The 55529-nt window shown below is 63.6% G+C and carries 55 protein-coding genes and 1 tRNA gene (2 of these 56 cut by a window edge); 18 read left to right on the top strand and 38 right to left on the bottom strand.

Going from position 1 to position 55529, the window contains the following annotated elements:
* On the top strand, positions 1-520 hold the final stretch of the coding sequence (locus ACMGFL_RS02860; RefSeq protein WP_436934027.1) for a M48 family metalloprotease. The gene continues 1118 nt to the left of window position 1, outside the view; only the last 520 of its 1638 coding nucleotides appear in the window; the start codon falls outside the window, past its left edge; its stop codon occupies positions 518-520.
* A 20-nt stretch (positions 521-540) separates the two neighbouring features.
* Here ACMGFL_RS02860 and ACMGFL_RS02855 read toward each other — a convergent pair whose 3' ends face one another.
* The 3 genes from ACMGFL_RS02855 to ACMGFL_RS02845 all read right to left on the bottom strand — a co-directional run bounded on the left by ACMGFL_RS02855 (position 541) and on the right by ACMGFL_RS02845 (position 2412).
* The gene (locus tag ACMGFL_RS02855; RefSeq protein ID WP_495849325.1) at positions 541-822 is read right to left on the bottom strand and encodes a hypothetical protein; all 282 of its coding nucleotides are present in this window, start codon (positions 820-822) and stop codon (positions 541-543) included.
* A gap of 8 nt (positions 823-830) precedes the next feature.
* Positions 831-1355, bottom strand: coding sequence for a DUF8173 domain-containing protein (locus tag ACMGFL_RS02850; protein ID WP_436934025.1), 525 nt, complete (start codon positions 1353-1355; stop codon positions 831-833).
* Between the two features lie 64 nt (positions 1356-1419).
* Positions 1420-2412, bottom strand: coding sequence for a radical SAM protein (locus tag ACMGFL_RS02845; RefSeq protein ID WP_436934024.1), 993 nt, complete (start codon positions 2410-2412; stop codon positions 1420-1422).
* Between the two features lie 111 nt (positions 2413-2523).
* Between ACMGFL_RS02845 and ACMGFL_RS02840 the strand changes: the two genes are divergently transcribed.
* Entirely contained in the window at positions 2524-2757 is a 234-nt protein-coding gene (locus ACMGFL_RS02840; RefSeq protein WP_436934023.1) for a hypothetical protein, read from the top strand.
* A gap of 93 nt (positions 2758-2850) precedes the next feature.
* On the opposite strand, the gene ACMGFL_RS02835 is transcribed toward ACMGFL_RS02840, so the two are convergent.
* The 3 genes from ACMGFL_RS02835 to ACMGFL_RS02825 all read right to left on the bottom strand — a co-directional run bounded on the left by ACMGFL_RS02835 (position 2851) and on the right by ACMGFL_RS02825 (position 8144).
* Complete coding sequence (locus ACMGFL_RS02835; protein ID WP_436934022.1) at positions 2851-4800, bottom strand: DUF4838 domain-containing protein; 1950 nt, start codon at positions 4798-4800, stop codon at positions 2851-2853.
* Positions 4801-4872: 72 nt separating this feature from the next.
* The gene (locus ACMGFL_RS02830) at positions 4873-6924 is read right to left on the bottom strand and encodes a DUF8167 domain-containing protein (RefSeq protein WP_436934021.1); all 2052 of its coding nucleotides are present in this window, start codon (positions 6922-6924) and stop codon (positions 4873-4875) included.
* The gene (locus tag ACMGFL_RS02825; protein WP_436934020.1) at positions 6921-8144 is read right to left on the bottom strand and encodes a potassium channel family protein; all 1224 of its coding nucleotides are present in this window, start codon (positions 8142-8144) and stop codon (positions 6921-6923) included. The genes ACMGFL_RS02830 and ACMGFL_RS02825 overlap by 4 nt, the downstream gene beginning before the upstream one ends.
* Positions 8145-8280: 136 nt before the next feature.
* Here ACMGFL_RS02825 and ACMGFL_RS02820 point away from each other — a divergent pair, with 136 nt between their 5' ends.
* Positions 8281-9453 carry an NAD-binding protein gene (locus ACMGFL_RS02820; RefSeq protein WP_436934019.1) on the top strand — a complete coding sequence of 391 codons (1173 nt, stop codon included), beginning with the start codon at positions 8281-8283 and terminating at the stop codon, positions 9451-9453.
* A gap of 12 nt (positions 9454-9465) precedes the next feature.
* Here ACMGFL_RS02820 and ACMGFL_RS02815 read toward each other — a convergent pair whose 3' ends face one another.
* Positions 9466-9711: a glutathione S-transferase N-terminal domain-containing protein gene (locus ACMGFL_RS02815; RefSeq protein WP_436934018.1), complete on the bottom strand. Its 246-nt coding sequence runs from the start codon at positions 9709-9711 to the stop codon at positions 9466-9468.
* A 153-nt stretch (positions 9712-9864) separates the two neighbouring features.
* Positions 9865-10395 (bottom strand): orotate phosphoribosyltransferase, encoded by a 531-nt coding sequence (gene pyrE, locus ACMGFL_RS02810; protein WP_436934017.1) that lies wholly within the window; start codon positions 10393-10395, stop codon positions 9865-9867.
* A gap of 142 nt (positions 10396-10537) precedes the next feature.
* Here pyrE and glmM point away from each other — a divergent pair, with 142 nt between their 5' ends.
* Positions 10538-11890 (top strand): phosphoglucosamine mutase, encoded by a 1353-nt coding sequence (gene glmM, locus ACMGFL_RS02805; RefSeq protein WP_436934016.1) that lies wholly within the window; start codon positions 10538-10540, stop codon positions 11888-11890.
* Positions 11891-11917: 27 nt separating this feature from the next.
* On the opposite strand, the gene ACMGFL_RS02800 is transcribed toward glmM, so the two are convergent.
* Together ACMGFL_RS02800 and hisI are read right to left on the bottom strand one after the other, a co-directional pair.
* On the bottom strand, positions 11918-13048 hold the full coding sequence (locus ACMGFL_RS02800) for a DUF7118 family protein (protein WP_436934015.1): 1131 nt from the start codon (positions 13046-13048) through the stop codon (positions 11918-11920).
* Between the two features lie 41 nt (positions 13049-13089).
* Positions 13090-13467, bottom strand: coding sequence for a phosphoribosyl-AMP cyclohydrolase (hisI, locus tag ACMGFL_RS02795; protein ID WP_436934014.1), 378 nt, complete (start codon positions 13465-13467; stop codon positions 13090-13092).
* Between the two features lie 223 nt (positions 13468-13690).
* On the opposite strand from hisI, the gene ACMGFL_RS02790 reads away from it, so the two are divergent.
* Positions 13691-14677, top strand: a complete 987-nt coding sequence (locus tag ACMGFL_RS02790) for an ornithine cyclodeaminase family protein (RefSeq protein WP_436934013.1) — start codon at positions 13691-13693, stop codon at positions 14675-14677.
* An 84-nt stretch (positions 14678-14761) separates the two neighbouring features.
* Complete coding sequence (locus ACMGFL_RS02785; protein ID WP_436934012.1) at positions 14762-15286, top strand: SprT-like domain-containing protein; 525 nt, start codon at positions 14762-14764, stop codon at positions 15284-15286.
* A 10-nt stretch (positions 15287-15296) separates the two neighbouring features.
* Here ACMGFL_RS02785 and leuS read toward each other — a convergent pair whose 3' ends face one another.
* The 10 genes from leuS to ACMGFL_RS02735 all read right to left on the bottom strand — a co-directional run bounded on the left by leuS (position 15297) and on the right by ACMGFL_RS02735 (position 26601).
* Positions 15297-18170, bottom strand: a complete 2874-nt coding sequence (gene leuS, locus ACMGFL_RS02780; RefSeq protein WP_436934011.1) for a leucine--tRNA ligase — start codon at positions 18168-18170, stop codon at positions 15297-15299.
* A gap of 96 nt (positions 18171-18266) precedes the next feature.
* Positions 18267-19937 carry a thermosome subunit beta gene (gene thsB / locus ACMGFL_RS02775; RefSeq protein WP_436934010.1) on the bottom strand — a complete coding sequence of 557 codons (1671 nt, stop codon included), beginning with the start codon at positions 19935-19937 and terminating at the stop codon, positions 18267-18269.
* Positions 19938-20211: 274 nt separating this feature from the next.
* Positions 20212-20862: a DUF7504 family protein gene (locus ACMGFL_RS02770; RefSeq protein ID WP_436934009.1), complete on the bottom strand. Its 651-nt coding sequence runs from the start codon at positions 20860-20862 to the stop codon at positions 20212-20214.
* The gene (locus ACMGFL_RS02765; RefSeq protein WP_436934008.1) at positions 20859-21752 is read right to left on the bottom strand and encodes a GAF domain-containing protein; all 894 of its coding nucleotides are present in this window, start codon (positions 21750-21752) and stop codon (positions 20859-20861) included. Before ACMGFL_RS02765 ends, ACMGFL_RS02770 begins: the two co-directional genes overlap by 4 nt.
* A gap of 568 nt (positions 21753-22320) precedes the next feature.
* On the bottom strand, positions 22321-24327 hold the full coding sequence (locus tag ACMGFL_RS02760) for an SLC13 family permease (protein WP_436934007.1): 2007 nt from the start codon (positions 24325-24327) through the stop codon (positions 22321-22323).
* Positions 24328-24543: 216 nt separating this feature from the next.
* Positions 24544-24624: transfer RNA gene (locus ACMGFL_RS02755), tRNA-Ser, on the bottom strand.
* Between the two features lie 28 nt (positions 24625-24652).
* Entirely contained in the window at positions 24653-24892 is a 240-nt protein-coding gene (locus ACMGFL_RS02750) for a DUF7981 family protein (protein WP_436934006.1), read from the bottom strand.
* A gap of 5 nt (positions 24893-24897) precedes the next feature.
* Complete coding sequence (locus ACMGFL_RS02745; protein WP_436934005.1) at positions 24898-25278, bottom strand: Rid family detoxifying hydrolase; 381 nt, start codon at positions 25276-25278, stop codon at positions 24898-24900.
* 26 nt (positions 25279-25304) lie between these two features.
* Positions 25305-26177 carry a DsbA family oxidoreductase gene (locus ACMGFL_RS02740; RefSeq protein ID WP_436934004.1) on the bottom strand — a complete coding sequence of 291 codons (873 nt, stop codon included), beginning with the start codon at positions 26175-26177 and terminating at the stop codon, positions 25305-25307.
* A gap of 4 nt (positions 26178-26181) precedes the next feature.
* A complete protein-coding gene (locus ACMGFL_RS02735; RefSeq protein WP_436934003.1) occupies positions 26182-26601 on the bottom strand; it encodes a DoxX family protein in 420 nt (139 codons plus the stop codon).
* 286 nt (positions 26602-26887) lie between these two features.
* Between ACMGFL_RS02735 and ACMGFL_RS02730 the strand changes: the two genes are divergently transcribed.
* On the top strand, positions 26888-27241 hold the full coding sequence (locus ACMGFL_RS02730) for a winged helix-turn-helix transcriptional regulator (RefSeq protein ID WP_436934002.1): 354 nt from the start codon (positions 26888-26890) through the stop codon (positions 27239-27241).
* An 85-nt stretch (positions 27242-27326) separates the two neighbouring features.
* Here ACMGFL_RS02730 and ACMGFL_RS02725 read toward each other — a convergent pair whose 3' ends face one another.
* The gene (locus ACMGFL_RS02725) at positions 27327-29204 is read right to left on the bottom strand and encodes a S9 family peptidase (protein WP_436934001.1); all 1878 of its coding nucleotides are present in this window, start codon (positions 29202-29204) and stop codon (positions 27327-27329) included.
* Positions 29205-29264: 60 nt separating this feature from the next.
* The gene (locus ACMGFL_RS02720) at positions 29265-29681 is read right to left on the bottom strand and encodes a GIY-YIG nuclease family protein (RefSeq protein ID WP_436934000.1); all 417 of its coding nucleotides are present in this window, start codon (positions 29679-29681) and stop codon (positions 29265-29267) included.
* Positions 29682-29764: 83 nt separating this feature from the next.
* On the opposite strand from ACMGFL_RS02720, the gene ACMGFL_RS02715 reads away from it, so the two are divergent.
* Positions 29765-30133 carry a universal stress protein gene (locus ACMGFL_RS02715; RefSeq protein ID WP_436933999.1) on the top strand — a complete coding sequence of 123 codons (369 nt, stop codon included), beginning with the start codon at positions 29765-29767 and terminating at the stop codon, positions 30131-30133.
* Between the two features lie 20 nt (positions 30134-30153).
* Here ACMGFL_RS02715 and ACMGFL_RS02710 read toward each other — a convergent pair whose 3' ends face one another.
* Positions 30154-30990, bottom strand: a complete 837-nt coding sequence (locus ACMGFL_RS02710) for a hypothetical protein (RefSeq protein WP_436933998.1) — start codon at positions 30988-30990, stop codon at positions 30154-30156.
* 342 nt (positions 30991-31332) lie between these two features.
* The gene (locus ACMGFL_RS02705) at positions 31333-32100 is read right to left on the bottom strand and encodes a class I SAM-dependent methyltransferase (RefSeq protein ID WP_436933997.1); all 768 of its coding nucleotides are present in this window, start codon (positions 32098-32100) and stop codon (positions 31333-31335) included.
* 115 nt (positions 32101-32215) lie between these two features.
* Between ACMGFL_RS02705 and ACMGFL_RS02700 the strand changes: the two genes are divergently transcribed.
* Positions 32216-33733 carry a glutamate-cysteine ligase family protein gene (locus tag ACMGFL_RS02700; RefSeq protein WP_436933996.1) on the top strand — a complete coding sequence of 506 codons (1518 nt, stop codon included), beginning with the start codon at positions 32216-32218 and terminating at the stop codon, positions 33731-33733.
* A gap of 27 nt (positions 33734-33760) precedes the next feature.
* On the opposite strand, the gene ACMGFL_RS02695 is transcribed toward ACMGFL_RS02700, so the two are convergent.
* The 4 genes from ACMGFL_RS02695 to ACMGFL_RS02680 all read right to left on the bottom strand — a co-directional run bounded on the left by ACMGFL_RS02695 (position 33761) and on the right by ACMGFL_RS02680 (position 36538).
* Positions 33761-34219, bottom strand: coding sequence for a TIGR00725 family protein (locus ACMGFL_RS02695; RefSeq protein WP_436933995.1), 459 nt, complete (start codon positions 34217-34219; stop codon positions 33761-33763).
* 66 nt (positions 34220-34285) lie between these two features.
* The gene (gene phaC, locus ACMGFL_RS02690) at positions 34286-35635 is read right to left on the bottom strand and encodes a class III poly(R)-hydroxyalkanoic acid synthase subunit PhaC (RefSeq protein ID WP_436933994.1); all 1350 of its coding nucleotides are present in this window, start codon (positions 35633-35635) and stop codon (positions 34286-34288) included.
* Positions 35636-35637: 2 nt separating this feature from the next.
* Positions 35638-36183: a poly(R)-hydroxyalkanoic acid synthase subunit PhaE gene (locus tag ACMGFL_RS02685; protein WP_436933993.1), complete on the bottom strand. Its 546-nt coding sequence runs from the start codon at positions 36181-36183 to the stop codon at positions 35638-35640.
* A 52-nt stretch (positions 36184-36235) separates the two neighbouring features.
* Positions 36236-36538 (bottom strand): AbrB/MazE/SpoVT family DNA-binding domain-containing protein, encoded by a 303-nt coding sequence (locus ACMGFL_RS02680; RefSeq protein WP_436933992.1) that lies wholly within the window; start codon positions 36536-36538, stop codon positions 36236-36238.
* A 100-nt stretch (positions 36539-36638) separates the two neighbouring features.
* Between ACMGFL_RS02680 and ACMGFL_RS02675 the strand changes: the two genes are divergently transcribed.
* Positions 36639-36776, top strand: a complete 138-nt coding sequence (locus ACMGFL_RS02675; protein ID WP_436933991.1) for a hypothetical protein — start codon at positions 36639-36641, stop codon at positions 36774-36776.
* Positions 36766-37359 carry a MaoC family dehydratase gene (locus tag ACMGFL_RS02670; RefSeq protein WP_436933990.1) on the top strand — a complete coding sequence of 198 codons (594 nt, stop codon included), beginning with the start codon at positions 36766-36768 and terminating at the stop codon, positions 37357-37359. Before ACMGFL_RS02675 ends, ACMGFL_RS02670 begins: the two co-directional genes overlap by 11 nt.
* A 5-nt stretch (positions 37360-37364) precedes the next feature.
* Here the strand turns inward: ACMGFL_RS02670 and ACMGFL_RS02665 are convergent, their stop codons facing one another.
* The 3 genes from ACMGFL_RS02665 to ACMGFL_RS02655 are packed head-to-tail and all read right to left on the bottom strand — an operon-like array spanning position 37365 to position 41492.
* Positions 37365-38696, bottom strand: a complete 1332-nt coding sequence (locus ACMGFL_RS02665; RefSeq protein ID WP_436933989.1) for an oxidoreductase — start codon at positions 38694-38696, stop codon at positions 37365-37367.
* Between the two features lie 28 nt (positions 38697-38724).
* Positions 38725-39210 (bottom strand): KEOPS complex subunit Cgi121, encoded by a 486-nt coding sequence (gene cgi121, locus ACMGFL_RS02660; protein ID WP_436933988.1) that lies wholly within the window; start codon positions 39208-39210, stop codon positions 38725-38727.
* Entirely contained in the window at positions 39210-41492 is a 2283-nt protein-coding gene (locus ACMGFL_RS02655) for an ATP-dependent DNA helicase (protein WP_436933987.1), read from the bottom strand. Before ACMGFL_RS02655 ends, cgi121 begins: the two co-directional genes overlap by 1 nt.
* A gap of 97 nt (positions 41493-41589) precedes the next feature.
* Here ACMGFL_RS02655 and ACMGFL_RS02650 point away from each other — a divergent pair, with 97 nt between their 5' ends.
* The 3 genes from ACMGFL_RS02650 (at position 41590) to ACMGFL_RS02640 (ending at position 43702) form a co-directional block, all read left to right on the top strand.
* Positions 41590-42369, top strand: coding sequence for a ZIP family metal transporter (locus tag ACMGFL_RS02650; protein ID WP_436933986.1), 780 nt, complete (start codon positions 41590-41592; stop codon positions 42367-42369).
* Positions 42370-42499: 130 nt separating this feature from the next.
* The gene (locus ACMGFL_RS02645; RefSeq protein ID WP_436933985.1) at positions 42500-42745 is read left to right on the top strand and encodes a ferredoxin; all 246 of its coding nucleotides are present in this window, start codon (positions 42500-42502) and stop codon (positions 42743-42745) included.
* A gap of 180 nt (positions 42746-42925) precedes the next feature.
* The gene (locus ACMGFL_RS02640) at positions 42926-43702 is read left to right on the top strand and encodes a DUF7089 family protein (RefSeq protein ID WP_436933984.1); all 777 of its coding nucleotides are present in this window, start codon (positions 42926-42928) and stop codon (positions 43700-43702) included.
* A 42-nt stretch (positions 43703-43744) separates the two neighbouring features.
* Here ACMGFL_RS02640 and ACMGFL_RS02635 read toward each other — a convergent pair whose 3' ends face one another.
* The gene (locus ACMGFL_RS02635) at positions 43745-44872 is read right to left on the bottom strand and encodes an ORC1-type DNA replication protein (RefSeq protein ID WP_436933983.1); all 1128 of its coding nucleotides are present in this window, start codon (positions 44870-44872) and stop codon (positions 43745-43747) included.
* 199 nt (positions 44873-45071) lie between these two features.
* On the opposite strand from ACMGFL_RS02635, the gene ACMGFL_RS02630 reads away from it, so the two are divergent.
* The gene (locus ACMGFL_RS02630) at positions 45072-45512 is read left to right on the top strand and encodes a DUF7577 domain-containing protein (protein WP_436933982.1); all 441 of its coding nucleotides are present in this window, start codon (positions 45072-45074) and stop codon (positions 45510-45512) included.
* A 21-nt stretch (positions 45513-45533) separates the two neighbouring features.
* Here ACMGFL_RS02630 and ACMGFL_RS02625 read toward each other — a convergent pair whose 3' ends face one another.
* Entirely contained in the window at positions 45534-47525 is a 1992-nt protein-coding gene (locus ACMGFL_RS02625; protein ID WP_436933981.1) for a MutS-related protein, read from the bottom strand.
* 74 nt (positions 47526-47599) lie between these two features.
* Here ACMGFL_RS02625 and ACMGFL_RS02620 point away from each other — a divergent pair, with 74 nt between their 5' ends.
* The gene (locus ACMGFL_RS02620) at positions 47600-48259 is read left to right on the top strand and encodes a metallophosphoesterase family protein (RefSeq protein WP_436933980.1); all 660 of its coding nucleotides are present in this window, start codon (positions 47600-47602) and stop codon (positions 48257-48259) included.
* A 4-nt stretch (positions 48260-48263) separates the two neighbouring features.
* Here the strand turns inward: ACMGFL_RS02620 and ACMGFL_RS02615 are convergent, their stop codons facing one another.
* Entirely contained in the window at positions 48264-48731 is a 468-nt protein-coding gene (locus tag ACMGFL_RS02615; protein WP_436933979.1) for a pyruvoyl-dependent arginine decarboxylase, read from the bottom strand.
* A gap of 269 nt (positions 48732-49000) precedes the next feature.
* Here ACMGFL_RS02615 and ilvA point away from each other — a divergent pair, with 269 nt between their 5' ends.
* Complete coding sequence (ilvA, locus tag ACMGFL_RS02610; protein WP_436933978.1) at positions 49001-50212, top strand: threonine ammonia-lyase; 1212 nt, start codon at positions 49001-49003, stop codon at positions 50210-50212.
* A 25-nt stretch (positions 50213-50237) separates the two neighbouring features.
* On the opposite strand, the gene ACMGFL_RS02605 is transcribed toward ilvA, so the two are convergent.
* A complete protein-coding gene (locus tag ACMGFL_RS02605; RefSeq protein WP_436933977.1) occupies positions 50238-50477 on the bottom strand; it encodes a BolA family protein in 240 nt (79 codons plus the stop codon).
* 90 nt (positions 50478-50567) lie between these two features.
* On the opposite strand from ACMGFL_RS02605, the gene ACMGFL_RS02600 reads away from it, so the two are divergent.
* Entirely contained in the window at positions 50568-51872 is a 1305-nt protein-coding gene (locus ACMGFL_RS02600) for a metallophosphoesterase (RefSeq protein WP_436933976.1), read from the top strand.
* A 3-nt stretch (positions 51873-51875) separates the two neighbouring features.
* Here ACMGFL_RS02600 and ACMGFL_RS02595 read toward each other — a convergent pair whose 3' ends face one another.
* From ACMGFL_RS02595 to ACMGFL_RS02585, 3 genes are all read right to left on the bottom strand, one after another.
* Entirely contained in the window at positions 51876-54020 is a 2145-nt protein-coding gene (locus tag ACMGFL_RS02595) for a PAS domain-containing sensor histidine kinase (protein WP_436933975.1), read from the bottom strand.
* Between the two features lie 78 nt (positions 54021-54098).
* Positions 54099-54977 (bottom strand): ornithine carbamoyltransferase, encoded by an 879-nt coding sequence (argF, locus tag ACMGFL_RS02590; protein WP_436933974.1) that lies wholly within the window; start codon positions 54975-54977, stop codon positions 54099-54101.
* Positions 54974-55529: the 3' portion of a [LysW]-lysine hydrolase gene (locus ACMGFL_RS02585; RefSeq protein WP_436933973.1), read on the bottom strand. It continues 509 nt past the right edge of the window; the window shows 556 of its 1065 coding nt (coding positions 510-1065); the start codon falls outside the window, past its right edge; its stop codon occupies positions 54974-54976. Before ACMGFL_RS02585 ends, argF begins: the two co-directional genes overlap by 4 nt.

Genomic DNA, 55529 nt, shown 5'->3' with positions numbered 1-55529 from the left:
GTACACCGAGGCCATCACGTTCTCGCTCGCCGCCTTCGTCGGTGGCTGGCTGGTCATCGTCGGCCTCGGATCCATCGTCCGGACGCTGTACAAGTACCCCCCAGGAACGCCCGAGGAGACGACCGTCATCGAGTTGCTCGCAGATCCGTATGCATCGCCGGTCAACGCCTCCATCGCACGACTCGACGGGAAACTGATCGGCCGCGGGACGGCAGGCTATCGCTTCTCCGAAGACCTGATGTTCAAGGACTCCACCGGCCTGATGTTTCTCAAATACGAAAGCTGGTTCCCCTTCCTCGGGAATCTGCTCTTTTCGATCCGCCGGGTGCCGGAACTCATCGGCGAATCGGTCACCGTCGAGGGCTGGTATCTCCGCGGGATAAGTCCGTGGGTCGGACTCAAGGAACTGCAGACATCCGATGAGTCTATCCGCGGGTTCATTCGCCTCGGCGGACTCGTCGCTGGCGGTCTGCTCACGGTGATTGGGCTGGTCGTACTCATCGTCTTCGGCCCGCTGTAGGGGATTCTGCACTCCCTGACTCAGACATCCTCGCCCGCGTCGCCGCCGATGCCGACTGTATTGTCCGTCTCGATCGATTCGAGTCCATCGATTTCGGTGAGCTCTGAGACCGCTCGCTCGGGGATCTGAATGCGGAGTGTATGGTACTGCAGGCGCGCGTCGACGGTGCCACCGGACCGTTCGACGGCGTCGCTGACCGCGTTCAGATCAGCCGCGGAGTCACAGGAGAGAACCAGTGTAGCGTCCTCGTCTTCGAATGGGTCGGTGGACATGCGACGAACGGGGTGGGAGAGATAGACCATCCCAGGGGTCACCCGCTCAGCCGGTCGCGAAGTATCACACCGAACCCGGCGGCCCCGATACAGAAGGAGACGAGACCGCCGATGCCGGTCAGAGCGAGCCCTCCGTTTATCGCCGCGCCGACGGCGAGCGGTTTCAGCCAGTCGTCGGCGCTATCCGCGTCGAGGAGGCGCTCTCCGATCGCGAGAAAGGCGATGACCGACCCGATTGCCCACACCACGACTGCGAGGACGATTAGCGGAATGACCAGCAGGATTCCCAGAATCGTCAGGACGAGGGCGATCGTCAGCACAACGAGTCCGAGCAGGGCCGCGATGCCGTACGCGAACGACTCGACTGGCTCTTCACTGATTTCGTCGAGCATCCGCTCCACGTACGCGGGTGCGATGGCGATCAGAATCGCACCGACGAGAAAGGTGGTGAGGAAGGACCCAACGGCACCGCCGCCCAGTCCGGTTGCGATATCGATGTCGATATCGAATCCGTTGGTCGTCGCAGGATGTGCGAGCACGCGTGTGAGGGTGAGGAGAGTCATGTGAGTGACGGTTGTTTGACTGGTGTGTTCGCATGGCTTATATGTGTTCGTTCGACCGGTGCGTTCAGGCGAGCGGGGTCCGTTCGACGACTCTCCCGTCGACGGTCGGGTACTGTTCGACGATTTCCCCCTCGGAGAGGTCTGCTTCGTCGAGCATCTCTTCGAGGAGCCACCACGCTAGTTCGACGTGGTCGTCCTTGACCGTGTAATACTCGGATGGAACTCCGAGTTCGTCGAGTCGGTCGGCGTCGATCCAGGTCTTGCCGTACACCAGCGTCCCGTCGTCGGTCACTTCGTCGAAGGGGCGGCGAACGTTTCTGGCCATCCGCTTGAGCCGATTCCGGTGCTGGGCGGCGTCTTTGAACACGGAGGTACAGAAGTACACCTGCTCGTGGTCACCCATCACGTCGAGTATCTCGTGGCTGCCCTCGACTGCGCTCATGTGTCCCTCCTTTCGCTCGAAGCCCTCCTCCTGCATCCGTCGGAAGTTGCCCTGACTCATCTCGAACTCGTTGATGTTACAGAAATCCGCGGCCCCCTCGTCGAGGAAGTCGAGAAACTCCGGTTCCGCGCGAATGCCCGGAATCTCGAAGGCTGGCGTGAGTCCTTCCTCGCGAGCGATGTAGAGGATGTCCTCCCACTCGGTGCCGTGCAGATCACCCCACTGCTCCAGCGGCGGGTGAAACCGAATCTCGTCGAGTCCGGCCTCGGCGAGGCGGCGCATGTTCTCGCGCCCGCCGGTGATGCCGGTGTACAGGTGCGTGTGATGGTCTGGGCCAAACTCCGTCTTCAACAGATCCAGATACCGACAGGTTCGGTCGAGCACTTCCTGTGGCTCCCCGCCAGTGATCGACGTCCCAAGTGCGTCCATCCGTCGCGCCTCGTCGAGAATATCCTGGTCAGATTCGACCCGACGCTCGTTTGCGTACACGTCGGTGACGTTCTTGCGGTTCTCGCCGAGCGGGCAGTAAAAACAATCGCGCTGGTCACAGTAGCCGTAGACAAAGAGTACCATCTTGCCGCCGTTCGCACACTGTTCACAGCCTTTCGAGATCATTCAGTGAGAGCGATTGGGGCGCGGCAGTCAAAAACCATACGGAGTTGAAACGACGTCCGTCACAGCGGAAATCCCGGAAGCTTTATCCGTGTCTGGTGTTCTGACAGGAATATGGCCGCAAGTACTGAAGCGAACGGGCAAAGCGGGGGAATTCTCGGCGTCATTTCACACTCGGTGTCACTGCAGGTGGTGATCCTCGGGGCCATCCTGCTGACGGCCGCATTCGGACTGGACGCAGTCTTCGGACCGCACGACGCTCCGCCGCTGATCGCTATCTGGGGAGTCGCTGCGATGGCGATCGGAACGCTCGCGTATGCGATCATCTACATCCAGAAGCCGAATTGAGCGAACAGCCGTGGCTCGATCCGGGGGATCGACTGACCGATTATATCTCGCAATCGAGAGAGAGCACACTGTGTCGTCGACGTTGAACAGCGGCTATACCGTGTCGTCGACGCCGAACAGCGCGTCGAACACCCGAACGAAGGTAAACACGTCGAGGACGGGATGAAGTGTCTCCTCACGGTTCAGGACCAGCGAGCGGACTGACTGCCAGCTGTCCCGAGCGCGCGCCTCCTCGCCTCGCCCGAGCGCGGCCAGTGCCGAGCCGAGCGTCGCACAGATCCCCGCGTGCTCTTTGAGATACACCCAGGACTGTTTGTGCGTACCCGTCTGCTGTTCGATGTTGTCCTCGATCCTCGGTGTGAACGCCTCGACGATATCGGGGACGGATTCGAGTGTGGCGACCGCCTCGTCGTCGAAGTCGAGGTCACCGTCCTGTAGCATGCCCGCGTCGCTCGAATACAGCGGGTCGAACGCATCCGAAAGCCGCTCCAGATACGCACGTACCTCGGCGGCGTCGTCGCCGAACTCCGCAGCCAGATGCTCGTCGAAAATGTCGTCCAACGGTCGGTCCCGATCCCAGAGCCGTGCGGCCATCGCGGTCATCGGGAAGCCAGTCGGGAAGAAGGCGCGTTGCACCTGACAGCTCACGTTTCCATCGAGACTGAGCACGTCCAGGTCCCGCATGTCGTCGGCGAGGATCTTCCCGACCTGCATGGTTCCGGGGTCGTGGTAGTGACTCAACATGAGATGGTAGTCGAAGTCGAAGCTGTCGCCGTCGAACACGTCCTGCCACGCCCGGAGGAAGCCGACGTTCTCTTCGAGTGACGCTGGAAAGTCGAGTTCGTTGCGCTCGTAGGGCGGCAACTCCGGTATCTCACCGAGGTCGGCGTAGCCGGACGCGTACGAGCGAGTGATCGGCGCGAACATGAGGCTGAACCGCTCGGGCGTCTCGAAGCGTTCCCGCTCGGGCGGCCAGAGCAGATCCGTGTAGATGAGAAAGGCGATGCGGGTGTCCACGCCCCGGGCCGCCAGTTCCGCGTCGAGTTCGTTGCACATCTGCACGTAGAAATCTGCAGGACGCGTCCCCTGACAGTCCGCGCACTCACAGTGGTTGTTGTGGGCGTCCGAGGCCCAGAAGTGCAGAATGTCGATCGCAGGGGTCTCCTCGGCGTAGTCCGCGACTGCATCGACGACCAGCTGTCGTGCCTCCGGGTTCGAGTAGCACAGTTCGGTGTTGATCGGGATATCCTCGTAGACCGTCCGCTCGCCGTCGATTTCAGCGAGGTACTCGCGCTTTGCGTCGGGCACGTCGACATCCTCCGTCTCCCAGCCGCGGACGGGCATATCGAGCGCCCGGGCGGTCCAGCCGTGACCGACCTCGTGATAGACGAGTCCGCACCGCTCGATTTCCGTGACACAGCGCTCGTAGCACTCCCTGGCGCGCTCTTCGGAGAACGCCTCGGCGTCGCGTTCGGGATTTTTCTCGTGGCGATACCAGCGCCGGAAGAACGGATAGCCGTCGAAAAACTGGATGAAGTAAGCGTTGTATCCCACCTTCGGCGCCCAGTCGACGATGTCTGTGACGTGCTCGACGCTCACCGCACCCTCGATGGTAATTCCGCGATGGCGATACGAGGGTGTCTCTGCCACGGAAACGGTCGGGAGCGAGTCGAGTTCGGGGATTATCTCCCCGTCGTCGCCGGGTCGAACCCACCGACAGCCAAGTTCCCGGAGGTACCGATAGGTCGCGAGCAGGACACTCCGCGGGTTGACGCCCGCGATGACGCCCTCGGCCCCCTCGATATCGACGTGGATGGCGTCGTCGAGTCGCTCGGTTTCGACGTTCGGAAGGTCGATATCTGGAAATTTTATCCCCGTCCCGAGCCAGAGTCCGCCATCCGCTGGCGTGTATGCAGACCGCTCGGTGACCGAGACGGACCTGCCAGTCATCTCGGTGAGATACGACTCCAGTTCGGCCCCAGCGAACGCGACGGTCTCGTCGTCTGAAATATGATACACCGCAATCGGTGATTCCCTACCCATACCGGCAGTGTGACCGCGGCCATCTTAACTGTTCGAGCAACGGCGCTCACGTGCTCGTTTGGACTCGGGGTGTCACTCGTCGAGGCGCATATCCCCGCCCGGACTGTCGGAGATGTCGTCCTCCCAGTCGGCGTCGCCGGACTCGAACTCCTCTTTGAGTTGTGCGAACGTCGAACCGCCTCCGCCACTCTCGTCGTCACTGTCGTCACTGCCGTCACCTTCCTCGTCACTGTCGCCCCCCTCCTCGTCGTCGGTGTCGTCCTCGTCGCTTCCTGTCTCGCCGTCCTCGCCACCTTCAGTCTCGTCGTCTTCAGCCTCGTCGTCTTCCTCCACTCCTGTCTCGTCATCTTCAGTCTCGTCCTCGCCACCCCCCATCTCGTCCTCGTCGCCGAGGTCGAGTCCAGAGAGGTCATCGTCGTCGAGGCGCAGTTCGGAACCGTCATCAGCATCATCGTCAATATCGAGCGCGGAAAGGTCGTCACGGGGACGCTCGTCTGATTCCGCTCCGTCTTCGAGATCGATCCCCGACAGGTCGTCGTCGAACATGTCGGAGTCGTCGTCAGTCCTGTCGGCCTCTGCTTCGGTGCGGTCTGAGCGGTCGTCGTCGTCCGCTGGCTCGCTCCCCTCGAAGTCGTCGCTCTCGGAGTGCTCAGCCGACTCGTCCAGTTCGGAGTCGAAGGCTGGCTCGCTCGATTCGAGTTCGACCTTGAGTTCGCTGAACGTGGACGCGTCGGCCTGCCCCGCAATCGGCGGATCAGAGGAGTCCTCAGATCCGCTGTCGGCCGATGGCTGAACCGGTTCGTCCGACCTGCCCAGCGCCTCCGCCGGTTCGTCCCCGGTGTCGACTGCCGCATCTGTGCGCTCCACGGGTCCTTCGTGGTCGTCCGTTGCGGCCGATCCGGTGGCTGCTGGCGGTTTCGTTTCGGGCGTCTCCGGACGAGACTGTTCGGTCTCGTGCGATGCGACAGATTCGAGTACCCCCGGATCGAGCGGTTCGGCCGCCGCTTCGAGTCGGCGGAGCGCCTCGGGCAGTCCGATCGCCGCGATGGTGTCGCCGGGGGCGAGTAGGTAGGTCCGTTCGGGCAACACCACCGAGTCGCCGTCGTCCGGTTCGACGGCGACGACGAGCAGCGAAAGCGCGCCGACGGGGAGGCCATGAAGCGGACTTCCTGCCTCGACGGTGGCAGTCGAGAACGTCTGGTCGACGCTTCGCAACAGCGCGGCAAACTCCCGCTCTGGTCGGTCGTCGACGGGGAGCGTCACCAGCCGATACTCGCGTCTGGGGTCGACCTTCGGGGTGTCGCCGGAGTCGATTGCAAGTGTCACGACGTCGCCAGCGACCCCGCGCAACTCGCCGGTGAGCACGCGGCGCATCGGGTCGGTCTCCCAGACCTGCACCAGATCGCCCGTGCTGGCGGCAAACGCCGGGTCTGCGCGGACTGCAACGGCGTTCGTCGCAGGCGGCAGCGTCGGACCGATTCCCGCCGGACGGCTCCCGACCGCCAGATACGCCACCGTTCCGTCTTCAGCGAGTTCGACGTCGACAGTTCCGACCGCGTAGTCACTCTTGAGTCGGTCGATAAGTCGCTCGCGCAGCTCCGCCCTGGTGAGATTTCGCGGGAAGACGAAGGACTCGCCCGCGAGCGATTCCTTGGTCTGCTCGGGAACCGGGTCGTAGCCGACCACGTCGTCTATCTCCTCGGGGACGGTGACCGTGATGACGCGGCCGACGTGTCTGACGAACTGTCCGAGTTCGCTGTCGGCGCGCGTTGTCGAGTCGTTCAACACGACATCGCGCGCGAAGCGGTCCCCGACGCGCCGACCAGCGAGCGCGCCGCCGGTCCCAGCGACGAAGGCGCTGCTGTTGAACAGCGCGACTTCGAGTTCCTCGCTCAGTACGGTCTCCCCAGCGATGACCTGTTCCAGCACCGTCGTGGTGTTGAGATAGATGGCGACGCCGCTCAGTCCGACGAGCAAGGCGAGTGCGGTCGGGACCGGTTCGCGGGCGTACCAGCGAACGGCCAGGGCTGCGACCGCAGCGAGCACGCCCGCGAGAACGGCGAGACCGACGAGTTGGGCGAACACGTCCACGGCGAGCGCGACCGTTGTCTGTACCGGAATCATGTCGTCCCTCCGGCGAGTGCTGTGAGTGAATCACGCGTCCCGACCGCGAAGAGTTCGTCACCCGCTTCGAGTGTCGTCGTCCCCTCGGGTGCGACCAGCCACCCGTCCGCGCTCTTCACGGCGAGGACGGTGATCCCCTCGGTTTCCGGGAGTCTGGCAGGGCCGATCTGGATGCCATCGAGCGGTCCGTCAGGGCGCACGGCGAGGCGGCGGACGTGTCTGCCAGCGCGCCGGAGCAGCGAGACCGCCTCGTACTCGCGGCGCGTGCCGCGGGACTCGACGACGATTTTCACGTCGCTTGCGCGCAACAGCGGTTGCACGTCCGTCCGGGTGACTGCGACCGTCAGTCGCCCCTCGCCGCCGTTCGTCGTCGGTGCACGAACCGGCGTCTTGTGGTCGTCCTCGTCTGTCTCGGGCGTAATGTCGAGGCGCTGGTCGTCGATCTGTGCCGCGCCGTCAGTCTTCGCGCTCAGCACCGTCCCGCGAACCTGTGCGTCCGGCGTAATGACCGTCACCTCGTCACCGCGGGCGAGTCCAGTCGGAAGCAACCCGGCCACGGAGACGGCGTGTCGACCGGAGCCGACACGCTTCGAGAGGCCGGAAAATGGCGGCGCGGCGCTGACCGTCGCGCGACCACGCTCGTCGATGCTGACCGACACGTCGCCCAGGTCGTGTTTCGTCCGGAGCGTTTCGGCCGCTCGTGCTTCGAGTTCGTCGAGCCGCAGGTCGGCGGGAAAGGTCAGGTCGGTGGTGCGCAACTCTGCGCGGAGTTCCTCGGGGAGCGGCGGATACCCCTCCATATCCGTGACGTCACCCACGATTCGGACGCGAACCTTGTCGCCGCCGTGGAGAAACTCGGCCAGGTCACGAGAGAGGGTCTGCCCCCGCAGCGACGAGAGCGACGGGCGCTGGGGCATCTCGGTTGCCATCTGGTCGCCCTTACTGTGTGCGTACATCGCGAGCATGGCGACGACGAGAATCGCAGTCACGAGTCGTGGGGCGTTCGGGCTCTGTGTCACTGTCTCGTCGGCGAGTGCGAGCAACCCGCCGTTGACACCGGCGAGCGCGACTGCGAGAATCGTCACACCGAACCCCGGGAGCGTCACCCCCGTGAAATACTTGAAGAGGAAGCCGAGCGTCCACGAAGCGAGTGCTGGGAGGATTCCGACGAGCAACCCGAGATAGATCCCGAGCAGGATCTCCGCCGGAAGCGATGCCATACCTACGGTGTGGCCGTCGTCACTAAAAGGCGTTTCTGCCCCAGTATCACGAGCAGAACTGCGTGTCTGCATCGCAGACCGGCAATAGCGAATGGAGAACGGTACGCTTTACCCGTCAGCAATCGATTCGAGCAACATGGCTCCGACCGCAGAGACACGGTGGCAGTGGTTCGGAGTGCGTGCTGCGGTTATCTCTGCGAGTCTCGTCGCATTTCTCTCGCTCGGGACAGGAATCGCGAACATCACTGTCGGCGTTCACGCGGGGCCGCTCGATATGTACGTGCCACCCGAAGTGCAGGCGGCCGCTGGCTTCACCGGGACGCTGACCGGCTTCATCATGCTGTTGAGCACCTACGCGTTGCGACGAGGGCTCCGTGTCGGGTGGTACGCGACTGTCATCCTGCTCCCGGTCACGGCGATTCAGGGGCTCATTCAGGTGAGCGTCTACTCGATGCCGCTCGTTGTCCTGTCGATACTCTCCTTGCCTGCGCTGTTGGTGAACTACCGGCGCTTCGACAGACCCATCTCGCTATCGACGACACAGATTGCGGCCATCCTCGCACTCACGGGGACGCTGACCTACGGAAGCGTCGGCGCGTTCGCGCTCCGGGAGGAGTTCACCGGCGTCACCACGCTGACTGACGCCTTTTACTACACTATCGTCACGGCGAGTACCGTCGGCTACGGAGACATCACGCCACAGTCCCAGCAGGCGCGACTGTTCGGTATCTCGGTCGTCGTGCTCGGAACGGCAAGCTTTGCGATTACGCTCGGGTCGGTGCTCGGACCGGCCATCGAGGCGCGGTTCTCGCGTGCACTCGGAACCATGACTGACACAGAGTACGAACTGTTCGAGGACCACGTCGTGGTGCTCGGCTACGGCGAACTGACCGAACCGCTTCTCGAAGAACTCGCAGACGACGCCGAATTTATCGTCGTGACGCCCGACCGAGAGCAGGCGCAGCTGCTCCGGGACCAGGGGATCAACGTCTCTGTCGGCGACCCGAGCGACGAGGAGACCCAGCACGCAGTCGCGATCGAACACGCCCGGGCGGTCATCGTCGCGACGAACGACGACGCAGAGGACGCGCTCGCGATTCTGACGGCGCGTGAACTCAGCCCCGACGCCCGCATCGTCGCGGCCGCGACTGTCCGCGACAACGTGAACAAACTCAAGCGAGCGGGCGCTGACACGGTCCTCAGCCCGGCGGTCATCGGCGGCCGCCTGCTCGTTCGCTCCGCGCTCGGCGAGGAGGACATCGAATCGCTCGCAGACCGGGTCTTCAACGGTGGAGAGGAAAGCGGCTGACCGGCGAGAGCGTCAGGCGTAGGTCTTTTCCAGATACGCGACGATGTCGTCTGACTCTGGCATCCCCTCGATGCCGTGTTCGTTGTCGACGAGGACCGGGACGCCGGTCTGTCCGCTCACTTTCTCGACCTCAGTGCGCTCGTCGTGCGAGCGCGGGACCATGTGGGACTCGTATTCGAGACCGAGTTCGTCGAGTTTCGACTTGACTTTCGCACAGTACGGACAGCCTTCGAGTTCGTACAGTTCGAGATTCGCCATCGACTGCCCGTAGGGCGCGCGGACACAAATATCGGACGGGACTGTGCGCGGGGTCGGCATGGGCGATAGTAGACAGGACTGCGTGCGGAGTCGGCATGAGCGATAGCAGACAGGACTGTGCACGGGGTCGGCAACTGCTGCGCGACGGGTCGGTTACTCTGGCGGGCGGTCGTCGAGCAACTCGGAGGCGGTGATCAGCGCGTCGAGCGTGACGCCGTGTTCTGCGAGATTCTCGCGCGCTCCCTCCTCACGGTCGACGACCACCAGCACGCGCTCGACGGTCGCGCCCGCCTCGCGGAGCGCCTCGACGGCGTCGATGGCACTGTTGCCGGTCGTGGCGACGTCTTCGATCACGACGACTTCCTCGCCGGGTTCGAACTCGCCCTCGATCCGGTTGCCGGTCCCGTGGGATTTGGACTCCTTGCGCACGATCACAGAGGGGTTTCCGGCGACGGTGCTGGTGACAGCGACGAGCGGCACAGCACCGAGTGCGACGCCGCCGAGGGTCTCGTCGTCGACCAGTTCCGCGAACGCCTCGGCGATGGCCTGGAGCGTCTGGGGGTCGGTCTCGAAGGCGTACTTGTCGATGTAGTAGCTGCTCGTCCCGCCGCTTGCGAGTTCGAACTCGCCGTAGCGGACCGCTTCGGTCTCCTGAAGCCGGTCGATGAGTGCTTGCTTGTCCATATCGGCCAGCAAACGCCGCCCCGTAATGGGTGTGCCGGTCTCTGGTCGGGATCTCAAATCCCATGTCAGCAGTTCGTACTCATTAGACACCAGTTTCGGACAGCGCAACCACTATGGTCGGGCCGGACCGACTCGCAGGCACATGGAGGTCTTCGGATCGAGTGGTGTTCGGGGGATCGCACCCACAGAGTTGAGTCCGTCGTACGCGCTCACGGTCGCGGGAACGGCAGGGAGCGTCCTCGCCGCCGACCGAATCGCGGTCGGGCGGGACACCCGAACGACCGGCCGCCTGCTGACCGATGCAGTCACGAGCGGGCTGGCGAGTGTCGGCTGTGACGTCGACCGCGTCGGGGTCGTTCCGACGCCGGCGCTGCAGGCGTACTGCGAGCGCGAGGGCGTCCCGGGCGTGATGGTCACCGCCTCGCACAACCCGGCGGAGTTCAACGGGATCAAACTCTGTGGCCCCGACGGCGTCGAGTTGACCAGCGACCGCCTCGTGGCCATCGAGCAGCGACTCGACGACGATCCGGCACTCGCTCGCTGGGACGAGGTTGGCGAGGTCCGGTCGGTCGATGGCGCGAATCGGGCCTACCGCGAGGAGGTACGTTCGGCCGTCGACCGCGAGGCAATCGCGGACAGCGACCTGACGATTGCGCTCGACCCCGGCCACGGTGCGGGGGCGCTCACCAGTCCGGACCTGTTTCGCGAACTCGGCTGTTCTGTCAGGACAGTGAACGCGCAGCCCGACGGCCATTTTCCGGGTCGTGACCCAGAGCCGATCAAGGAAAATCTCGGGGATCTGGGCGAACTCGTCCGGGCGGCCGACGCTGATGTCGGAATTGCCCACGACGGAGACGGAGACCGGGCGATCTTCTTCGACGAAACTGGCTCCTTCGTCAACGGATCGGCGGTGCTCGCCGCGCTCGCCGAGTCGTCGCTCCAGCGCGGCGATACGGTCGTCTCGGCGGCCAACGCCTCACAGCGGCTGGTCGACGTCTGTGAGCGGGCCGACGCGACCCTCGAGCTCACCCGGATCGGCAGCACCTACATCATCACCACGATCCGCGAACTGAACGACAGCGGGGCGTCAGTTCCGGTCGCAGGCGAGGGCAACGGCGGGATCATCTTCCCCGACTACCGGATCGCTCGCGACGGGGCCTACACCGCTGCGCGGTTCTGTGAACTCCTGACCGACGCCACGGTGAGCGAACTCGTGGCCCCCTACGACAGCTATCACAACGTCCGGTACGACATCCATCACGAGAACAGCGACGAGCGAGCGGCGATGCTCGAAGCCATCGAGACGGCTGCCTGGGAGGCCGACGCCGACCTCGACACCACCGACGGCTACCGTCTCGACTACGGGGACGCGTGGGTGCTCGCCCGCCCGAGCGGGACGGAACCCGTGATCCGCGTCTACGCCGAAGCGTCCAGCCGAGACCGGGCCGAACAGTTCGCCGAACGGCTGGTGTCGGTCATCGAAGGTGCTCGCTGACCGACCTGTTCAGGCACTCGTATCCGCTCACCGCTCGGGGTACTGCTCCAGCAGTTCCTGCAACTGTTCGCGCTCCGTGCGCGCCGTCTCCAGTTCTGACTCGACAGACCCCGAGGCGAGGCGCTCGCGCTCGTCATCGCTCAACTCCGCACGGGCGAGGGCGCTCTCCTGGAGGCGTTCGTACTCGGTCTCCTGTGGCAGTCGCTCGACAGCCCGGAGGTGTTCGACCACGTCCGGCGCGAACCGGTTGACCGCCGCTGTCAGTTCCTGACAGCGCCAGCGCAGGTGCTCCGCCGATGGCGGCGGCCAGTCGACCCGGAGCGGTTCGGCGTCGAGTCGCTGGAAGTAGGTCTGTTTGCCGCCGAGGACGTGTTTGAACGCGTCGGAGTCGTCGACGTAGTGGTCGAGCTTCGAGCGGGAGTAGTCGGCGTATTCGAGCAGCGTCGGAATCGGCTCCGTCCCGGGGTCGCTGGTCGAGAGATACTCGTGCAGTTCCGTCGGCGGCGACTCGAACTCCACCAGCGGGTACTGCTCCATCCGGTCGAGGAAGGCGAGTACCTCCCGCGCCGGTCGGTCGCGCTTGAACGACTCGAAGGCCTCGGTGACGGCGTTATTGTAGGTCTCGATCGGCTCTCGAAGCCGCTCCGTCGGGGCGTCGATGTCTGCCTCACCGAGTCGGGAGAGTCGTTCGAGATGGTCGATCTGTTCGTCGAGTTCGCGGATCTCACGCTGGAGTTCCCGACGGCGCTCTCTGTAGGCCGCAAGCGCCTGCTCGTGTTCGTCGAGTCGGGCAACCAGGTCGGCGATCGGTTCGAGTTGCTCGTAGACGTACTCGAAGTCGGACTCGTGGAGACGGCGCTGCTGGAGGCGGTCGTCACACTCCTCGAAGGTCTCGTACAGCAGTAGATCCTCGGACATCTCCTCGACGACCGCCGCAATTTCGCCCTGAAACTCGATGAACGTCTCGAACTCCCCGTCGCCGACGACGTCCTCCTCGTAGCGGTCGAGCAGTTCGACGAACGATTCGTAGATGTCGGCCAGTCGTTCGAGGTCCTCCCGGCCGAACTCCTCGACGCGTTCGGTGGCCCCGTCGAGACGGGTTTCGAGCGTTTCGAGTTCGGATTCGGCGGTCTCTGGGGCTGTGGTCGTTGAAGACATCCTTTGAATATCGTGGGTAGTTGCTTCGTGTGGTAGTCGATTCAGTCCTCGTCGTAGACGTCGTCGGGGTCGAACACGCGGTCACCGACGACCGCACCGTCGATGGTCCGGTAGAAACACGACTCGAACCCGGTGTGGCAGGCCCCGCCCTCCTGCTCGACGCGATACAGGAGCGCATCGCCGTCACAGTCGACGCGGATCTCCTCGACGTGCTGGACGTGACCGCTCGTCTCGCCTTTCTGCCAGAGCGACTCGCTACTCCGTGAGAAGTAGTGTGCGAGTCCGGTCTCGCGCGTTCGCGCAAGCGCTTCCTCATTCGCGTACGCGAGCATCACGACCTCGTCGGAGTCGGCGTCCTGCGCGACGACGGGCAACAGGTCCGATTCGTCGAAGGCGAGATCCGGCGCGTCTTCGGTCATGTGTGTCCGGTAGCGCTGTCGCTTCTATAGGTCTTGTCCTCGCGCTGTCGGTCCCGTGGAGCAGTGTCAGTCGCCACCCAATCGAGTGTCATCTGCGCGAAACACGCACAAACAGTAATACTGCTGGCTGTCCCATCTCGAAACGAATTCGGACCCCGAGTTCCGAATATGTTTCCGAACGAACAGCCAGCAGTATAAGAAGTCCCGTGGTGTAGCAGGATCCATGGAGACCCTGCTGCTCGATCAAGACGCCGTCGAAGCGGGCGCACAGACGACTGACGTGATCGACGCGGTCGAACGCGCCTTCGCGGCGTACGCACGCGGCGACGTGCAGATGCCCCCCAAATCCTACATCGAACTCCCACAGCACAACGGCGACTTCCGGTCGATGCCCGCCTATCTCCGGACCGAGGACTGGGAAGCGGCGGGCGTCAAGTGGGTCAACGTCCACCCGGACAATCCCACGAAACACGACCTGCCGACAGTCATGGGCACGATGATCTACTCGGACCCCGAGACGGCGTTCCCGCTCGCGCTCATGGACGGAACCTCTCTGACGCGACTGCGAACTGGCGCGGCCGCAGCAGTCGCGACGCGCCATCTCGCCCGCGAGGACGCCACCTCGCTCGGTCTCGTCGGGGCTGGCGTCCAGTCGTACACACAACTCGACGCCATCGCCGCCGTCCGCGACATCGAAAAGGTGGTCGTCAGCGACGTCGACGAGGCGGCCGTCGCGGCCTTTATCGACCGCTACGGCGACAGCTACGACGTGCGCGAAGGGACCATCGAGGAGGCCGCCGAGTGCGACATTCTCTCGACGATAACGCCTGTCACCGAACCAATCGTTCACGCGGTCGCGGACGGAACCCACGTCAACGCCATCGGGGCCGACGCGGCTGGCAAGCAGGAACTCGCAGACGAGATTCTTCGAGACGCCACGCTCGTCATCGACGACTACGAGCAGTGCACCCACTCTGGGGAGATCAACGTCCCCTGGAGCGAGGGGCTCCTGACCGACGAGGACATCCACGCCGAGCTCGGTGACATCGTCGTCGGTGAGACTGTTGGGCGGACTGATCCCGACGAGATTACCGTGTTCGACTCCACGGGGCTCGCGATCCAGGACGTTGCTGCCGCACACGTCGTCTACGAATATGCCGCAGAAACCGACATCGGGACGCCGTTTTCCTTCGTGGGAAGTGAACGCTGAGCGGATTACGTTGTCTCCACTGCGCTGTGGCGGTCGCTTGCCCGTTCCGAACTGTTGATATTCGCCGGGGTCGAGACTCCCGCCGTGGCGACCGTTTCACCCGAGCGGTATCGCGTGTCTCCGGAGTGCTCTCACGAGGAGTTTCTCGCCGTCGCGCGAGTGTACGCACGGGCAGTCGCTGACGAACACGACCTGTCGGTTCCGGTGAACCGGCTGGACTGGGAAGTGAGCACGCGAGCGAAACGGCGCGCGGGCGCGGTCAGATACAGGGACGACCGCCCGCAGACAGTCGTGTTGACGTGGGGCTATTTCGAGCGAGCGGGGTGGGCGGCGATGGCGGCGACCATCCGCCACGAACTGATCCACGTCCACTTGATCGAGGAGACAAACGATCCAAGCCACGGCGACCGATTCCGGGAGTTGGCCGGCCGACTGGACACACACGTCCACTGCGAGCGATTCACCGACCCGGAGTGGTGGGTCGTGTGTGTCGACTGCGGGGCGCAACTGGCCCGCTACCGGGAGTCGAAACTGGTCACCGACCCCGACGAGTACCGATGCGGGGACTGCGGGGGTCAGTTTCGGGTCGAGCGAGCAGACGAGACGTAAAACGAGGCAACTACTCAAGCAGCACCGCAGGACGGAACGGAATCGCACCGTCGGCTTTCTCGGAATCAGCGTCTTCCGCAGGGAGTACCTCGACGGTCGCATCGAACTCACGTTCGAGGAAGTCGGTCGCGTCGGCGTAGACGCTCTGCTCGTCGAGTTCGGCGAGCGCGTCCAGGTCTTCCGCCTCGCGTTCGCGCACGAAACTCACCAGGTCCTGCACGAGGTCGTTGACCGCGTCGCCTTTCTCCCGGAGGTGTTCGTCCTGCATCACCTCGCCCATCACGGCCCCGACGTCGGTGCCGACGTCGCGAACCGTCTCGAAGACGTCTCGCTTCCACGCGGGCGCGACGAACACCCGGACCGTCTCGGGGTCGGTGCCGGTCACGTCGACGATGTCGTGGATGTCCTCGGTCAGGTCAGCGACCAGTTCCTCCCGCCGTTCGACGGCCTCGGCTTCACGTTCGGGGTCGGGTTCGGGCCACGGGGCGTCCTCCGCGGGTTCGCCGGTGAGTTGCTCGTGGAGTTCGTTCGTCATGAACGGAACGAACGGCGCGAGCAGTCGCAGGCGCGTCCGGAGCACTTCCTGAAGCGTCCACTGCGCGCCCGGCCGTTGCGTGTCCGCTCGGCGGCGATACCACTTGAGGTGTTCCTCGAACTGGTAGAAGGCAGTCTGACTGGCGCTCCGGGTCTCGAACTGCTCTAACGAGTCGGTCGTCTCGCGGATCGTGGTCTGTAGCTTCGAGAGTAGCCACCGGTCGATGTGTTCGAGATCCGGATCCTCGGGCACGTCAGACTCGATTATCTCCTGTGCGCGGTTCCAGAAGCGTTCGAGTTGGTCGCGGGTGTTGCCGACGAGTTCGCCCCGCCAGTCGTTGTCCTGCCAGGGTTCCGCGGAGTTGAGCAGGAAGAATCGGACGGTGTCCGCGCCGTAACGCTCGATTGCCTCGCCGGGCAGGACGACGTGACCCTTCGAGGAGGACATCTTCTCGCCTTCGAGCAGGCCCATCCCCATGACGGTGATCCCCTCGGGCCAGTTGTCCTCGTCGAACAGTTCGGCGTGGTGATACAGGAAGAAGGTGAGGTGGTTCTGGATGAGGTCGTTTGCCGAACAGCGCACGTCGACGGGATACCAGTACTCCCACTCCTCGCGCAGGTCGAGCGCCCGCTCGCTCGGTTCGCGCCCCTCGTCGACCCCCGTCACTTCGCCGTTCTCGACCGCGTCAGCTCCGTAAAAGAGCGTATCGAAGAAGGTCCGGTCCAGGTCCTCGACGGGCACGTCCTGGATCCGGTGGGCGATGGTGTAGTAGGACATGTAGATGGTCGAGTCGCTGAGCGGTTCGATGACGAAGTCGTCGTCCCACGGGAGTCGAGTGCCCAGCCCGTAGTTGCGGATGCAGGGCCATGCTTCGAGCCAGTCGATGGTGTGTTCGTACTGCTCGACGGTGTTCTCGGGGATGCAGGTCAGATTGTCGACGGCGCGGCGGGCCTTCGCTTTCCAGTCCTCGTCGCCGTAGCGTAGAAACCACGTCTCCTGTTTCGCGACGACGACCTTGCCACCGGCCCGGGAGATGACGGGTTCGGGAAAGTCGTACATCGTCGCGAACGCGCCCTGGTTCTGGTAGTGCTCGCGAAGGCGCTCGCGCACGTCGACGATGAGTTCGCCAGCGAACTCGCCGTAGACCTCGTGGAGTCGCCCCTTGTGGAACTCGTCCTGATAGAGGTCGGCGGTGACCTCCTCGAGTTCGGGGTCATCGCTCGACTCGATTCCGGCGCTCTCTGCGGCGTCTTTCGCCGGAATCTCTCCATAGCCCTCGATGTCGAGTATCGGGACCGGCTCGATGTTCCGGACTGTCTCGGGGTCGATGCCGTGGGGTTTCAGGTCGTCGGCGCGTGCTTTCAGTTCCTGCAGGGCGACGTAGTCGTCCGGCGAGTGTGCCGGGACGGACATGACGACGCCAGTCGCGCTGTCCGGGTTCACGAAGTCGGCAGGCAGGATCAGGATTTCCTCGTCGGTGACTGGGTTGGTGACACTCGTTCCGACGAGCTGTTCGCCCGAAAACTCCCGTTCGACGGTGACCTCGTGGTCCTGTAAGTCGAGTTTCTCGATTGCCTCCTCACTCGTGACCCACCGCTCGCCGTCGACAGTCGCCTCGACGTAGGTCGCCTCGGGGTCGACGTAGGCGTTCGTCACGCCGCGAACTGTCTCCGGGCGGAGCGTCGCCATCGGATACACCGTGTCGTCGGTGTAAAACTTGATCAGGGTGTACTCCTGATAGTCCACGTCCTCGCCTTCGAGCAGGTCGTGCGTCGTCACGGGGTTTTCCTGCTCGGTGCAGTACTTCACTGGGTGCAGGCCCTTTTCGAGCAGGCCCCGGTCCCGCAGTGACTCGTACTGCCAGGTGATGAACTTCGAGTAGCGGTCGTCGTTGGTGGTGAATTCGCGTCGCCAGTCGATAGAGAGTCCGAGCCCGCGCATCCCCGTCTTGTAGCTGGCTTCTCCCTCCTCGATGAAATAGCGAGCGTAGCCCATCGGCGTCTCCAGTGACTGGAGATCCGATTCGGGGACGTTGAAGCTCTCCTTGAGCGTGCTCAGTTGGGCCTCCTCCCCCTTCTTGAGGCGCTCGACCGCACCGATGATCGGCGTGCCGGTGACGTGCCAGCCGATCGGAAAGAGGACGTTGTCACCCTGCAGCCGTCGATACCGGGCGTACACGTCAGGGATCGTGTAGGTCCGAGCGTGACCGACGTGCATCCCGCCGCTGGGGTAGGGATACGGGACGGTGATGAAGGTCGCATCTTCGTCGGCGGGGTCGGCCTCGTAGCGGCCCGACTCGGCCCAGCGGTCACGCCAGCGCTGTTCCACGTCGTTGGGCTCGTAATCCATACCACTGGCTCCGCGTTCCGACACCAAAATACCTGTCACATTACGTCGAGCCCAAACAGCGTCGAATACGGTGAAAAGAGGTTCCTTACGCCGACTTCACATCATGCCGCCCATGCCGCCGCCCATACCGCCCATGCCGCCGGGCGCGCCGCCGGGACCGCCTTCTTCGCCGTCGCCTTCCGTCGAGAGGTCGCCAGCGGAGATGATGTCGTCGATCTTGAGCACGAGGTTCGCCGCCTCGCTCGCCGAGGAGATGGCCTGGTCTTTTGCACCTGCTGTCTCGACGACACCCGCCTGGAAGGTGTCCTCGACGTCGCCGGTGAAGACGTTCAGACCTGCACGCGACTGTCCCTCGCTGTGAGCAGCACGCAGGTCGACGAGCGTGTCGATGCTGTCGAGTCCGGCGTTTGCTGCGAGCACGCGCGGGACGACTTCGAGCGAGTCGGCGAAGGACTCGATTGCGAGCTGTTCGCGACCGCTGACGCCGTCGGCGTACTGGCGGAGTCGGCGTGCGACCTCGACCTCGGGTGCGCCGCCGCCGGGCAGCACCTGTCCGGAGCTGATCGCGCTGCTGACAACGTCGAGTGCGTCACCGACGCCGCGTTCGAGTTCGTCGACCACGTGGTCGGTCGAGCCGCGGATGAGCAGCGTGACGCCGTGACTCACGTCGCCAGCGCCTTCGATGTAGAACAGCTCCTCGTCCTCGTCTCGGGTGATGTTGGCCTGGCCGAGCTGTGCGTCACCAGCCGTGTCGAGATCGGAGACGACATCGGCGTCGAGGACTTCGCGAAGGAACTCCATGTCCGAGCTTTTGACGCGCTGGACGCCGAGAATGCCTTCCTTGGCGAGGTAGTGCTGGACCATGTCGTCGACGCCTTTCTGACACAGCACGACGTCGGCACCGGCGTCGGCGATCTTGTCGACCATCTCTTTGAGCTGTTTTTCCTCCTGCTCGATGAAGCTCTGGAGCTGGTCGGGGTCGGTGACGCTGACCTGCGAGTCGGCCTCGGTCTCGTCGAGTTCGAGCGGGGTGTCGACGAGCAGGACGCTCGCATCGTCCAGATTCGTCGGCATGTCCTCGTGAAGCGGATCCTTGTCGAGGACGGCCCCTTCGAGCAGTTCGGAGTCGCCAGCCGACTTGCCGGTCTGGGTCTCGACTTTCACGAAGGCCAGATCGACGATCGTGTCGCCGCTATCGGTGTGGACCGTGACCGACTGGGCGGCGTCGACGATAAGCTGTGCGAGGGTGTCCTTGTGTTGCTCTGCGCCCTTGCCGGTCATCGAGGTCTCTGCGACCTGCCGGAGCGTCTCCTCGTCGTCGGCGTCGATGTCGATGGCGAAGTCCTCGATTTCCTCGCTCGCCTTCTCCGCGGCCATGTTGTACCCGCGAATGATGGCCGTCGGGTGGATGTCCTGGTCGAGCAGGTCCTCAGCGTTTTTGAGCAACTCGCCGGTGATCGCGACCGCAGTCGTCGTGCCGTCGCCCGCCTCGTTTTCCTGTGTCTGGGCGACGTCGACGATCATCTCTGCGGTCGGGTTGTCGATGTCCATCTCGTCGAGGATGGTCACGCCGTCGTTCGTGATGGTCACGCCACCCATCGACGTGACGAGCATCTTGTCCATCCCCTTCGGCCCGAGTGTCGACTGTACCGACTCTGCGACCGCGCGGGCGGCCGAGATGTTGTGTTCCTGGGCGCTCTTGTCCTTCATTCGCTGTGCGTCCTCGCCCAGAATGATCATGGGCTGGCCCTGCATCTGCTGACTCATATCAATCGATAGTTTGTATGTGGTTCTATATAAAAGTAGGTGTTTTGGGTTCGATCAGCGCTGTTCTCCCCTGACAGCTTCCGGCCGAAAATTCGCTATTTTCACCAGTCGGCAAGCGATTCGTGTCACTAGTTCACGTGACCGGCGGTTTTAGCGGCTACTGGCTTTAAATACCGCTCTGGCGGGTGTCGAACGACGAATCCTCGAACGCTTAGTCAATATTTCGGACGACGTTTCGCACGCGAGAAAACGGAGAGACAACCTCAGCGCAGGCTCATAGCGACACGTCGAACGACTCCGTAGTGCCGAGTCCAGTCGCTTCAATCGTCGCAGACCTCGGCCCCGTCTTCTCGATGTCAAGCCGGGCGTTGAACGACCGTTCCATGCCAGCGATCATGCTGTCGACATCCGTGCCGAGGTCTGCGCTTCTGTCGATAGCACAGACGCCGATCCCGTCGCCGCGGCGCAGTTCCGTCAGGAAGTTCGAGTTGAGAAACCGGTAGAGCGACCGGGTGTCTTCGACTTCGCGTGCGATCGTCGAGCAGACGAAGATGCCGGAGCGAAACCGGGCCGTCGACTGCTGGGAGTTCGCCACGAGTGTCGAGAACTGCATGCCGAGCTGGGTCAGGTCCCCGATGTCGTCTATCGTCGTGACATCCTCGCTGCGGTCGGTGCCTTCAGCGGTCAGAATCGACGCGCGTGACCCCGCACCGCCGAGTTCCCCATCGAGTGTGCGCTGGATCGCCCGGCCGCCAGCGTTCGTCGCGAGGACGATACTGCGCTCGTCCTCGGGGGCGGCCACGAGGCGGGCAAACACCGTCTTCAGCGCTTCTGTGTCGTCACCCGTCAGCAGTACCGAGGTGCCGTTCGGTATCTCGTCGAGCGGGAGATCCGCGACGGCGAACGCGCCCGTCGTGGCGCTCATCGGCCCACCTCCGGGGCGCGGGCCTCACGGACGGTTTGTCTGAGCTGGAGAATCTCCATGGCTGTGTTAGCGAACTGTTCGAGTCTGTCTTGCTCTGCCTGCGAGTAGCTTCGCGGTTCGTGGTCGAGCACACAGACCTGTCCGATGACGTGCCCGTCCGGGGTGGTCATGTTCGCCCCGGCGTAGGAGACGATTCCGAGATTCTCCAGTTGTTCGTTCTTGTTGAACCGCTTGTCGTGGGCGATGTCCTCGACGACCATCACGTCCTCCTGGAGCATGCTGTGGGTGCACATCGTGTCCTCTCTGGTGAGCGAGTCCCAGTCGGCACCAGTACACGCCAGAAAGTTCTCTTCATCCTCTTCGATGAGTCCGATAAAGGACACCGCGACGTCGAAGTGCGCGGCGATGAGGTCCGTGAGTCGGTCGAAGCTCTCGTCGATCGGGAGTTCCTCGACGTCGTAGGCGTCGAGCGCGTCGAGTCGTTCATCCTCGTCGTCTGGCGCGAGAAAGCCCACCTGCACGCTGTGGTCGATCACGTCGTTGACGATGAACCCGAGTCGGTCCGTCGCGTCGGGCAGGTCGCGGTTGAGATACTCGACGAGCAACTCCTCCGCGGAGGCAGTATCGATCTCGGCCGGTGAGACCGCTGTGAAGAGTACAACGGGCGTCTGGGGTGCCGTGTCCCTGACCGCTTCGACGAGATCCATCCCCGTCCCGTCGGGGAGGTCGTAGGCCGTCACGACGCAGACGACCTGCTCGGTTTCGAGTGAGTCGACCGCCCCGTCCACGGTAGTCGCTTCCACCGCTGTCAAATCGTCTTCAGCTTCGACCGCTGAACTGACGGTCCCGATTCGGTCCTCTGTATCAACACATAACACTGTGCGAGACATCGTATCCGATGGATCGAGTAGAGCATGTAAACACTTCGTGAGCGATTATCAACGCTGATAGAATTGTGTCGTTCTCGCGACAGTACCGGATACCCTCAATTAGTGCAACTCGTCTATTCAAACCTCAGAATACCGAAAGGAAACACGGTTTCAAGGCGTGCGCTGTACCGTTCGCTATCCTGCCTCGTCGTCACTATATGCCCGAGACGGTCAGCACTAGCGACGCGGGTTCCCGATACCGTCAGGAGCGTTCGTCGTGTTGGGTCGATACGACAACCAGAACTCAAAGATCTGCTAGAACGATCACTGCGACCCAGCTCGCGATCGTGGCGATCAAGAGCGTTCCTGTAACAACGAGCAGATAGGTGCGTATCGGCTGGTTTCTCGGTTCGCCAGGAATCAAGCCGAGAAGATATGCTGCTGTCATCAAGAGGGAGTAGAGGAACACAGCTGTAACCATCGTCGCATAGGGATGTTTGTAGAAGACTGTCCGTAGATGCATAGTACCAACGTGTCCTTACAACTGTGGAATCGGGGAATTATCATGAATCATTCGCCTCTGATTCGGTCAGATCCCCCAGAAAAAGACGATGCCAGCCGTCGTGACAACCGTCAGAATCAACTGTAACGGTGCACCGACACGGGCGAAGTCGGTGAACTTGTAGCCGCCTGGTCCGTAGACCATCAGGTTCGTCTGGTAGCCAACGGGGGTCAAAAGCGGTGTACTGGCAGCGAAGGTCACGGCCATGACAAACGCGAAGGCATTGGCGTCGAGTTGACTTGCGACCTCGACCCCGATCGGCAGCATCAACACGACGCTGGCGGAATTGCTGACCATCTCCGTAATAACCGCGGTCCCCAGATAGAACAGCCCGAGGACCACGGTTACGGGAAGGAGCACGCTGACGGAAACGACGAGGTCAGCGATGACGTCCGCCGTGCCCGAGGCCTCGACCGCGATACCGAGCGGAATGACGCCCGCAACCATGAAGATCACGTCCCAATCGACGGCCTCGTACGCCTCCTCGGGCGTGAGGATACCGGTGAAGAACATCGCCGCGACGCCCGTCAGTGCGCTCGTCATGAGCCCGAGGATCTCCAGCGCTGCGAGTCCGAGGACACCGGCGAGGATCCCCAGTGCGATCGGGATCTTCGACCGGTCGAACTCCTCCCACCGTTCGTCGCTGGAAATGACGACGTTCGTGTCCGTCGCAATTCGGTCGAGTACCTCGTCCTGGGCCTGAACGAGGATGACGTCGCCCGCCTGTAATCGCACCTCTCGGAGGCGCTGGCGGATCACCTCGTCGCCGCGTCTGATCGCCAGAACGGTGACGTCGTAGTCGCGCTCGAAGTCCGCGACGCCGCTGCGCCGACTCGACCACGGCCCGGGCAGTAGCACGACTTCGGTGAGTTCGATTTCCTCGTCTGGGGTCTCCTCGATCGTCTCGCCGCTGTCCTCCTCCGCGTCTTCGCTTTGCGTCTCGTCCTCGGCGAGAGAGCCGCTGTCCTCCGTATCGAGCGACTCCCAGCCGTGACGCCGCGGCGAGAAGGCGGGTGGGAGAGGCTCATCGTCGTCCGCTGCCGCCTCCATAACCTCCGGTAACAGCTGCAGATCGTCGTGTTCGATCACCTCCTGGAGGGTGTCCTGATCGGCCCTTACGGAGAGCACGTCGCCAGCCTGGATCCGTTCCGATCTGAGACCGCGAGTGAGCGTCCGGTTGCCACGGACGATCTGGAACACGTCGAGATCGAGGTCGCGCTCGCTCAGTTCCCCGACTCGGGAACCAACGAGCGGCGAGTCCTCCATGACGACGACATCGGTGAGATAGTCGGTCATGCCGAACGCATCGCTGGGCGATTCCGACGGCTCGATCCGTGCCGGAGTGAGGTATCGCCCGACAGTGAGCAGATAGACGATCCCCACGAGCAAGACGATGGCGCCCAGCTGCGTGAACTCGAGCAGTGCGAACGGCTGTGCGTCGGACCCGCCCACCTGGACCCACACCTCGCTCGCCAGGAGGTTCGTTATCGTTCCGACGACGGTGAGCATGCCGCCGAGCATCGAGGCGAACGACAGCGGTATCAGGAGCTTCGATGGCGAGGTGCCGGTCTTCCGTGCGAGGTTTGTCACGGCGGGGATAAGCACTGCGACAACCGAGACGTTACTGACGACTCCGCCCGGCGGACCGGAGAGCGTGACCGTGGCGAGCAACTGCCGGAACTCGTTGTCCCCGGCGAACGCGATCAGTTTCCGCGTGAGTATCTGGATGACGCCGGTCCGTCGGACGCCTTCGCTCAGGACGAACATCGCCAGTACGGTGAGCGTCGCGGGGTTCGAGAAGCCAGAGACGCCCTGCTCCGGCGACACGCCGGTCCACTCGCCAAGGAGAATAAGTGTGACCATGAGGCCGACCGCGGTAGCGTCGATCGGTACTGGCTGGGTGACAAAGAGAACGAAGACAGCTGCGATGATGACCAGTACAACGACCACGTCGAACGAGACCGGAAGCTGAACGGGGAGTTGCTGGAGGGGACGACCGATGTTCCTCGAGAGGAGACAGAAGAGAGTACCCATCTGTTCGTCCCTCCCAGAGAGTTGCTCGACTGTCCACATAGCATTTTGGTTCCCCGTTGCGACGCTCGCTCCGAGCCAAATTGCGGAGAAACCGGCGGCATGTCAGCGGAGGTGCGTTGGAACGTACTGTCCGTGTCAGTCCATGAAACAGGGACACATCGTCGCTCACAGAGCGGCGAGCACACGAGGTGCTCGCCCAGTCGTTCGCTGCAAAAACGCCAGGACTGGGATTTGAACCCAGAATCCCAGAGGGAACACGCTTTCCAGGCGTGCGCCTTACCGTTCGGCCATCCTGGCTCGCATCCGTAAATCAACAGGCGTCGTGTTAAGAGGTTTCGTTTCGACTGCGGTTCCCCGCGAGTCGCGAGCGGACGAGATACGTCAGCCCAGCAGTGAGAACACCGACCGAGGCGGCGACACCGAGCATCACCCAGATGCCGAGAAACGACCCCGCGGTCAGATGATACGCCTGCACGAGCACGAGAAAGGAAAGACTGCCAACCAGCCCCCACAGCAGGCTTGCCTTCGCACGCGCAGGAACGCGCAGACGGGTCTCGTCGGTCACGGCGATCAGACCATCGCAATCGCTTCAATTTCGACCCCAACATCCTTCGGGAGTTCGTCTACGCCGACAGCGCTTCTGGCTGGCGGTTCGTCGTCGAAGAACTGCTCGTAGGTGGTGTTCATCTCGTCGAACTGGCCGATGTCGTCCATGTAGACGGTCACCTTCAGGACGTCGCTCATCGCTGCGCCCGCCTCCGCGAGTACCGCCTCGACGTTCTCCAGGGCCTGCTCGGTCTGGACGTCGATGTCAGCGCCATCGAGTAGGTCGCCGTCCGGCGTCAGCGGGATCTGTCCAGCGGTAAACACCAGGTCGTCGTTCGCCGTCGCCTGACTGTACGCGCCGACAGCGGTCGGGGCCGCGTCCGTGCTGATGATTCGTTTGTCCATGCACGTGTGCGCGAGCGCCGCCACTATTATCCTTCGGGGTCTCTGTCAGTAATTTCGGGGTCGATATTCGACAGGTCTCCGCTCTCCGTCTGGGCTAGCCACAGCGAGCCAGTGCCGCGTTCGGACTCGCGAACGGCGCCGCTGTCGGCGAGTGAGCGGAGCCGCTGTCTCGCGTCGTCATCGTCGAGGTCGTACACTTCTGCAACCTCCCGAGTGGCGACCGGACCGTAGGTCCCGACGAACTCCGGGAGCGGCCGTGGCGACTGGCGCGTCAACTCGGGAGCGACCGTCTCCAGCGCGTCAGCAAGGCGAGCGAACGACTGCGAGCCGGCGACCTGTCGGTGCTGGTCATCTGCCTCGACTCGAAACGTCGGAAACGTCGTGACTCCCTGCTCGCGGGTGTAGGTCCGGTCCTCCTCGAAGGCGGCGCGGGCCCTGTCGCCGTGGAGCGCCGCGCGGAACCGCTCGGTATCGAGTCCGACCTCGTCGGCGAGGCTGACGAGTACCTCCCGCTTGCCGATGTTCCGTCGTTCGGTCGCAAACGCCTCGCGAAGACGGCGAAGATAGCGATGGGCAACGTCGCGGCCCTGAAACTCAGCGGCCTCGTAGGCGATACACGCCGGATACGACGAGCGGGGCGGGTCGGTCGTCCAGACCGCTGAATCGACCGGCATCCCGTGGCGACGCGAGGCCTCCTCCCAGTGTGGGGCGACGTCTGCGGGTTCGGTGACGTCGTTCGCTGGGTCGCGAAACGACTCGAAATCCGCGACGAGGCCGCCCATGACGAACTCGACGGCGACCTGGTCACCGTACGTCTCTTCGATGCGCCGGAGGACGGGTTCGACGCCCCAGCACCACGTGCAGAACGGATCCGTGAACTCGGTGAGGGTCACCTGCATGTGATCACCAGAGACCGACTCCGAGCGCGTACGGCCACGGCGTGCTCGCAAGCGACAGGAAGACGACTGCTCCCGCCGCGAGCCCGGCGTTTTTCAGGAAGTGGAACTGCTGGTTCTCGCGTTCCATCCCCGTCTCGTTCCAGAAGTCGTGCATCACCGGCGTGACACCGATCAGAAAGCCCACGACGGCCAGCGCACCCAGCGCAGGGTACGCGCCGACGAGGATGGCAACGCCGCCCGCGAGAAGCGTCAGCGACGTCACCGGCACCATCAGTCGCGGTGCTGGCGCTCCCTTGCTCTCGGCGTACGCGATGGTTCCCGAGAGGTCCTGCAGATTGCCGAACGCGAGATAGCCGAGGACGAGAGCGAACAACACCCGCCCGGCCAGCAACGCTTCCGCAGTCCCCGTCGCCTCGAAGGCCATCAGTCGCTCACCTCCGACGCGACTCTCGGTTGTTCTGCTGTACTGAACTCGTGACGTGAGTACCGTGCGTACATCACAGGTGAAGCAACGGCTTCCACCCACATAAAATGTCAAGTTAACTATACTTCACCGAGGAGTCCAATAGCAACCAGGTGTACCGCGGTATACCGGACCCGTCTCCGTTCGTTGTCGTGCCAATAGCGCCTCGCTGTGGGTTCACTCGGGCGTCCAACGGCGCTCACGGGGAGGCCATATATTTTTGTTCAGGTGGAATGATCTACGACATATGACGTCCGGCAATACTGACAGGCTTGCCGAACTGAACCCGGAGGCGTGCCCGACGGTGGAGTCGTTGGATCGCATCGGGACACAGTGGCGGCTGAACGTCCTGTACGACCTTCAGGAGGGTGAAAAGCGATTCAACGAACTCAAGGAGTCGACCGGAGCGAGTTCACGCACCCTCTCACAGACGCTTGACACCTTACAGGAGTACGGACTTGTCACGGAGCGCTCGGAGCGCGCATCGCCGATTGCCGTCTACTACAGCCTCACCGAAGAAGGCGAAGCGCTCGAGTCAGTCTTTGCCGAACTCGACGCGTGGGCGCGCACACATCTGGACGTGACAGAACCAGAGACGTGAGGACATTACAGAACCGTTCGGAACCCCGGGTTCGGATACAGAACTCGGGGCGTGACCGCCAGATGCAGGTGGTGATATCCGCGGTTCAGTTCGGTTCGGAATCAGCCACCCGCCGGTCGAGAAAGTCCGCGAGCAACTCGAACATCCGGAGTTTCTGTTCCTGATCCGTCGAAGCGTGGCCCTCCTCGCCGAGTTCCGCGTACTCGAAGTCGCCGTCTTCACCCTCCTCGTAGCCCGCGTCCAACAGCGCCTCGCGATAGAGACGAGCCTGTGAGACGGGGACACGGCGGTCGTTGACCCCGTGTACCAAAAGCAGCGGGGCGTCGTTGTTCTCGACGTAGGTGACCGGCGAGCGCTCGCGATAGAGGTCCGGGTTCTCTTCGGGCGTGCCGAGGTACTTCTCCATCAGTTCGGTACGGTAGTGGGGCATGGTGTTCTCGTACTGGTCTTCTAGATCTGTGAGTCCGATCCAGGCGACCCCGGCGTCGTACAGGTCCGGATACTGGACGAGTTGCCAGTACGCCGAGTACCCGCCGTAGGAGCCGCCGAACACGACCACGCGATCCTCGTCCAGCCAGTCGTGTTCGTCGAGAACGTGCTCGGCAGCGACGACCACGTCGCCCTGCTCGGCCCCGCCCCAGTCGTCGATGAGGGCTTCGATGAACTCCCGCCCGCGCCCGGTCGACCCGCGGTAGTTCACCTTGAGCACCGAGAAGCCCTGCGCGGCGAGCACCTGCGTGTAGAGGTCGAAGGAGAGCGTATCCCGGCCACGGGGGCCGCCGTGGGGGTTGACCACGAGCGGGGAGGGGCGTTCCCCGGAATCATACAGCAGGGCACCGATGTCGAATGTCTCGGCTGGGTCGTGGTCGACGGCTTCGGCCTGCGTCTCAGGTACCCCATCTGACTCGACGGTGAAGTAGGTCGCGTCGGCGAAATCCGAAGATTCGAAGCGGCCGTGGTCGGCCTCGACCAGCACGCTCGTCTCGTCGGTCGACAGGTCGTAGGTGAGCAGTTCCGTCCGGCGGGTTGGCGTGGTGTGAGTCAAGAGGAGTCGGTCGTCGTCGAGGACTGACTCCCCGGCCATTCCGAAGCTCGCGACGCCGTCGGGCAGGTCGAGTTCGCGTCCCTCGCCGGTGTCTAGGTCGTAGACGACGGGAACCGTCATCGCGTCCCGGCTCCGAGTCGTCAGGAGTCGCTCGCCGTCGGGGGTGAAAAACGCGGGACTCTCGTCGTACTCGGTCTCGGCGTACCAGGTGATCTCGTCGGCCTCAAGGTCGTAGACGCCAGCGCGCCCGGTGTCGTTGGTGTTGTCGCTGACGAGTAGCCGAGTTCCGGTGCTGTCCCAGTCGACGGCAGTCGCTTCAGCACCAACCGCACCGATATCGAGGTTCCGGGCGTTCGACCCGTCGGCGTCTGCGACGTAGACGTCGAGATTGTCGAAGTCGTCCGTCTCGTTTGTCGTGTAGGCGATCCGGTCACAGTCGGGGGAAAGCTCCCCGCCGTGGACTGCCCGCTCGTACTCGGTCAGCTTCGTCGTCTCGCCGGTCGAGCGGTCGTGGCGATAGAGGTTCATCTGGCCGTCGCGGCTGCCACCCACGAGCAGCGTCTCGCCGTCTGAGCCGACATCCGCGAGAACCACCTGTCCGTCCATCTCGACGACGGGTTCAGTCGCGCCGTCACGTTCGAGCAGGTGGATGTCGTTCTGTTCGTTTCCGCCCTCGTCGAGGTGGAAGTAGATACCGTCGCCGTCGGCGCTCCACTCGATCGGCCAGCGGGCGTTTCTCGGCACCTCGCCCGCCGACCACTGCTCGCTGTCGCCGATGTCCACGTCGACGACGTGTGCCTCGTTGCGTCCGGAGATGTCGTAGTACAGCGCGACTTCGTCCCCATCGGGGGAGGCCGTCGGATGGGCGAGCGTCGGGAGGCGGGCAAGCTCTTCGAGGACCGCTTCAGTGTCGTCCATACCTCCCGTGTGAACCGGGACGCTCTTGAAAGCTAGCTGTCCCGGCACGCGAGAGCTCCGTCACGCGTTCCGGTGTGCCCGCTCGACCGACCTGAGCAACGAGTCCCGGTCAGGTGCGTAGACGAGATGGGAGCAACAGTCACAGTCGGAACAGCCAAAGTCGGGGACTGCCTCGCCGTCGATGGCCGTCGCGATTGCACACTCCGCGTCGAGACCGGTTGTTTTGCGGACGGTATCGAGACGGCTCGCGGGGTGACAGAGCAGATAGTCGACGTGCCAGTGTCGCACCTCGCGCTCACCGCGAGCCAGTTCGGCGTGTCGGTCGATCCGGCTGAATCCACCGCTTCCCAGCGCGCTCCCGGTGTAGGCGTACCAGCCAGCACCGAGCGAGCACGTGCCGAGTGCGCCGACCTCGACCACGTCGCTCTCGGCAAGGTGGATCAACAGCGTGTAGGTCCCGCCGTCGTGGGATTGCACGGTAGTCGGTGGATCGGACTCGCCGTACAAAACCGTTCACAGATCCGGTCGATATATTCGAGTCGACGTCCATCGATCAGCTAATGGCAACGGTACTCGTCGCGACGGCGTCCGTTCACACGACTGCGGCGGCCTGTGACTATCTCGCGGGTCGGCTCAGCGCGGACGACACCGTCCTCGTCCTCACCGTTGAGGAACCGGGTGTCGCTGGGCGGGACGCCGGTGACGCGGCCAACGTCGCCCGAACGCGGCTGCCGGTTCCGACCGTCGACGCGCTCGTTCGGGAGGGCGATCCGGCCGCGACAATCGAGGCTGTGGCCGACGAGTACGAGGTAGCGCAGATCCTCGTCGGAGCACAGCAGGGTGACCCGGAGCGTGCTGGCTCGCCACCGGGTTCGACCGTGCGAACGCTGCTTTCGAGCGCGTCCCGGCCGGTCGTCGTGCTCCCCTAAACGGCGTCTCGCTGTCCCGTTCAGGCGATCGGTACCCCGGCCCCGCGAAGCAGAAGGAGGACAGCGACCGGAAGCAAGACGAGCGACATGAGGCCGTATTTGGCGATCTGTGTTTTGAGATTGCTCCCGAGACCGTCAAATCCCCGGTCCGAGATGGCAAGCGGCGTCTCCTCGGTTCCCCGGATTACGGGTTCGCCCTGCTCGACGGTCACTTCCCCGCGAACTGCGAGGCTCTGTCCCTCGGGAATCGCCTTCGACTCGAAGTGCTGTCGGCGCAGGTTCGCGTCGGTCTCGTCCTCGTCGACGATGCCCCCCATCTCGTCGAGTGTGGTCTCGGTCGCACAGTCGTTCAGGAAGATGTACGGCGAGGCCCACGTCCGGTTCGAGATGGTGCTGCTGGAGTGAAGGCTCGAAAGTGACACCTCGGACAGCTTCGTGCTGTCGTGGGTCTCCGCGAGCCACGACAGGTCGACGCTGATCGACTCGTGTCCGTCGTCGACTGCGAACGTCCCCCACTCGATGCCGTCCTCGACCGTCTGTGTTTTCTGTTCGAGGGTGCGACTCTCGAAATCGATCTCGTATTCGTTACCGCGCTTCGGACGCTGTATCCGCCAGACGAACGCGCCGATTGGGTTGGTCGTGTCGGGAACTGCGCGCTCGCTTCGCGCTGCGGGTTCCTCGACGACGACGTTCCCCTCGATTGCCGCCGTTTCGCCGTCGACTATCCCTGTCGCGCTGTACGAGTCGGTCGCTGACAGCGCCCGGTACAGCGTCGCTGCGGTCAGCACCCGATAGCCAAACCACAGACAGATCGCGGCGACGACGACACCGAAGCCGAGTGCGACCGGTTCGACCATACCGATCGGTTTGCCCGATTGCGTTTAGGTGTCACCGACGCGTTTCTCGTTCGGAAACGGCTACCCGGTATAGACCCGATCAGACGGCTATATAGCCCTGTATCGACCAACTAGCATCGCTTATGATGGTGGTCGCCGGAGCTGTATCTGTCGTGTACACCAGCCCCTGATAGCATCCACATCTGTACCGTCATGGACAACCGTACAGTACGCTGGAGCGATATGTAACCAGACCTCCACTCCGTTCCGTTGAACCACCCCAGTCGGGTCGCTGGTGGACACGTCCTGGCATCCCCGGGCCGTGCCAGCCTCTTTTTGCACCCATCAGTCTTGAGCCATCGATCACGCACTGGCCGCGATGACGAGCGTTGGTGGAATCATCGCCATGTGTTCCGGCTCGAAGCTCCCGAACGTGGACTCGTACTTATCCGCGTCTTCGTAGCCCGGTTCGTACAGTTCCTCGATGGTGAATCCCGCACGACAAAGCGTGTTCACGATGTCAGCAACCGTCCGACGCTGGATGACCATCTCCGCGTCGAACTGCTCGCTGTACGTTCGGCGCGGCGAGTCATCGAAGTAGCTGACCGACAGTTCGCCGGTCTCGGGGTCAAGTCGCCTGTATAACGGGTGGTCGACGCTGAACACGAACCGCCCGCCCGCTTCGAGAGCGCGATGGGCTTCGTCGAAGCAGGCCTGCAGGTCCTCAACCCACTGGAACGCGAACGCGGACACTGCCAGATCGAACGAAGAATCCGGGATGGTCGGCATCTCCGTAACGGTGCTCTCGACGAGTTCGATCGTCTCGTTGTGTTCGGCCGCAAGTTCCCTAGCGTGTTCGAGTTGGGTCGGTGAAATGTCCACCCCAGTCACCGAAGCACCGCGTTTCGCGAGCGCGAGGCCAAACTGCGCACCGCCACAGCCAAGTTCGATCACGCGCAGTCCTTCGACGTCACCGAGCAATCCGAGATCCTCACCCGCCGGGACACCGGGACCGAACGCGACCGCAACCTCCTGCTCTGCCTCTGCGTACTCGTCCTGAAACGTCTCAGACCAGTGTTCCCACCACTCCCTGATCGTTCGCTCGGACGGGTCGAGTGTCGGGTTGGTCATCGCTTCCAGATGGAGTCCGGACGAACATAATAGTGCAGATCAGTTGTGGACCGTCTGCTAGCCTTGTCGGTGAGACAAACGCGGGTTTGAAACCGCTGGCCGTCGGAATGGGGATATGTCGGTCACGGAACTCGTCGAGGCTATTGAGGCACTGGGCGACGTCAGCCGGGACGACTTTCGAGCGGACGTTCAGGCGGAAGCCGACGAGCTGAAATCGGCCGTTCGCGACGGAACCTTCGACAACTCACAGGCACTGGTCGGACTCGAACTCGAACTGTACGCCGTCGACGACCGGACGGACGCCCTCTGTCGGATGCCCCGACAACTGCTCGGTCTGATCGGCTTCGAGAAGGAACTCGGCTTGCACAACGCGGAGATGCACACGACCCCGCAACCGCTGACGACGTACGGACTCGACGCACAGAAGAGGGGGGTACAGGCGCATCTCGCACCGGCACAGGAGAAGACCGCGACTGAAAACATTCGGCTGGTCTCAGACGGGATGTGGACGGTGCCCCCGACCGGCGAAACCGCATCGGCGTATCTCGGTGACAGCGTCGAACAGGACGGGATCCGTCTCGCGGCGAACATGAGCGACAGCGCCCGGTATCACGCGATGGCGAACAGCGACTACCCCGCCCGGTGTGTCCTCGACTCCCCGCACGTCTCGTTTTCGACACAGACGGTGATGCCCGAGAGCCTGATCACCTCCATTCAGCCCCACTATCAGGTGCCGCACGCGCCTGACCTCCCGGAGTACTTCGAATACGCGCTGCGCATCGCCGCCCCACTGCTCGCGCTCGGGGTGAACTCCCCGTTTTTCCCGCCGGACCTCTACGACGACGACCCCGACGAGGAGATCGTCGCCGACGCGTACATGGAACACCGGATACAGGTGTTCGAGTCGGTGCTGAACCCGCCAGCGGACCACCCCGAACCGCCGAAGGTGTGTTTCCCGCCGGACTTCGAGACAGTCGAGGACGCTATCGACGATATCGCGAACGACACCTGCATCATTCCGCGGGACGTCACCCCGGCGGATCGGTTCGACGACTCGTTTCGGCACTTCCGACACAAACACGGCAGTTACTGGCGGTGGGTTCGGCCGGTGTTCGAGGCCCCGTCGCGCTCTGCCGCGAACGCTCGCATCGAGTTCCGGACGCTTCCGGCCCAGCCCACCATCAGAGACTGTATCGCCTTCGAGGCGATGTTCGCCGGACTCATGGAGAGCCTCTGGCGGCGCGAACACCCAGTCAGGGAACTCGCGTGGGACACGGCAAAGGAGAACTTCTATCGAGCCGCGCAGGACGGACTACAAGCGGACATCGAGTGGATACGGGAAGACGGAACGGAGACAAACAGCATGGATATCGCCTGCGAGGAGTGTTTCGAGTTCGCACGGGACGGACTCGAACTGCACGGGTTCACCGAATCGAACGCGCGCGAGTATCTCCAGCCACTCCGGGAGCGCCTGGAACGACAGATAACGCCAGCACGCTGGAAGCACGAACACGTCCGAGAACGCGTCGACGACGGCGTGCCCCTGGCCGAGGCCATCTGGGGGATGCAGTCGGAGTACATCGACCGACAAACCGACACGCTCATCGAGGGGACGTTTGCCGATTGGCTGTGATTTCTGTACCGCAGACTGTAAGCGTACTCAGCGGTCGATCACTTCGCTCTCGACGTGCTCGACGGCCTCGGCTGGCGTCTCGACGTGCTCGATACCGGAGAGGCCGGGAATGCGGTGCGTATCGAGACCGGCGACTGGACGGTCGTAATCGAGTGCGAGTCCGATCTCAGAGAGGGTGCCACTGCCGCCGTCGACGGCGATGGCGGCGTCGCCGTTGAGCGCGACCAGCGCGTTCCGGGCGTTGCCCATCCCAGTGGCGATAGCCGTCTCGACGTACTCGTTTGCCTGCGCGCGGTTGCTGCCGGGGAGAATCCCGATGGTGTGACTGCCGCGTTCGGTCGCACCGCGGCAGACGGCCTCCATGACGCCCGTGCGGCCGCCACAGACTACCTCGTGGCCGCGCTTGCCGAGCACTCTGCCGAGTTCGTGGGCCGTCTCGTACTCCTCGTCGGTCACGCTCGACCCGCCGATAACGCTGACACGCATGACTGAACGGACGGGGAGGTCTCACCTGAACGTTTCGCGAAAAGCACCAGTCGACGCGGGACCGGCTTAGATCTGGTCGAGCCAGTCCTGAACACGGGACTGGTTCGTCTCGGCAATCTCAGCGAGTTCGTCGGCGTCGCGAGATGCGAGGTCCGCTGTCGTCTCGATCCCCGCATTTTTGAGTCGCTCGGCGAACGTCGGCCCGATGCCGGAGACCGTCTCGACGTCCGCGGTGTCAGTCTCCGCTTGCGCGGAGTCGTCAATATCCGTGTTCTCCGCTTCGGTCTCCTCGTCAGCCTCGGTGGTCTCCGTGGACTCGTCGGCGTCTCGCTCTGACTTCTCGTGATACCAGTCGGCGACCTGCGGCCAGACGTCCTCGTGAGTCGAGGAGGAAACAGAGAGACCGATGTGGCCGGTCGGGTACTCGATGGTGGTCACGACGTCGCTGCCGACCACGTCGTTGAACGGCTTCGAGGCCGCTGGCGGGACGAGGTGGTCGTACTCGCCAAGGATCTGCAAGATTGGCATGTCGATCTCAGTGATGTCGACGGGCCTGTCACCGAGGACGTACTCGTTTTTGTACAGGGCGTTCTCCTGGTAGACCTCTTCGAGGAACTCGACGTAGGCCTGTCCGGCAAGGTCGATCCCCTCGTCGAGCCATCGCTCCATGCGGGCGAAGTTCTCGACGAAGGCGTCGTCCTCCATGTTGTCGTAGAATGCGACGTACTTGCTGACGTAGTTGTCGACGGGATCCATCAACGCGAAGCCGTCGTCGAGCATGTCCGCCGGGACGTTGCCGAACACGTCGACGACCGTCTGCGGGTCGTAGTATCGCTCGTCGCCCCAGTCTTCGAGGACGCCGCCAGTTCCGTCGAAGCAGAGTCCGGCAGCCATCAACCCGAGCGCGTTGACCTTCTCGGGGTACAGCGCCGCGTAGATGCTGCTCATCGTGCCGCCCATACAGTAACCGAGGAAGTTGATCGACTCCTGCCCGGAGCGGTCACGCACCACGTCGACGCAGTTGTCGATGTAGCGGGCGATGTAGTCTTCGAGCGTGAGATGCTGGTCGAGCCGTGAGGGCTCGTTCCAGTCGATCATGTACACGTCGTGCCCGGCTTCGAGCAGTCGGCGGATGACGCTCCGGTTTGGCTGCAAGTCGAGGATGTAGGGCTTGTTGATCAGCGCGTAGACGATGAGAATCGGCACCTCGTTTTGCTCGTCGGTCAGCGACTCGTAGTGGAGCAGTTCGAGCTTGTTCTCCTCGTAGACTACCTCTGAGGGGGTCTGCCCGACGTCGATGTTCTGCATCTCGGCCGCTCGCTCAGTAAGCAGCGGTGCCTTGTTCGTTGCTTCAGTCACCGACTCGATACTCTCGGTGCTCGCATCGAGCATCGCCGCGAGTGGGTTGAACGACATGATCACTCCTCGAGTTCGTCGAGTATCCGGTCGAGTTTCGTTTCGACGTCGTGCTGGCGTCGCTCCAGTTCGACGAGTCGCTCACCGACTTCCTCGACGTCCTCGCGGCTCGGGAGCCCCATCCCGGCGATTGCCTCTTGCTGGGCCTCGTCAAATTCCTGGCGCATCTCCATCACCATCTGGACAAATTGTCCGTTCGCAGCCGCAAACGCTTCCGTCGACATGACCTCCTTGAAGGCGTTGTTTGCGGCTTCGAGCCAGATGTCGCGGTACTCCGACGGGTCGACGTCCTCGCCTTCGGCGGCGTCGATGGAGCGCTCGTACACCTGCTCGGCCGCGTTCATCCACGTCTCGTAGGCGCTGCTGTATCCCTCCATCCCCTGGGCGACGACGTCCTCGTCGGGCACCGACTCCTCTAGCTGGTCCGACCACGACTCCATGAAGGCAGCCTGTGCCTCCATGTTCTGCTCGATAGAGTCGGCGACCGCTTCGTTCATTTGCGTTACCATCTCGTTCCAGTCCTCGTGTGTCCAGTTGTTGTTGCTCATCTGTTGTCAAGTAGTGTCCGTGGTGGTTTCGGTAGTCTGTGCGTCCGCCTCGTCACTCGTCTCGGTCCCGCTTGACCGGCACGACGACGGCCTGTACGATGTCGCCTTCTTCGATGTCGAGCGCCTCCCGCTCCGCGTCGGGGATGCTGATCCGACCGCCGCTCTGTACGCGGGTCTTGAACGTCGCCGTCTGACTCATCGCGCCGAGTTGATTCATATCCATGCCGCCGGACATGCTCGCACCGAGCATCTGCTTGAACAGTTCCTGCTGCTGTTCGACCGCCTGCTCGCCAGTCTCGGTGAACGTCTTGAACAGTTCCGGAGGCCACATCGGGCCGTCTCTCTCGTCTGACATCAGTCGAGTAGAGATAGGCCAGCTCACCACATAAACCTTGCTGGAATTACCATCAGATACCATTCGATGCCATTAAGTGGAATACTGCCGTATTTTGCGTATGAGCGTCACCACAGTGAGTCGCGCGTCCGTCGGGGCACGGGACGGCCCGGAAACGCCCCCGTTCGGAGCAAATATCGGGGATTCACCCGCATCATTTAACCTCGAAGGGGTCGAAGGTGATACCGATGACTACTGAAGCGAACCGCAGGGCACTGCTGGATACGTGGACGGAAACGTCGTCGTACGTATTCGACAGCGTTGTTGCCGCAAACAGGGCAGCGTTCGCTGCGTTCGGAATCGCGAACGGCGACAAGACCGAAATCGAAGCCGCAACGGACCTCCCGGAGTGGCACGTCGAGCGGACCGCGGAGACAGCTGACGCCCTGAGCGTCGGGGACCGCTTCGAGTTTACCAAGACAATTACCGACGAGGACATCCGGAGTTTCGCCGCCGCCAGCGGAGACACGAACCCGCTACACCTCGACGACGAGTTCGCAGAGGGCACTCGCTTCGGCGGACGGATCGCTCACGGCGCGCTCGTCGGCGGCCTCATCAGCGCCGCACTCGCACGCGTCCCCGGTCTCGTCGTCTATCTCTCACAGGATCTGGAATTTCACAACCCCGTCCGTATCGACGACCGAATCACTGCCGAATGTGAGATCGTCGAAGACCTCGGAAACAACCAGTATCGCCTGACGACGCGTGTTCTCGACGACGGCGAGATGGTCATCGACGGCGAGGCGGTCATTCTCATCGACGAGCTTCCCGACTCCAACTGAGCGGTTCAGTTCTCGTTCTTTCCGTCGTAGGCACCGTTCTGTTCGAGCCGTGCGCGCTCTCTGACGACCGACGGTGTCCGACACCGCCCCGGTTTCCCCGCTGCCTGTGGTATCGTACAGTTGTTACAGCTCTCACAGAGCGCGTCAGCACCGGCGAGCAATCGGGCGGGCAGACGCGGTTCGGCGTAAAAGGGACGGGCCATCCCGACCAGATCGCTTGCCTGACCGCTCCCAGACTGTTTCCCTGCTCCTTGCTCCCCGCCGAGCAGCGTCTCGCAGTGGTCGCGCTCGCGGATCCCGCCCTCACAGAGCACCGGCACGTCGACGATATCCCGAACCGCTCGACACAGATCCGCGTTCCAGGCGGCTTCTCGGGGATGGAGTGATGCCCCGAGACGGTTGAGCGCCTGGACGGCACGGGCCCGATACGGGCCACCGAAGACGGCGGCGTACTCGCTCTGGAGGTCCTCGGCAGTCCACGCACGCTCCGGAAATGCTCCGCGGATGACGCTCGTGTCCCAGTACACCGACACCTCGACCGGAACGACTGCATCGTAGCCGACGGCTTCGAGCCGTCGCGCAATCTCGACGGTATCCTCGCGCGTCAGGTGACGGCGGACGAATGGCGGCGCAGCCGTCTCTGCGGGCACCTTGGTCACCAGTGGGATGTCACCGGCGTGATGCCGAACGGCCTCTTCGATCGCGTCGAGAAATCTGACGCCGTCTCTGAACTCGTCGTCCCGGCGGTTGTAGTACGGCGAGAGAAACTGCTGAATGATTCCCATGTTCGCACCGGAGAGATGGATCCCGTCGTATCCCGCGTCGGCCGCAAAGCCAGCGGCGCGGCCGAACTGTTCGGCCAACTGGTACACGTCCTGGGTCGAGAGCACAGCAGGGTCGAGATTGATGATCCCCAGTTGGTCGGCGACTTGAAGGTGCCAGGGCGGCCGGGAGACGGCGTACTGGCCCTCGTCGGGGTTTTGCTCGCGGTACTCGGCGTGCCAGAGGCTCATGCTCCGGAGACCGCCGTGTGCAAGCTGAATGAAGATGCGCGAGTTGTGGGCGTGGATCCGGTCGGTGAGCCGCGAGAGCGTCTCGACGAACGCCTCGTCGTGGACACGCGTCATATTTGGCGCGGCACACCCCCCGTCTTCGGTGACGATACTCGCGCCCTGGAAGATGAGTCCTGCACCCGCCTCGGCCGCCGGTTCGAGTTCGTCGATCAGCGTCTCGACCGCGTCGGGGCCGTTCCCCGCACATTCGAGAAGCGGTGCGCGATACAGCCGATTGGGAACGGTCACGTCACCGATCGAGATGGGGTCGGTGAGAGACGGCATCTACCACGCCTACGAGCCGAGTCGATATCTATCTGTTCACCACCAGCATGGCGACGCGTTCGTGGACGAGCGGCGCGAGGTCGTCTGTCACTGCCAGTTCCCCCTCCGTGATGTCGAAAAAGTCCATCAGCCGATCCTCGTCGGGAGCACCGAGCGTCGACTCCGGATCGAGTCGCTCCGCGAGTCGGTCCCGTGCACTCGTTTCGTCGCCGCCGACCACGACTGCGACGACCGGACACGAGCCCTCCGAAACGCCCATCGCCAACGCGTCTTCGATCTGTCGCCGTCCCGCGGCGTACAGCAGAATCTCGACTGACAACTCTCGGGCGATCATCTCGTCGCGTTCCTGTGCGCGCGTCGCGAGTTCGACTGCGCGTTCGAGATGCGTCCGGTCGACGACGTAGCGCGCGTCGAAGACCTGTATCGTGCTTTCGGTATCGGCCCCAATCCCGTCGATAGCTTCGAGAAACGCATCCAGATCCGCGATGTCTGCCCGTCCTTCGACCAGTTCCATCAGAAGTCACCCAGGTTCGCCTGATTGTCCGATTTGGCCTGTCTGTCCTCAGCCTGCTCGCCCGACCCCCCGGCCGCACTGCTGTCGTCACCGCCGATACCGTCGTAGGAAACTGATTCGTCTGGCTCCACGCCGTCCATCGAAGGGTCTCTGTGCCCGGCGTTTTCGAGGATGTTCTCGGCAGTCTTTCGTCGGCCGCGGAGCGCGGCCAGAACTGTTGATTTGTCGGCATCTCGAAGGTCGGCTGGCGTCTCGATGCCAGCCGCGAACAGCCGTCGAGCGCGCTTGCGGCCCACGCCGCGGACGCTCGCGAGTTCGACCAGTTCCGCCCGGACGCCGTGTTCCGCACGGATACGTGCCTCGCGGATGGCCCCGGCCACGTCGAGTTGCCGCTCACTCGCGAGTGATTCCGCGGCCCCGAGCAACCACTGGGCCGTCTCGACCTTGCCGCGGATGTCGCCCGGGCCGACGCCATACCGGTCGGTAATTTTGTCTTCGTCGACCTCGTCGGCCCAGTCTTCGAGCAGTCGGGCAGTCTTGAGCGCGGAGAGCCAGTCCTCGAAGCGCTCCTCGAACTCCGATGGGGCGGCCCCGAGCAGTTTCTCCTCGCGCTCGTAGGCGAGCATCGTGTACTCCTCCTCGTCACCAGAGCGCAGATAGAGTTCGTACATATCCGGCGTCCGACTCACGAGGTGATACAGACCGAGCGCGGTCGGGTCCGTCGCGTCGTCGAGACCGTCGAGCAGTTCCGCAGCGCTCATCGGGTCGAGATACAGCCGAGAGACCGTATGGCCGAGGTTTGTGGCGGTCAGCCCATCGGCGTCCCGTTCGAGAAAGCCGTTCCGTTCGAGATAGGCGATCACGTCGTCTGTCACGGATTCGAGGCGGTCCCGGCCGCTCGTTTGCTGGGCGTACAGCGTCCCCTCCAGAAAGTCGAGCAGGCCCGAGCGCGAACTGGCGAACCCGGACGCAACCGTCGCGAGAATGTGGGTTCGCAGCGCCGGTTCGGCAGCGAGTTTCGACCGCACCGGCTCCGGGTCGGCCCAGACGTACCGGTCGAACAGTTCGTCGAGTTCGTCGTGACTCGACGCGACCAGCACTGCCTCGCCGTAGGGGTCCCGGCCCGGTCGACCGGCGCGCCCCATCATCTGGTGGACTTCGAGCACCGAGAGCGGTTGCATCCCACCCGTACTGCCGTCGTATCTGCGCCAGTCCCGTACGACGACCCGGCGAGAGGGCGTGTTGACGCCCGCAGCGAGCGTGGGCGTCGCACAGACGACCTTGACAAGCCGATTCCGGAAGGCGTCCTCGACCAGCGAGCGGTGGTCTCGGGCGAGTCCAGCATGATGGAAGGCCGCTCCCTGTTCGACCGCGGCGGCCAGATCCTCGCTCGTTTCGGTGTCGCTCACGTCCCGTATCTCGGCCGCGATGTCGGCGAGTCGGTCGCGCTCCTCGTCGTCGATCCCTGCCTCAGTTGTCGTCGCCAGCCTGCGAGCCGCGGCTTCGGCGTTGCGCCGCGAGTTGACGAACACGAGCGTCGAGCCGTCGTCTGCGAGCGTGTCCCTAACGATGGCCGCGGGTTGATCCTCGTTCTGTCGGACGGAAATCTGTGTCTGGCTGCCGTCTTCGAGGTGGAGCGCGTTGCCGTAGTGGACCCCCTTCTTGAGGTCGATCGGTCGCCAGTCCGAGTCGACCAGCGCCGCGTCGAGCCAGTCGGCGAGTTCCTCGGCGTTGCCGATGGTCGCAGAGAGCGCGACCGTCTGCAGATCCGGGTTGAGCGATCGGAGTTTCGCGAGCGTGACTTCGAGCGTGGGGCCGCGCTCGCCGTCGTCGACCAGATGCACCTCGTCGGTGACGACACAGGAGAGATCATCGAGCCACGGCGCGTCGTTTCGAACCAGCGAGTCGACCTTCTCGCTGGTCGCGACGATGATGTCCTTGCCAGCGAGCCACCCTCCGTCGGACTCGTAGTTGCCCGTCGATACCCCCACGTCGAGTCCGTAGGCCTCGAACTCGGCGAACTCCTCCTGTTTCTCGCTCGCGAGCGCCCGTAACGGAACGATGTAGAGCGCCGTCCCGTCGCGTTCGACGCTCGCCAGCATCGCGAGTGCCGCGATCAGCGTCTTCCCGCTCGCGGTCGGCACCGCCGCGACGAGGTTCTCGCCCTCCGTCACACCGTTCTCGACAGCTTCGGCCTGGGGCGGGTACAGCGACTCGATGCCGTCCTCGCGAAGGTGGTCGGGGAGCCACTCGGGAACCGACGGAATGTCCGCAACGTCCATCGAATCTAGTTCGGGCGTCTCCGGGTTTAAACGTTCGTTCCGCAGCCGGACGCTCTCCCCGAGATACTTTTTTGTCCACCCTCGATGAACGCAGAGTGTGTCGAACTTTCAGACGATGCTCGTCGTGACGACACTCACGGGCGCGGCGACCGGTCTCGGCGCGTTGCCGGTGTTCGTTCGGACGCGGGTCACTCACCGCACCTACGACGCCGCGGTGGGACTCGCGGCGGGCATCATGATATCTGCGAGCGTCTTCGGCCTCATCATCCCCGGGATGGAGGAAGGAACCCTGGAAGCGGTCATCGCGGGCGTGTTCGTCGGCGGCTTCTCGCTGTTGCTCGCAAACCGACTTCTCCCGCACCTGCACGCCCGGTTCAACGACTGGCACGGCGAAGGCGGCGCGACGGACGACCCCGACCGGGCGTCGACGCTCCGCCGGGCGCTGCTCGTCGGCACGGCGATCACCTTGCACAACGCGCCCGAAGGGCTGGCAATCGGCGTCGCCTTCGCGTCCGGACTGGAAGAAGTTGCCCTCCTGCTCGCGGTGGTCATCGCCGTGCAGAACGTGCCCGACGGGTTCGCCTTCGCCGTCCCGATGAGCGACACGGGAATGTCGAATCTGCGCGTGGTGTGGTACACGACGCTCTCGGGGCTGGTTCCACAGGTCGTCGCCTCCGTCTTCGGCTTTGGACTCGTCGCCGTTGCGACCGGAATCTTCCCCGTCGCCGCGGGCTTTGCCGCCGGTGCGATGATAGCCGTCGTCTTCCGCGAGATGATCCCCATCTCGCACGGCCACGGGTATGCCGACGCGGCGACTGCGGCCTTTCTCGTCGGCTTCTCGCTTCTGGTCGTCGTCAACGAAGGGTTGAGCGTCTGATACTGCTGGCTGTATGAGCAGCACCGCGACGCATCGGTGTGGGCCTCACTTCGACTCGTTCGGTGTGATCGTCACCGTGACGCGTTCGTTTGATCACCACCTCTATGCGTCGCCCGCCCGAAGTGAGCGTATGCACATCGAGTACGACCGCGATACGTGTATCGGGATGTTCCAGTGTGTCGTCGAGTGGGACGCCTTCGAGAAGGACACCGACGCCGGGAAGGCCGTGCTCGCGGACAGCGAGGAACGCGATGCGGGCGTGTTCGTCCGGGAGGTCCCCGAGGACGCCGAACTCGACGCGAAGTTCGCCGCCCGGGCCTGTCCCGTCGAAGCGATCACCGTCTACGACGAGGACGGCGAACAACTCGTCCCGTAGTGTGGACAGTCGGATTCGTCCGCTCTTGGCGCAGCACCGTCTGGCGGGAATCTGTGGCCTTTTTAGGCCTGCCCGTGAACTGTCGCGTATGAGTACGCCCACCAAAATCGTCATCGGGACGCTCGCCGTATCGCTCGTTCTCAGCCTCGCGCTGGTCGTCATGACCGGTCTCACGACCTGATGTTCACCGAGCGCTCCGTCAACGAGGCCGTCGCCGCTGTCCGTGACAGACACGCGCCCGACGCCCTCGTACTGGACTGCGAACGGGACTTCGAGACGCTTCCACCCGAGCAGGCCGAGGAACTCGCGCTCGTCACCGACCGACTCGACCCCGCTTCCGCTCCGACGGCGTGGCTCCCGCCGGACGCCCCCGAGATTCTCCAGACCTACGCGAGCGGGACGTTCACCGTCGGAATGCCGGGCGACGGAAGCGTCGTGTGGACACGCCAGACTGACCCGCCGGTGCTCATCTGTAAACCCCGACTCGACGAGTCGCCCGCGGACTTTCGGGACTTTCTGATCGCGGAAGCGCTCGTGCAGGTCGGACTCGACGTTCCCGAACACTTCCTCGGCTTTTTCGAAGAACAGTATCCGGAGTTTGCGCGCGTCGCAGGGGCGCAGTTCGACTCGAACGAGACCTACCAACTCGCCGCCGCCTGTTACGACGCCACTCTCGGTCTCCAGACGCGCGATACCTTCGCCGGGTGGGACGGCGACCTGTTTGCGGCGTGGATCGATGCTGGTGAGCACATCGAAGCGCGAGTCAGCGGCCTCCCGAGCGCGCTCGCCCGCGGCGAGACGTCGTTTCCCGACGCCACGGAACTGGCCTGCAGCGCCATCAAACACGCCGCAGAACTGCCCGCGCCCTTCGACGCGCTCGACACTACGGCCTATCTCGACCACGGCCCCGAGTACGCGATCAAGTGGCTGGAACGAACGCTCGACGAACTCGAATAGGAAGTATACGCTGTATTCGTCTGAATACGCCGACCAGTCGCTCTACAGTCGGTCCAGAATTGCCTCGGCGTCGTAGTTCAGCGAGAGTTCCCGCGAGCGACCTCTGCCCTCGATATCGCTGTAGGAGGCGTCGATGATGTCGATTTGGTCGAGTTTGTTGATGATCTCGGAGTAGCGCGTGTAGCCGAGATCGGTTCGGTCGTGGAACTGCTCGTAGATGTCCCCGGCCTGTTCTCCCTCGTGTTCAGCGATGACCTCGACGAGCGCGCTCTCGGAATCGGTGAGTTCCTGCAGGCGGCGCGAGAGGTGGACGTACTTCGAGGTGTCGTAGGCCTCCTCGACGTCCTCCATGTCGACGCTGGGGCTTGCGCGCATCTCGGCGTTCAGACCGGCCCGGCGGAGCAGGTCGATGCCGACCCGGAGGTCACCACCCTGCTCGGCGGTGAGTTCCGCGACGCGGTCGAGCACCGGTGCGTCGATGACGCCCTCGTGGAATCCGCGGTCGGCGCGCTCGGAGAGGATGTCGACGATCTCCGCCTGGTCGTACTTCGGGAAGTAGACGTCCTCTGGCCGGAAGACGCTCTGGACGCGCCCGTCGAGTTCCTCGATGATCTCCATCTCCAGATCCGAGGAGATGACGATGACGCCGATGCGCGCGCCGCCAGATTCCTCGTGAGCGCGAAGCAGCGAGTACAGCGTATCGGATGCCTCAGACTCGTAGAACAGATAGTTCACGTCGTCGAGCGCGACCACGAGCACCTCGTCGTTTTCGACGAGGTGGTCGGTCACCTGCGAGAACAGCTTCTTGAAGGAGATACCCGATGCGGGTGGCTCGTAGTCGAACACACCCTGAAAGATGCGGGAGAAAACGGCGTACCGCGTCGAGTTGACCTGACAGTTGACCCGCACGGCCTGCACGTCGGTCTCCGAGCGGAGTTCGTCGAAGAGGATCTGGACGGCAGTTGTCTTGCCGGTACCGGGCGGTCCCTGCGCGGTCACGTTCAGCGGCCGCGACCCCCGCACGGCCGGGCGGAGCGCGTACTTCAGCGTCTCCATCTGCGTATCGCGGTGGTGGAACGTCTCGGGGAGGTAGTCTATCTCGAAGACGTGTTCGTCCCGGAACACCGATTCGTCCCAGGACAGCATCCCCTCCTCGGGGTCGTCTGTCATTACTTTCACCGAGCTTGCCGCGCTACTTAAGCGTATTGTCGGCTCCGCGGGGTTCCCCGCGAAACTCCCTCACTGCAGGCCCGTCCCGACACTCGTCTGTGTGAGCAGCGTCTCTCACCCACCCGAGTAGTAGCAGACGCATCGGAGAACAGTCAGTTCGAGCTACACATTAATACGTCCCGAGACCATTCGAACGGTGATGGACCGACCGCTTCGGAACACGCTGCTGTGGCAGGTCGTCGGCACTCTGTGTTATCTGGCTGGAATGTTGCTGTTTCTGTTCGTGGCGACGAGCGTCTTTCTCGCAGCGCCGGAGAACTCCATCGAGAATCTCACTGGCGGCGACGTGACGCTCATGCTCGTGGGCCTCTTCCTGGTGGTTCTCGGGAGCGTGATCAACCGGCGGTACGGTGACGAAACCGGACTCGGAACCTGGGCGACCGGGACAGTGCGAGACCAGCGTTCCGACCAGTCGACGCTCGAAGAGTTGGGCTATACGATACCTGCCGAACCCTCGAATGCGGAGACAGCACGCAGCGCCGAACTCGACGAGAACACGGTTCGATGTCCCGAATGTGGCGCGACAAACGAGCAGGAGTTCAGCTACTGCAAGAACTGCACCGCTCGGCTCCCAGCGTAATCTCCCGATCCGTCACCGGTCTCAGAACTTCTCCAACAGGTCAGTGTAGAAATCTGCAGGCTCGTCAGGGGCGTCAGCCTCGTCTGCGAGCTTTTCGACGATCAGTTCCGGCGTCGAACGGGCGAGTCGGCCCTTGACCGGCGAACGGTCGACCTGTAGCTCCCCGTCCACGAGACCATCGGCTTCGATGCCGTCGACGGCAATATCGATAGTCGCCGCCTCGTGTATCTCGCGGGCGAGATGCGAGACGAACACGGCAGTCGCGTCGGAGTCAGCGAGCGCTTCGAGAATTCCGGCCATGATCTTCGCGCTCGCCCCCGGTTCGGTGATGCTTTCGAGTTCGTCGACGAGCACCAGCGTCCGCGCGTCCCTGCTCGTCTCGGTTACGAGTTCGCCAAAGTCCCGAACGGTGGACTCGAAGGCCCCGGCGTCGAGCGTACCCTGCGTCTTGGCGTGGTAGTGAAGCTGATCGATCCGTTCGACGCGGGCGCTCTCGGCCGGAACTGGCAGCCCCATATGCGCGAGCGTCACCACCAGCGCGACCAGGTCGAGCGTCGACGTCTTCCCGCCGCTGTTGACGCCCGAGAGCAGCGTCACCCCCTCGACGCGGTAATCGACCGGTTCGACCTCGTCGAATGGGACGTCCACGAGCGGCGAGCGGCCGCCCTCGATGGCGAACCCCCTCCCGTCGAGGGTCGGCATCGTGCAGTCGAATTCGCGAGCGAATCCGGCGATTGCGAGCGAGACGTCGTGTTCGAGCGCCTGCTCGACCAACTGCTCGCAGTCTGCGCGCATCTCCGTGAGTCGGTCGGCGAGTTCCTGCTTTCGGGCCGTCGACCGGCGGTCGCGGGCCGCGGTCAGTTCCTCGCGCAGGCGGGAAAGCGCCTCCTCGTTGTGTTCGACCGGATAGGTCGGTTCGGCGTCGAACACCCGCTGTGCGAGCGATTCGGTGTCCTGTAGATCCAGCGTGTCGATCAGGTGCGCTCGGGCCTGCTCGACTGCCTCGTCGTACTCGTCGGCGAGTTGGCGCTGGAGCAGCGAGTCCACGCCCGCCCCGCGCTCGACCAGCGAGAGCAGGTCGGTGCCGTCGATGGTCACGTCGCGCGTCTCGATAGCTTCACGCAGGTGGTCGTTCGCGACCCGTTCGGCCTCGCTCACCACGCCGTCGAGGTCAGAAACTGCGCGGGAGAGTCGGTCGAGTTCCGCGTCGCCGCTGACACGCCCGTCCTCGTCGAGTCGGTCGAGCGCATCGTCGAGTTCGTCCAGGTCACAGGGCGGGTCGAGCGCGCTGTGGCGGTGAACGCGAGCGGCAGCCGTCAGACTCTGCTTGTTGTGTGCGAACACGGAGAGCGTCCGCTCGGGGACGACCCGCTCCGGTTCGTCGAGCGCGTCGGGTTCGACGCGAACGTCCCCCTCGATGTCGACAGTTGCAAACGCCTCGTCGAGGACGATCACTGTCGCGTAGCCGCGAGCGAGTTCGGCCAGTTGGCGGGTGTCCTCGACCAACTCGACGCTTATCTCCGGAATCGCCTCGCGTGCAGTGGCGTACATCTCCGCGTCGCTGGTCGCGAGACAGCGGTCCCGAACGCGAACTGTCCCGGGTTCGTCGAGCGTCTCGACGGCTTCGAGCGCCTCCCGCACCGTCTCCGTTGGCTCGTGTTCGAGGGCCTGACGGGACCGCTCGCGAACCGCCTCGATACGCGAGTCTGCACTGCTCGGGTACAGCGTTTCGAGTCTGCGCGTCGCGTAGGTGGTCACGGCGTGTCGCTGGACGAGATCGAGGGCTTCGCGGTGGATCTCTCGCGCTCTGGGCGTCGCGAGAAACGCCCCCTGGTCGTCGTGTTCCGACCGGATCGCTGCGCGGGCGATGCGTGCCGCCCGCCCCTCGGTGATGCTGGGCGCGCGTGCGAGTGCTGCCACGTCACCGTCGCGCAGCGCCCGCTCGGGGTCGTCGAGTTCCCGCAACGCCGCGGCCGTCTTCTCGCCGACCCCCGGTATCGACGTCAACTCCATCTACGCGTAGGGTCGGCCCCACCGGAGAAAAAGCTAGCGAGAGCATCTAAGTTCGTCCCGCTCGTACAGAGGGTATGAAAATCGGGGTGCTGTCCGACATTCACGGCAATCTCGTCGCACTGGACGCGGTCCTCGACGCGATGTCCGAGGTGGACGCGATAGTCTGTGCGGGCGACATCGTCGGCTACAACCCGTTTCCCAGCGAGTGCATCGACCGAGTCCGGGAGCTGGACATTCCGACCGTGATGGGGAATCACGACCGGGCAGTCGCGAGCGACAGCGGCTTTGCCTTCAACAGCGCCGCGAGCGCGGGCGTCCGCTACGCCCGGGAGACGCTCGACGAGGCGGGAATCGAGTGGCTCCGAACGCTGCCCGACGAACGGCTCCTCTTCGACGACCGTATTCGGGTCGTCCACGGCCATCCCGACGACCCCGACCGGTACACCTACCCACACGACTTTCATCCGGATCTGCTCGAAACGGAGCGCGCACTCGTCATGGGTCACACGCACGTCCAGGGCCACGAAATCTACGACGAGGGGGTCGTGATGAACCCCGGAAGCGTCGGTCAGCCACGCGACGGCGACCCACGGGCCGCCTACGCGATACTGGATCTCGACGAGGAGACGGTCTCAGAACACCGCGTTCCCTACGACATCGAGCGCGTCCAGCAGGCCATCAGGGACGCGAACCTTCCCCGCAGTCTTGCCGACCGACTCGAACAGGGGCGCTGAGGAGTTACTCGATGAGCGACTCGCTCGTGCCGTACGTCGCGAGTACGACGGCGGTGGTGTACCGATCGGGGTCAGGTTCTGCGCTGATGACCTTCCGTTCGACGGTCGCGGGATCGTACTCCCGGATCGCACAGCCGCGTTCGATCCCCGTCTGGAGGCGGTCACGCACCGTCTCGGGGTCGGTGTCTGCAACTTCGTAGAAAATACCGGGGCCCTCGCGGTCAGTCCACGCGAGTCCGGCACTGGCGGCCGTTCCCGGTGGACTCGTCTCGCGGGCCATCACAACGTCGAGCGCGTTGCCCGCAGGGCCAAGATCCGGCGCCGTCCCCGTGTGCTCGATCGCTGGTCCGGCGGGGATGACCGAGGAGAGTTGCCGGAGGTTGTACTGGTGAACCCCAGCGCGTGCCAGCGCCGCGTCGAACGAGGCCTTCGACGTCTCCGCGTGGCCCCGTCCCCAGACGAGGTGGATCACGTCTCAGACTCTGTTGTGGATAGTGATGAGCGTGGCGTTTCGTGACGCCCACCCGGAGCGATTCCTTTAAATAGAAAAACACCCGTCAGTCGACCGTCTGACGGACGGCATATCCGTTCTCAGTAGTGCGATTCTCCGTCAGACATCGCGACCGGGGATTTAAGTACTCCCGTGGACACGATTCGAGTGCAGTCGCGACTGCATGTCACACGCTCGCCACTTTTTCGACTGTCGCCGGGATTGAAGGCGGTCGGAGTCACAGTTCAGATATGCTCGACTACGAGGACGTGCTGGCGGCCCGAGACAGGGTTGCCGAAACGTCACGACACACACCGCTGCGCTACTCGCATACGTTTTCGTCGATGACTGGCGCGGACGTCCACCTGAAACAGGAGGTGTTTCAGCGGACGGGCGCGTTCAAGATCCGCGGGGCGACAAACCGCGTCGCAACGCTCTCCGAGAGCGAGCGCGAGGCGGGTGTCGTCACCGCGAGCGCGGGCAACCACGCGCAGGGCGTGGCGCTCGCGGCGACGCGAATGGGCGTCGACGCCAAAGTGGTGATGCCGGAGGGTGCACCGATATCGAAGATCAAGGCGACCCAGAGCTACGGAGCGGAGGTCATCCTCGACGGCGTCGATTACGACGAGGCGGCCGAGCGCGCCCACGAAATCGAACGCGAGGAGGGGCGATTCTACCTCCACGCATTCGACGACTGGGAGGTGATGGCCGGGCAGGGGACGATCGGACTGGAGATCTGTGAAGACCTGCCCGGCGTCGAGACCGTCGTTGTGCCCATCGGCGGCGGCGGACTCATCGCTGGCATCGCCACCGCCATCGCGGGGAAGCAACCGGACACACGCGTCATCGGCGTTCAGGCTGAGGGCGCAGCGAGCGTTCCACAGTCACTGGAGCGAGGCGAGCGCGTCGAGCGCGATAGCGTCGACACCATCGCTGACGGTATCGCGACACGAACCGTCGGTGAAAAGCCCTTCGAGGTGATCAAAGAGCGCGTCGACGAGGTGGTGACCGTCACCGACGACCAGATTGCGGTCGCAGTCACCCAACTGCTCGAACGGAGCAAACTCCTCACGGAAGGTGCCGGTGCGGCACCGCTTGCCGCGCTCCTGTTCGAGAGGTTCGATTTCGACGAGGACGAAACCATCGTCCCGGCGCTGTGTGGCGGCAACATCGACCTGAACACGCTCACGACTGTCATCGTCCGGGGGATGGCCGAGACCGGCCGGTACCTCAGGTTCCGAACGGTGTTACCCGACCGGCCGGGCGCACTCGACGCGCTCGTTACCGTCATCTCCGAAACCCGATCGAACATCTATGCGATCCGACACGACCGCACCTCGCGGGACGTGTCGATGGACGACGCCGAGGTGGAACTCGACGTGGAAACCCGCGGCCCGGAACACGTGGCGAACCTGCTCGACCGACTGGAAGCGGCGGGGTACGAACTCGATATTCTGACGTGAGACGACTGGCGCGTTCGAGCGAGTATCAGGCTTCTTCGGGGGTGTACGTCTTCAGTTCGAGCGCGTGGATGTCGTCTGTCATGCGGTCTCCCAGCGCGTCGTAGACCATCTCGTGTTGGTCGAGGAGTGATTTGCCCTCGAAGGCAGGCGAAACGACCGTCGCGGCGAGGTGGTCCTCGTCGTCCATGCCGCGAGGTTGGGTGACTGTCGCAGTGGCATCGGGGATGTTCGACTCGATCAGCGATTCGATCTCTGCAAGATCCATACCCGACCAAGGACGCCCGGACAAAAAACCGTCTCGCTTGGAGCGTTCGGGAAGGGAACATCTATGCGTCACGGACTGCTGATCCGGAGCATGAGCGAGGACGGGGATCCAGTCTATTATGTCATCAGTGATCTCCACATCGGCGGTGACGAGCAACTCAAAGAGATGGAGTTCCGAACTGAGTTGCTCGACTTTCTGGAACGACTCGAACACACCGACGAGGACGCGGAACTCGTCATCAACGGTGACGCGTTCGGTCTCTGGGAGTTTACTGAGATCTCGGGGATCGAAAAGTTCGACGTCCTCGAAGACCGCTACCCGAAGCTGTTCGAGCAACTCCGTGCGACGGGTGTAGAGATCCCGATCACCCTGATCCCCGGCAATCACGACCACGAACTCGCGGCCTACGACGAGTACGTCGACCGCCTCGCAGAATACAACGTGACGCTCGTTCAGGAACCGACAGTCACGAAGTCAGTCGGTGACAGCGTGATCCACTTCGAGCACGGCCACCAGCAGGACCCGAACAACGAGATCAAAGACTGGGGCAACCCGTATGCGACGCCGCTTGGCTACTACTACAACACCCACGTGACCAGCCGTGCGGGGAAACTCTCAGACCGCGGCCGGTTCAACTGGCTGAAAGACGTGCAGGCGGTGACGCCCACCGAGCGGATGCCGGTCTGGCTGATCTCGAAGTACTTCTATCGCGAGATGAACCCGCTCATCCGGTACGCGCTTGCCCCGTTTCTCCTGCTTTTCAACCTAAGTGCACTGTTTGCGGTGTTTGCCGGACTCGACGTTGCGGGCGTCTGGTCCGCGCCGGTCGATTTCGTCCGATCGGTGCTCAGCCAGTTCGGTCTCGCCGGGACTGCCGTCTGGACGTTTCTCGCGGTGAACGTCGCCATGGCCTCGCTGCTCATCCTCGTCGGGATTCCGCTGTACTTTCTCCGGCGCGACATCCGCAAGACTGTCGACCGCTTCGGCGTCTTCGAGACAGAACTCACCGTCGACGCAGAGACGCCGTACATCGAGGCCGCACAGGAGGTGTTCGAGGCCGAGCCAGACACCGCGATATTCTGCTACGGACACACTCACCGCCCACGCCTCAAAGCGATCGAGGGCGGCGCGCTGGTCAACACCGGCACGTGGCTCAAGCGCCTCGACCGCCGGGACGGTCCCATCGGCATCCTCCCGCCGGTGTTCTATCCGTCCTATCAGCTCTGTGCCGTCCGCATCGCTGCCGAGTCGGAGGGGATCGCAATCGACTTCGAGGCCATCGAGAAGCCCAGTCCAAGCCCCGAGGAACTCACGTTCACAGAGCGCCTGCTCACACTCGGGCGAAAACCCGACGTGAACCTCCCCGATTCGACGGTCATCGAGCCGGAGCAGTAACCGTCAGGGCTGTGTGCGAGAGAGCGACCGGACGCCAGCGACCTCGAACCGTGCGCCGCCCTCGGCGCTCTCGGCCACGCTGATCGACCAGCCGTGGCCGTCGACGATATCCGAAACGATAGCCAGCCCGTATCCCGTTCCGTCGTCGGCGTGTGTCACCCCCTGCTCGAAGACGCTCTCGCGTTCAGACTCGGGGATTCCGGACCCGTCGTCGTCGACGTAAAAGCCCGAGTCGAGCGGACCGACGCTGACCTCGACGGCCTCGCCACCGTGTTCGACGCTGTTGCGATAGAGGTTCTCGAACAGCTGTCTGAGTCGATCAGAGTCGGCGTGCAGCGCCGCGTCACCCTCGACCGACAGCGTCGCGGCAGCAGTGTCGACTCCGTCCCACGCCGACTGCGCGAGGTCGGACAGCGACAGACTCTCCCGGTCGAGTCCCCGGTCGCCCTGCGCCCGGGCGAGCAGGTCCTCGATGAGCCGCTCCATCCGATCGAGGGAGGTTTCGATCTTGTCGAGATGGTCCGCTGTCTCACTCGCTTCGCGTGCGAGTTCGGCGTGTGCAGAGGCGACGTTGAGCGGGTTGCGCAGGTCGTGTGAGACGACGCTCGCGAAGTCGTTGAGTCGCTCGTTACGGCGAGCGAGTTGGCGTTCGCGCTCGGTCCGGGCAAACGCGGAGGCGACCGTGTTCGCGAGGATGCGAAACAGCTCCACGTCCGTCTCGTCGAAGGCGTCCCGCTCGTCCGAGTAGGCGCTCAGTACCCCCGCCTCGCCCGCGGGAACGAGCAGTTCCGAGGTGACCTTCCCTGGGTGGTGAGAGGTCGAAGTTGTCGCGGGAACGAACCCGAGCGAGCGCGGATTCTCCGTCTCGTAGACTTCCCAGATAAACGTGCTCTCGCGACCCAGCGGTTCGAGTGCATCGACTCTGTCGTCGATTGCCTCGGAGTACGCGACTGGATCGAGCATCTCGGTCGCTTCGTCGTGTTGCCAGACGACGACCAGTGGGAATTCGAGCACCTCCTCTGCGGCGTCGACCGCGCGTTCGGCGATATCGACGTCCGACTCCGCGACGATGAGCTCTCGGGTTATCTCGTGGAGGCGTTCGAGCTTTTGCTGGAGTTCGACCTGCTCGGTCACGTCCCGGAGAAAGACCGACAGCCCGTCCTCTGACGGGTAGGCGTTGACCTCGAACCAGCGTTCGAGCGGGTGATAGAACTCCTCGAAGCTGGTCGGCTCCTGACTGTCCATCGCCCCCTGAAACTCCTGATAGAACGTGGTGCTGACCGCCGCTGGGAACGCGTCCCAGAACCGCATCCCAGTGACTTCCTCCGAGTCCACGTCGAGTAGAAACTCCGCCTGACTGTTGAGAAAGACCAGCCGTTCCTCGGTGTCGAGTTCGAAAAACGCGTCGGTGATGCGGTCCAGCGTGTTCTCGAAGCGCTCCTGCGGGTCGTCGAACACCTGCTCCCGGTAGCCGGTGATGTCGTGCAGGAAACACTCGATGCCGCCGGTCGAGCGTGGAACGACGCGGGCGTCGAACCAGCGCTCTGTGGGCCTGTGTAGTACTTCGGCAGTCGTCGCATCTCGTGACTGCATCACCTGCGTGCACGCCTCCGCGAGTTCGGTCTCCTCCCACGACGGGATGACGTTCCATATCTCTTCGCCCAGCGCAGCCGAGGGGCGGATCCCGGTCCACGACTCCAGCCGTGGGTCCCAGTCAGTTATCTCCCACTCCGAATTCACCGCGAGATACTGCCCGAGCGTTCCCGGGTCGTGCTCGTCGTCGTCCGCCTGCGCATCAAGAACGGCTCCGAGCACCGTCCGAGCAAGGTTCTCTGGGTCGGCGTCACGTTCGACGTCGTACACGTCGAGTCGTTCGGGGACGGCGGCGGACTCGCCGGTGAGATTGACGACTGGCAGGTCGTCGGCGGTGTCGGCCGTCTCGAACACGACCGTCTGCAGGTCGGCCCCGTCGAGTTCCGGCCCACAGAGCACCCCGTCGAGTCGGTCCGGGCCGAGCAGGTCGGTGAGCGAGTCCGGCCCTGCCGTGACCACCTGTACCGGATGTGTCGTCCCATCCTCCAGTACGTCGAGAATGTCGACCCCCCGACCGCCCGTGCCGACGTACACGACGGTAACCGATGACAACATACCGCACGGTTATGTGTTGATCATCATAATTATATCGTGTTGGAACGGCGTCAGCACTCGCCGGGAAACGGAGACAGGCTACTCTGCGAAGAAATCGAGCAGGCCCTTCTGGGCGTGCAGCCGGTTTTCGGCCTGGTCCCAGACGATGGCGTTGTCGCTTTCGAGTACGTCGTCGGTGATCTCCTCGCCGCGGTGGGCGGGCAGACAGTGCATCACCGGCAGGTCGCCCACGAAGTCAGTGGTCAACTGGAAGCCGTCGAACTCTCGCAACTTCTGCTCGCGTTCGTCCTCCTCGCCCATGCTCACCCAGACGTCGGTGTAGATAATGTCCGCCCCGTCGATGGCCTCGTGTGGGTCGTTCGTTTCGACCGGCGCGTCGCCGAGTCCGGCCGCGCGCTTCCGGACGCCGTCGTCGATTTCGTAGCCCTCGGGGGTCGCGACCGTCAGGTCGAGATCGGTCATCGCCGCGCCGAGCACGAGCGACTGACAGACGTTGTTGCCGTCGCCGACCCACGCCAGGTCGACGTCGAGCGTGCCAAACTGCTCCTGAATAGTCAGCAGGTCAGCGAGCGTCTGACAGGGATGTGCGTCGTCAGTGAGACCGTTGATCACGGGAATGGAGGCAAACTCCGCGAGTTCGACGACATCGGCGTGGTCGAACACCCGCGCCATGATGAAATCCGCGTATCGGGAGATGGCGCGCGCGGTGTCACGGAGCGGTTCGCCGTGCCCGAGATGGATGTCGTCGGGACCCAGAAAGATGGCGTGGCCGCCGAGCTGGGTCATCCCCGTCTCGAAGGAGATGCGCGTCCGCGTCGAGGGCTTCTCGAAGACCATCGCGAGCGTCTGCCGTTCGAGCGGTGTCCCGGCGTCGTCGGCCGTCTTGAGGCGGGTCGCGTTGTCGAGAACGGCGTGCAGTTCCTCCGGTGTGAGGTCGTCGATGTCGAGCAGTGTCATGCTTCCTCCAGTAGGCGTTGTGTGGCGGTTTCGAGCACCTGGACCGACCGGTCGTACTCGTCGAGTTCGAGATGCTCGTCGGGCGCGTGGTCGAGATCCGAGTCGCCGGGGCCGTAGGTGACCATCGGGCAGTCCCAGTGGTCGGCGAAGACGTTCATGTCGCTGGTGCCGGTCTTGCGAAGCAGGCGGGGTTCGCCATCGCAGCCACGGATGGCCGCCCGAAACGCCCGCGCGACCGACGTCCGCGGACTCATCATGACGGGTTCCACGCGGTCGTACCAGTGGACAGTGCCGCCGTCGAGATGTCCGTCAGCGATTTCGCGAACCTCGTCGACGGTGTACTCCGGCGGGACGCGCAGTTGGACTTCCATGGTCGCCTCCACAGAGAGTCCATCCCGCGAGATGCCACCGTCGAATTCGGTCGGCTTGGGCGTGACGCGCTCGAAGACGGGCACCCACTCGTCGGGTTCGAACTCCGCTTCGACTGCGCTCCACCAGTCGATCGCATCCTGGATGGCGTTGTTCTCCGGCCGCGAGGAGTGGCCCGACTCG

Source organism: Halovenus marina (assembly GCF_051414115.1).
GTDB classification, from domain to species: Archaea; Halobacteriota; Halobacteria; order Halobacteriales; family Haloarculaceae; genus Halovenus; species Halovenus marina.
Note: the sequence above shows the minus strand (reverse complement) of the source record. Positions and strands in the feature narration are given on the sequence as shown.

Bases quoted from the DNA above. Each gene is read 5' to 3' on its own strand.
- ACMGFL_RS02675 (WP_436933991.1), top strand. From the start codon at position 36,639: ATGAGCGTCACCACAGTGAGTCGCGCGTCCGTCGGGGCACGGGACGGC.
- ACMGFL_RS02605 (WP_436933977.1), bottom strand. From the start codon at position 50,477: ATGGATCTTGCAGAGATCGAATCGCTGATCGAGTCGAACATCCCCGAT.
- ACMGFL_RS02640 (WP_436933984.1), top strand. From the start codon at position 42,926: ATGTTCACCGAGCGCTCCGTCAACGAGGCCGTCGCCGCTGTCCGTGAC.
- ACMGFL_RS02630 (WP_436933982.1), top strand. From the start codon at position 45,072: ATGGACCGACCGCTTCGGAACACGCTGCTGTGGCAGGTCGTCGGCACT.
- ACMGFL_RS02680 (WP_436933992.1), bottom strand. From the start codon at position 36,538: ATGTCAGACGAGAGAGACGGCCCGATGTGGCCTCCGGAACTGTTCAAG.
- ACMGFL_RS02855 (WP_495849325.1), bottom strand. From the start codon at position 822: ATGGTCTATCTCTCCCACCCCGTTCGTCGCATGTCCACCGACCCATTC.
- ACMGFL_RS02715 (WP_436933999.1), top strand. From the start codon at position 29,765: ATGGCAACGGTACTCGTCGCGACGGCGTCCGTTCACACGACTGCGGCG.
- ACMGFL_RS02735 (WP_436934003.1), bottom strand. From the start codon at position 26,601: ATGGCCTTCGAGGCGACGGGGACTGCGGAAGCGTTGCTGGCCGGGCGG.
- ACMGFL_RS02665 (WP_436933989.1), bottom strand. From the start codon at position 38,696: ATGCCGTCTCTCACCGACCCCATCTCGATCGGTGACGTGACCGTTCCC.
- ACMGFL_RS02825 (WP_436934020.1), bottom strand. From the start codon at position 8,144: ATGGCATCGCTTCCGGCGGAGATCCTGCTCGGGATCTATCTCGGGTTG.
- ACMGFL_RS02820 (WP_436934019.1), top strand. From the start codon at position 8,281: ATGGCTCCGACCGCAGAGACACGGTGGCAGTGGTTCGGAGTGCGTGCT.
- ACMGFL_RS02760 (WP_436934007.1), bottom strand. From the start codon at position 24,327: ATGGGTACTCTCTTCTGTCTCCTCTCGAGGAACATCGGTCGTCCCCTC.
- thsB (WP_436934010.1), bottom strand. From the start codon at position 19,937: ATGAGTCAGCAGATGCAGGGCCAGCCCATGATCATTCTGGGCGAGGAC.
- ACMGFL_RS02620 (WP_436933980.1), top strand. From the start codon at position 47,600: ATGAAAATCGGGGTGCTGTCCGACATTCACGGCAATCTCGTCGCACTG.
- cgi121 (WP_436933988.1), bottom strand. From the start codon at position 39,210: ATGGAACTGGTCGAAGGACGGGCAGACATCGCGGATCTGGATGCGTTT.
- ACMGFL_RS02625 (WP_436933981.1), bottom strand. From the start codon at position 47,525: ATGGAGTTGACGTCGATACCGGGGGTCGGCGAGAAGACGGCCGCGGCG.
- phaC (WP_436933994.1), bottom strand. From the start codon at position 35,635: ATGTCGTTCAACCCACTCGCGGCGATGCTCGATGCGAGCACCGAGAGT.
- ACMGFL_RS02770 (WP_436934009.1), bottom strand. From the start codon at position 20,862: ATGAGCGCCACGACGGGCGCGTTCGCCGTCGCGGATCTCCCGCTCGAC.
- ACMGFL_RS02725 (WP_436934001.1), bottom strand. From the start codon at position 29,204: ATGGACGACACTGAAGCGGTCCTCGAAGAGCTTGCCCGCCTCCCGACG.
- argF (WP_436933974.1), bottom strand. From the start codon at position 54,977: ATGACACTGCTCGACATCGACGACCTCACACCGGAGGAACTGCACGCC.
- ACMGFL_RS02765 (WP_436934008.1), bottom strand. From the start codon at position 21,752: ATGTCTCGCACAGTGTTATGTGTTGATACAGAGGACCGAATCGGGACC.
- ACMGFL_RS02705 (WP_436933997.1), bottom strand. From the start codon at position 32,100: ATGACCAACCCGACACTCGACCCGTCCGAGCGAACGATCAGGGAGTGG.
- ACMGFL_RS02670 (WP_436933990.1), top strand. From the start codon at position 36,766: ATGACTACTGAAGCGAACCGCAGGGCACTGCTGGATACGTGGACGGAA.
- ACMGFL_RS02850 (WP_436934025.1), bottom strand. From the start codon at position 1,355: ATGACTCTCCTCACCCTCACACGCGTGCTCGCACATCCTGCGACGACC.
- ACMGFL_RS02830 (WP_436934021.1), bottom strand. From the start codon at position 6,924: ATGATTCCGGTACAGACAACGGTCGCGCTCGCCGTGGACGTGTTCGCC.
- ACMGFL_RS02745 (WP_436934005.1), bottom strand. From the start codon at position 25,278: ATGGACAAACGAATCATCAGCACGGACGCGGCCCCGACCGCTGTCGGC.
- ACMGFL_RS02800 (WP_436934015.1), bottom strand. From the start codon at position 13,048: ATGTCTTCAACGACCACAGCCCCAGAGACCGCCGAATCCGAACTCGAA.
- pyrE (WP_436934017.1), bottom strand. From the start codon at position 10,395: ATGGACAAGCAAGCACTCATCGACCGGCTTCAGGAGACCGAAGCGGTC.
- ACMGFL_RS02815 (WP_436934018.1), bottom strand. From the start codon at position 9,711: ATGGCGAATCTCGAACTGTACGAACTCGAAGGCTGTCCGTACTGTGCG.
- leuS (WP_436934011.1), bottom strand. From the start codon at position 18,170: ATGGATTACGAGCCCAACGACGTGGAACAGCGCTGGCGTGACCGCTGG.
- ACMGFL_RS02645 (WP_436933985.1), top strand. From the start codon at position 42,500: ATGCACATCGAGTACGACCGCGATACGTGTATCGGGATGTTCCAGTGT.
- ACMGFL_RS02635 (WP_436933983.1), bottom strand. From the start codon at position 44,872: ATGACAGACGACCCCGAGGAGGGGATGCTGTCCTGGGACGAATCGGTG.
- ACMGFL_RS02710 (WP_436933998.1), bottom strand. From the start codon at position 30,990: ATGGTCGAACCGGTCGCACTCGGCTTCGGTGTCGTCGTCGCCGCGATC.
- ACMGFL_RS02835 (WP_436934022.1), bottom strand. From the start codon at position 4,800: ATGGGTAGGGAATCACCGATTGCGGTGTATCATATTTCAGACGACGAG.
- ACMGFL_RS02845 (WP_436934024.1), bottom strand. From the start codon at position 2,412: ATGATCTCGAAAGGCTGTGAACAGTGTGCGAACGGCGGCAAGATGGTA.
- ACMGFL_RS02840 (WP_436934023.1), top strand. From the start codon at position 2,524: ATGGCCGCAAGTACTGAAGCGAACGGGCAAAGCGGGGGAATTCTCGGC.
- glmM (WP_436934016.1), top strand. From the start codon at position 10,538: ATGGAGGTCTTCGGATCGAGTGGTGTTCGGGGGATCGCACCCACAGAG.
- ACMGFL_RS02655 (WP_436933987.1), bottom strand. From the start codon at position 41,492: ATGGACGTTGCGGACATTCCGTCGGTTCCCGAGTGGCTCCCCGACCAC.
- ACMGFL_RS02730 (WP_436934002.1), top strand. From the start codon at position 26,888: ATGACGTCCGGCAATACTGACAGGCTTGCCGAACTGAACCCGGAGGCG.
- hisI (WP_436934014.1), bottom strand. From the start codon at position 13,467: ATGACCGAAGACGCGCCGGATCTCGCCTTCGACGAATCGGACCTGTTG.
- ACMGFL_RS02790 (WP_436934013.1), top strand. From the start codon at position 13,691: ATGGAGACCCTGCTGCTCGATCAAGACGCCGTCGAAGCGGGCGCACAG.
- ilvA (WP_436933978.1), top strand. From the start codon at position 49,001: ATGCTCGACTACGAGGACGTGCTGGCGGCCCGAGACAGGGTTGCCGAA.
- ACMGFL_RS02695 (WP_436933995.1), bottom strand. From the start codon at position 34,219: ATGCGTGTCAGCGTTATCGGCGGGTCGAGCGTGACCGACGAGGAGTAC.
- ACMGFL_RS02685 (WP_436933993.1), bottom strand. From the start codon at position 36,183: ATGAGCAACAACAACTGGACACACGAGGACTGGAACGAGATGGTAACG.
- ACMGFL_RS02595 (WP_436933975.1), bottom strand. From the start codon at position 54,020: ATGTTGTCATCGGTTACCGTCGTGTACGTCGGCACGGGCGGTCGGGGG.
- ACMGFL_RS02740 (WP_436934004.1), bottom strand. From the start codon at position 26,177: ATGCAGGTGACCCTCACCGAGTTCACGGATCCGTTCTGCACGTGGTGC.
- ACMGFL_RS02600 (WP_436933976.1), top strand. From the start codon at position 50,568: ATGAGCGAGGACGGGGATCCAGTCTATTATGTCATCAGTGATCTCCAC.
- ACMGFL_RS02700 (WP_436933996.1), top strand. From the start codon at position 32,216: ATGTCGGTCACGGAACTCGTCGAGGCTATTGAGGCACTGGGCGACGTC.